This is a genomic window from Magnetospirillum sp. 15-1 (genome assembly GCF_900184795.1).
In the GTDB taxonomy this organism is placed as follows: Bacteria; Pseudomonadota; Alphaproteobacteria; order Rhodospirillales; family Magnetospirillaceae; genus Phaeospirillum.
This window is the reverse complement of sequence record NZ_FXXN01000022.1, coordinates 133,032-188,489: the sequence shown is the minus strand read 5'-3', so window position 1 is coordinate 188,489 and position 55,458 is coordinate 133,032. Positions and strand designations below refer to the sequence as shown.

51 protein-coding genes, 1 tRNA gene and 2 pseudogenes (1 of these 54 cut by a window edge) are annotated in these 55,458 nt (G+C 66.0%); 19 read left to right on the top strand and 35 right to left on the bottom strand.

The features are described 5' to 3' along the window. The first annotated feature begins 95 nt into the window (after positions 1-95). Together CP958_RS08955 and CP958_RS08950 are read left to right on the top strand one after the other, a co-directional pair. Positions 96-476 carry a TIGR02300 family protein gene (locus tag CP958_RS08955; protein WP_096701612.1) on the top strand — a complete coding sequence of 127 codons (381 nt, stop codon included), beginning with the start codon at positions 96-98 and terminating at the stop codon, positions 474-476. A 117-nt stretch (positions 477-593) separates the two neighbouring features. Beyond that, a tRNA-Ala gene (locus tag CP958_RS08950) sits at positions 594-669 on the top strand. A gap of 178 nt (positions 670-847) precedes the next feature. Here the strand turns inward: CP958_RS08950 and CP958_RS08945 are convergent. Further along, the gene (locus CP958_RS08945) at positions 848-1,285 is read right to left on the bottom strand and encodes a hemerythrin family protein (protein ID WP_096701611.1); all 438 of its coding nucleotides are present in this window, start codon (positions 1,283-1,285) and stop codon (positions 848-850) included. Between the two features lie 321 nt (positions 1,286-1,606). Here CP958_RS08945 and CP958_RS08940 point away from each other — a divergent pair. From CP958_RS08940 to CP958_RS08930, 3 genes and pseudogenes are all read left to right on the top strand, one after another. Then, a pseudogene (locus tag CP958_RS08940) lies at positions 1,607-1,798 on the top strand (hypothetical protein); the annotation flags it as partial. Positions 1,799-1,815: 17 nt separating this feature from the next. Beyond that, positions 1,816-2,115, top strand: a complete 300-nt coding sequence (locus CP958_RS08935) for a hypothetical protein (protein WP_096701610.1) — start codon at positions 1,816-1,818, stop codon at positions 2,113-2,115. Between the two features lie 14 nt (positions 2,116-2,129). Continuing rightward, on the top strand, positions 2,130-2,648 hold the full coding sequence (locus CP958_RS08930; protein ID WP_096701609.1) for a holin family protein: 519 nt from the start codon (positions 2,130-2,132) through the stop codon (positions 2,646-2,648). Between the two features lie 56 nt (positions 2,649-2,704). On the opposite strand, the gene CP958_RS08925 is transcribed toward CP958_RS08930, so the two are convergent. Then, positions 2,705-3,205, bottom strand: a complete 501-nt coding sequence (locus CP958_RS08925) for a ferritin family protein (protein ID WP_096701608.1) — start codon at positions 3,203-3,205, stop codon at positions 2,705-2,707. Positions 3,206-3,372: 167 nt separating this feature from the next. On the opposite strand from CP958_RS08925, the gene CP958_RS08920 reads away from it, so the two are divergent. Continuing rightward, positions 3,373-3,582, top strand: a complete 210-nt coding sequence (locus CP958_RS08920) for a dodecin (protein WP_068429436.1) — start codon at positions 3,373-3,375, stop codon at positions 3,580-3,582. A 6-nt stretch (positions 3,583-3,588) separates the two neighbouring features. Here CP958_RS08920 and CP958_RS08915 read toward each other — a convergent pair whose 3' ends face one another. The 3 genes and pseudogenes from CP958_RS08915 to CP958_RS08905 form a co-directional block, all read right to left on the bottom strand. Beyond that, positions 3,589-3,819 (bottom strand): hypothetical protein, encoded by a 231-nt coding sequence (locus CP958_RS08915; RefSeq protein WP_096701607.1) that lies wholly within the window; start codon positions 3,817-3,819, stop codon positions 3,589-3,591. Between the two features lie 83 nt (positions 3,820-3,902). Continuing rightward, complete coding sequence (gene trxA / locus CP958_RS08910; RefSeq protein WP_096701606.1) at positions 3,903-4,217, bottom strand: thioredoxin TrxA; 315 nt, start codon at positions 4,215-4,217, stop codon at positions 3,903-3,905. 1,248 nt (positions 4,218-5,465) lie between these two features. Beyond that, positions 5,466-6,229: pseudogene (locus tag CP958_RS08905) on the bottom strand (IS5 family transposase). A gap of 146 nt (positions 6,230-6,375) precedes the next feature. Here CP958_RS08905 and CP958_RS08900 point away from each other — a divergent pair. After that, complete coding sequence (locus tag CP958_RS08900; protein ID WP_096701605.1) at positions 6,376-7,329, top strand: patatin-like phospholipase family protein; 954 nt, start codon at positions 6,376-6,378, stop codon at positions 7,327-7,329. Between the two features lie 14 nt (positions 7,330-7,343). Here the strand turns inward: CP958_RS08900 and CP958_RS26315 are convergent, their stop codons facing one another. Continuing rightward, positions 7,344-7,646 carry an STAS domain-containing protein gene (locus CP958_RS26315; RefSeq protein ID WP_170958905.1) on the bottom strand — a complete coding sequence of 101 codons (303 nt, stop codon included), beginning with the start codon at positions 7,644-7,646 and terminating at the stop codon, positions 7,344-7,346. A gap of 81 nt (positions 7,647-7,727) precedes the next feature. On the opposite strand from CP958_RS26315, the gene CP958_RS08890 reads away from it, so the two are divergent. After that, positions 7,728-9,605, top strand: coding sequence for a SpoIIE family protein phosphatase (locus CP958_RS08890; RefSeq protein WP_096701604.1), 1,878 nt, complete (start codon positions 7,728-7,730; stop codon positions 9,603-9,605). 10 nt (positions 9,606-9,615) lie between these two features. On the opposite strand, the gene CP958_RS08885 is transcribed toward CP958_RS08890, so the two are convergent. After that, a complete protein-coding gene (locus tag CP958_RS08885) occupies positions 9,616-10,944 on the bottom strand; it encodes a methyl-accepting chemotaxis protein (protein ID WP_096701603.1) in 1,329 nt (442 codons plus the stop codon). Between the two features lie 138 nt (positions 10,945-11,082). Between CP958_RS08885 and CP958_RS08880 the strand changes: the two genes are divergently transcribed. The 3 genes from CP958_RS08880 (at position 11,083) to CP958_RS08870 (ending at position 12,409) form a co-directional block, all read left to right on the top strand. Beyond that, positions 11,083-11,568 (top strand): YajQ family cyclic di-GMP-binding protein, encoded by a 486-nt coding sequence (locus CP958_RS08880; protein WP_096701602.1) that lies wholly within the window; start codon positions 11,083-11,085, stop codon positions 11,566-11,568. A gap of 137 nt (positions 11,569-11,705) precedes the next feature. After that, positions 11,706-11,921, top strand: a complete 216-nt coding sequence (locus CP958_RS08875; protein WP_242442810.1) for a hypothetical protein — start codon at positions 11,706-11,708, stop codon at positions 11,919-11,921. A gap of 14 nt (positions 11,922-11,935) precedes the next feature. Then, complete coding sequence (locus CP958_RS08870) at positions 11,936-12,409, top strand: pyrimidine dimer DNA glycosylase/endonuclease V (RefSeq protein ID WP_096701600.1); 474 nt, start codon at positions 11,936-11,938, stop codon at positions 12,407-12,409. Here CP958_RS08870 and CP958_RS08865 read toward each other — a convergent pair. Beyond that, positions 12,399-12,992 carry a glutathione peroxidase gene (locus CP958_RS08865; RefSeq protein ID WP_096701599.1) on the bottom strand — a complete coding sequence of 198 codons (594 nt, stop codon included), beginning with the start codon at positions 12,990-12,992 and terminating at the stop codon, positions 12,399-12,401. The two genes, CP958_RS08870 and CP958_RS08865, sit on opposite strands and share 11 nt — an antisense overlap. A gap of 146 nt (positions 12,993-13,138) precedes the next feature. Between CP958_RS08865 and CP958_RS08860 the strand changes: the two genes are divergently transcribed. Next, positions 13,139-15,325 (top strand): ATP-binding protein, encoded by a 2,187-nt coding sequence (locus tag CP958_RS08860; RefSeq protein ID WP_242442809.1) that lies wholly within the window; start codon positions 13,139-13,141, stop codon positions 15,323-15,325. On the opposite strand, the gene CP958_RS08855 is transcribed toward CP958_RS08860, so the two are convergent. The 6 genes from CP958_RS08855 to CP958_RS08830 all read right to left on the bottom strand — a co-directional run bounded on the left by CP958_RS08855 (position 15,303) and on the right by CP958_RS08830 (position 24,296). After that, the gene (locus tag CP958_RS08855; RefSeq protein WP_096701598.1) at positions 15,303-16,877 is read right to left on the bottom strand and encodes a CBS domain-containing protein; all 1,575 of its coding nucleotides are present in this window, start codon (positions 16,875-16,877) and stop codon (positions 15,303-15,305) included. The two genes, CP958_RS08860 and CP958_RS08855, sit on opposite strands and share 23 nt — an antisense overlap. Before the next feature lie 73 nt (positions 16,878-16,950). After that, on the bottom strand, positions 16,951-19,959 hold the full coding sequence (locus CP958_RS08850) for an HD domain-containing phosphohydrolase (protein ID WP_096701597.1): 3,009 nt from the start codon (positions 19,957-19,959) through the stop codon (positions 16,951-16,953). A gap of 129 nt (positions 19,960-20,088) precedes the next feature. Next, positions 20,089-20,871 carry an ABC transporter permease gene (locus CP958_RS08845; protein ID WP_096701596.1) on the bottom strand — a complete coding sequence of 261 codons (783 nt, stop codon included), beginning with the start codon at positions 20,869-20,871 and terminating at the stop codon, positions 20,089-20,091. Continuing rightward, positions 20,868-21,842, bottom strand: coding sequence for an ABC transporter ATP-binding protein (locus CP958_RS08840; RefSeq protein ID WP_096701722.1), 975 nt, complete (start codon positions 21,840-21,842; stop codon positions 20,868-20,870). Before CP958_RS08840 ends, CP958_RS08845 begins: the two co-directional genes overlap by 4 nt. 58 nt (positions 21,843-21,900) lie before the next feature. Continuing rightward, complete coding sequence (locus CP958_RS08835) at positions 21,901-23,298, bottom strand: cobyrinate a,c-diamide synthase (RefSeq protein ID WP_096701595.1); 1,398 nt, start codon at positions 23,296-23,298, stop codon at positions 21,901-21,903. Next, a complete protein-coding gene (locus CP958_RS08830) occupies positions 23,295-24,296 on the bottom strand; it encodes a glycosyl transferase family protein (RefSeq protein ID WP_096701594.1) in 1,002 nt (333 codons plus the stop codon). Before CP958_RS08830 ends, CP958_RS08835 begins: the two co-directional genes overlap by 4 nt. An 89-nt stretch (positions 24,297-24,385) precedes the next feature. On the opposite strand from CP958_RS08830, the gene CP958_RS08825 reads away from it, so the two are divergent. Beyond that, entirely contained in the window at positions 24,386-25,081 is a 696-nt protein-coding gene (locus CP958_RS08825) for a class I SAM-dependent methyltransferase (protein WP_096701593.1), read from the top strand. Here the strand turns inward: CP958_RS08825 and CP958_RS08820 are convergent. The 6 genes from CP958_RS08820 to CP958_RS08795 all read right to left on the bottom strand — a co-directional run bounded on the left by CP958_RS08820 (position 25,072) and on the right by CP958_RS08795 (position 33,901). Next, positions 25,072-25,386 (bottom strand): hypothetical protein, encoded by a 315-nt coding sequence (locus CP958_RS08820; RefSeq protein WP_141400477.1) that lies wholly within the window; start codon positions 25,384-25,386, stop codon positions 25,072-25,074. The two genes, CP958_RS08825 and CP958_RS08820, sit on opposite strands and share 10 nt — an antisense overlap. A gap of 82 nt (positions 25,387-25,468) precedes the next feature. Next, positions 25,469-25,870 carry a hypothetical protein gene (locus CP958_RS08815; protein ID WP_242442808.1) on the bottom strand — a complete coding sequence of 134 codons (402 nt, stop codon included), beginning with the start codon at positions 25,868-25,870 and terminating at the stop codon, positions 25,469-25,471. A gap of 38 nt (positions 25,871-25,908) precedes the next feature. Beyond that, on the bottom strand, positions 25,909-26,142 hold the full coding sequence (locus CP958_RS08810) for a helix-turn-helix transcriptional regulator (RefSeq protein WP_141400476.1): 234 nt from the start codon (positions 26,140-26,142) through the stop codon (positions 25,909-25,911). Between the two features lie 362 nt (positions 26,143-26,504). Continuing rightward, positions 26,505-28,742 (bottom strand): cache domain-containing protein, encoded by a 2,238-nt coding sequence (locus CP958_RS08805; RefSeq protein WP_096701590.1) that lies wholly within the window; start codon positions 28,740-28,742, stop codon positions 26,505-26,507. Positions 28,743-28,837: 95 nt separating this feature from the next. Continuing rightward, positions 28,838-31,240, bottom strand: coding sequence for an EAL domain-containing protein (locus CP958_RS08800; protein WP_096701589.1), 2,403 nt, complete (start codon positions 31,238-31,240; stop codon positions 28,838-28,840). A gap of 129 nt (positions 31,241-31,369) precedes the next feature. Continuing rightward, positions 31,370-33,901: a PAS-domain containing protein gene (locus tag CP958_RS08795; protein WP_242442807.1), complete on the bottom strand. Its 2,532-nt coding sequence runs from the start codon at positions 33,899-33,901 to the stop codon at positions 31,370-31,372. 169 nt (positions 33,902-34,070) lie between these two features. On the opposite strand from CP958_RS08795, the gene CP958_RS08790 reads away from it, so the two are divergent. The 4 genes from CP958_RS08790 (at position 34,071) to CP958_RS08775 (ending at position 37,460) form a co-directional block, all read left to right on the top strand. Continuing rightward, a complete protein-coding gene (locus CP958_RS08790) occupies positions 34,071-35,027 on the top strand; it encodes an aspartate carbamoyltransferase catalytic subunit (protein ID WP_096701587.1) in 957 nt (318 codons plus the stop codon). Next, on the top strand, positions 35,027-36,337 hold the full coding sequence (locus CP958_RS08785) for a dihydroorotase (protein WP_096701586.1): 1,311 nt from the start codon (positions 35,027-35,029) through the stop codon (positions 36,335-36,337). Before CP958_RS08790 ends, CP958_RS08785 begins: the two co-directional genes overlap by 1 nt. A 147-nt stretch (positions 36,338-36,484) precedes the next feature. After that, positions 36,485-37,084, top strand: a complete 600-nt coding sequence (gene plsY / locus CP958_RS08780) for a glycerol-3-phosphate 1-O-acyltransferase PlsY (RefSeq protein WP_096701585.1) — start codon at positions 36,485-36,487, stop codon at positions 37,082-37,084. Positions 37,085-37,115: 31 nt separating this feature from the next. Beyond that, on the top strand, positions 37,116-37,460 hold the full coding sequence (locus tag CP958_RS08775; RefSeq protein ID WP_096701584.1) for a cupin domain-containing protein: 345 nt from the start codon (positions 37,116-37,118) through the stop codon (positions 37,458-37,460). Here the strand turns inward: CP958_RS08775 and CP958_RS08770 are convergent, their stop codons facing one another. The 10 genes from CP958_RS08770 to CP958_RS08725 all read right to left on the bottom strand — a co-directional run bounded on the left by CP958_RS08770 (position 37,461) and on the right by CP958_RS08725 (position 49,671). After that, the gene (locus tag CP958_RS08770) at positions 37,461-39,047 is read right to left on the bottom strand and encodes a lysine--tRNA ligase (RefSeq protein WP_096701583.1); all 1,587 of its coding nucleotides are present in this window, start codon (positions 39,045-39,047) and stop codon (positions 37,461-37,463) included. Between the two features lie 110 nt (positions 39,048-39,157). Beyond that, positions 39,158-40,654, bottom strand: coding sequence for a bacteriohemerythrin (locus CP958_RS08765; RefSeq protein WP_096701582.1), 1,497 nt, complete (start codon positions 40,652-40,654; stop codon positions 39,158-39,160). A gap of 94 nt (positions 40,655-40,748) precedes the next feature. Continuing rightward, positions 40,749-40,967, bottom strand: coding sequence for a hypothetical protein (locus CP958_RS08760; protein WP_141400475.1), 219 nt, complete (start codon positions 40,965-40,967; stop codon positions 40,749-40,751). A 160-nt stretch (positions 40,968-41,127) separates the two neighbouring features. Then, on the bottom strand, positions 41,128-43,887 hold the full coding sequence (locus CP958_RS08755; RefSeq protein WP_096701580.1) for an ATP-dependent DNA helicase: 2,760 nt from the start codon (positions 43,885-43,887) through the stop codon (positions 41,128-41,130). A gap of 55 nt (positions 43,888-43,942) precedes the next feature. After that, the gene (locus CP958_RS08750) at positions 43,943-45,430 is read right to left on the bottom strand and encodes a bifunctional UDP-sugar hydrolase/5'-nucleotidase (RefSeq protein ID WP_242442806.1); all 1,488 of its coding nucleotides are present in this window, start codon (positions 45,428-45,430) and stop codon (positions 43,943-43,945) included. A gap of 34 nt (positions 45,431-45,464) precedes the next feature. Next, the gene (locus CP958_RS08745; protein WP_096701579.1) at positions 45,465-46,040 is read right to left on the bottom strand and encodes a peroxidase-related enzyme; all 576 of its coding nucleotides are present in this window, start codon (positions 46,038-46,040) and stop codon (positions 45,465-45,467) included. Positions 46,041-46,065: 25 nt separating this feature from the next. Continuing rightward, entirely contained in the window at positions 46,066-46,518 is a 453-nt protein-coding gene (locus CP958_RS08740) for a PaaI family thioesterase (RefSeq protein ID WP_096701578.1), read from the bottom strand. Beyond that, a complete protein-coding gene (locus tag CP958_RS08735) occupies positions 46,518-47,333 on the bottom strand; it encodes a universal stress protein (RefSeq protein ID WP_096701577.1) in 816 nt (271 codons plus the stop codon). Before CP958_RS08735 ends, CP958_RS08740 begins: the two co-directional genes overlap by 1 nt. Positions 47,334-47,345: 12 nt before the next feature. Beyond that, a complete protein-coding gene (locus CP958_RS08730) occupies positions 47,346-48,482 on the bottom strand; it encodes an acyl-CoA dehydrogenase (protein ID WP_096701576.1) in 1,137 nt (378 codons plus the stop codon). Position 48,483: 1 nt separating this feature from the next. Next, the gene (locus tag CP958_RS08725; protein WP_096701575.1) at positions 48,484-49,671 is read right to left on the bottom strand and encodes an acetyl-CoA C-acyltransferase; all 1,188 of its coding nucleotides are present in this window, start codon (positions 49,669-49,671) and stop codon (positions 48,484-48,486) included. A gap of 47 nt (positions 49,672-49,718) precedes the next feature. On the opposite strand from CP958_RS08725, the gene CP958_RS08720 reads away from it, so the two are divergent. Together CP958_RS08720 and CP958_RS08715 are read left to right on the top strand one after the other, a co-directional pair. Next, positions 49,719-50,030, top strand: a complete 312-nt coding sequence (locus CP958_RS08720) for a nucleotidyltransferase family protein (RefSeq protein WP_096701574.1) — start codon at positions 49,719-49,721, stop codon at positions 50,028-50,030. Beyond that, positions 50,017-50,376: a HepT-like ribonuclease domain-containing protein gene (locus tag CP958_RS08715; protein WP_096701573.1), complete on the top strand. Its 360-nt coding sequence runs from the start codon at positions 50,017-50,019 to the stop codon at positions 50,374-50,376. The genes CP958_RS08720 and CP958_RS08715 overlap by 14 nt, the downstream gene beginning before the upstream one ends. On the opposite strand, the gene CP958_RS08710 is transcribed toward CP958_RS08715, so the two are convergent. The 5 genes from CP958_RS08710 to CP958_RS08690 form a co-directional block, all read right to left on the bottom strand. Then, complete coding sequence (locus tag CP958_RS08710) at positions 50,363-51,853, bottom strand: aldehyde dehydrogenase family protein (RefSeq protein ID WP_096701572.1); 1,491 nt, start codon at positions 51,851-51,853, stop codon at positions 50,363-50,365. The two genes, CP958_RS08715 and CP958_RS08710, sit on opposite strands and share 14 nt — an antisense overlap. A 3-nt stretch (positions 51,854-51,856) precedes the next feature. Continuing rightward, the gene (locus CP958_RS08705) at positions 51,857-53,080 is read right to left on the bottom strand and encodes an AMP-binding protein (protein WP_096701571.1); all 1,224 of its coding nucleotides are present in this window, start codon (positions 53,078-53,080) and stop codon (positions 51,857-51,859) included. A gap of 88 nt (positions 53,081-53,168) precedes the next feature. Beyond that, a complete protein-coding gene (locus CP958_RS08700) occupies positions 53,169-53,993 on the bottom strand; it encodes an ABC transporter ATP-binding protein (protein ID WP_096701719.1) in 825 nt (274 codons plus the stop codon). Positions 53,994-54,061: 68 nt separating this feature from the next. Next, positions 54,062-55,300 carry an ABC transporter substrate-binding protein gene (locus tag CP958_RS08695; protein WP_096701570.1) on the bottom strand — a complete coding sequence of 413 codons (1,239 nt, stop codon included), beginning with the start codon at positions 55,298-55,300 and terminating at the stop codon, positions 54,062-54,064. A gap of 59 nt (positions 55,301-55,359) precedes the next feature. Continuing rightward, a protein-coding gene (locus tag CP958_RS08690; protein ID WP_096701569.1) for a branched-chain amino acid ABC transporter permease crosses the window boundary here: on the bottom strand, positions 55,360-55,458 show its end. The gene runs 972 nt beyond the window's last position; 99 of the gene's 1,071 nt are visible here — the last part of the coding sequence; its start codon lies off the right edge, out of view; it ends in the stop codon at positions 55,360-55,362.

Below are 55,458 nucleotides of genomic sequence, written 5' to 3'. Positions count from 1 at the left end.
TGCACCGCCCACGCTTTTTCGTTTTGACACAGGGTGGGGAACATGGCAAATGGCCCCTTTACCGGGTTCGAGTGACACGTTGAAGGAGGACGAAGGTGGCAAAGCCGGAATGGGGACAGAAGCGCACCTGCCAAAGCTGCGGATGCCGTTTCTATGACCTGACGCGCACTCCTATCGTCTGCCCCAAGTGCGGGTCGACGGTCGAGCCGGAGATGCCCTTCAAGGTGCGTCGCAGCAGTGCGGCAGCCGCCGAGAAGGCCGCTCCCGTGGCGGCGGTGGTACCCGTCGTGGTGGATATCGACACGGATGATCTTCCGGTGGTCGACGACGAGGACGAGGTCATCGAGGGCGAGGACGAAGGCGCCGACGACGACGAAAGCGGCCTGATCGAGGATGCATCCGATCTGGGCGAGGACGACGACGACATGGCCGAGGTCATGGAACACATGGACGAGGTGAGCGAGGACGAGGTCTGATTCGGCCTGATGGTTTCCCGATTGGCGGGCGGTGAATTTTTCGCTTGCAAGGCCATCCGGGAAACCATATGTTCCGCCTCCACCGGCGGGGCCCCAAGCCCGCAGGTAACAAGTTTCGGGGCTATAGCTCAGTTGGGAGAGCGCTTGAATGGCATTCAAGAGGTCGTCGGTTCGATTCCGTCTAGCTCCACCAAAATAGCGAAGGCCCGGTCAGAGATGACCGGGCCTTCTGCTTTTGCGACTCCGTCTCAGGCCTTGCGCAGCGCGGCGGCGGAACGCTCGCCCGGCAAGGCCAGGACATCCCGGCCATCATCGATCCATCCGGCCTCGCGGGTCGGGACGGCGACAGCCTGACCGACGCAAGGGGAGGATCAGCCGTGCTGCCCCCTGAGATAGATGCCGTTATGATTCAGCCAGTAGGGGCGGATTTTCAGGTCGCTCTGAACGATATGGACGGTGATCCATTCCTTGGCCAGTTCCGCCAGTTCGCGCAGCAACGGGGTGCAATTGCCCCGGGCGTCCATCTCGTCGTACTGCTCCTTCAGCAACTCCACCTTTTCCAGCAGGGCCGCATGCTCGCGGTGGTGCATCTCGGTGAAGGGGAAGGAGCACTCGCGCTGGATCTTCTCCTCGCGGCCGAAGGCGGTGCTGGTTTCCTCGTAAAGGCCGGTAAGGAACAGGCCCAGGGCGGTATGCGGCCCATGGGTGCTCAGCGCCCGCTCGAAGTCGTTGATGCGCCCGATCACATGTTTGCGGGCATGATCGATCTCGGGGTGACCGACGGCCATCGCATCGCGCCAGATCAGCATGACGGCCTCGCACTGATATTTCGTCTGTAGGTATTTTCACGCATTCCACTCACCAGGTCCAGCCGCGACTGGAAACGATTTCTGTCGGCGCGAAAAAAGCCTTTGACAACATTCCCATCATCCCGTATATAAATTCCTATCAACACCCGAGCTGCGCCTGACGCAGGGGTGTCGACCCGATCCTTTCATTTCATCCTCGGACAACCGGGCCAGTGGCCCGGCCCGACTGTTTTCCGGCGTCGCCCCGATGGCGCCCGGCCGCTGGCGCGCGCGGCCGGGCAGAACCGGCGGGGCGGTGGCGACACCAACCCAACCTCGCATACCCCCTTCATCGCCGAAATGCGCGAGTGGCAACCGGGCGCCAAGGGCCGCGACGACGGTCTCGACGCCGTTGCCGGCTGCCTGCTGTCCCAGCCGGTGCGTCTGGCGCGTCCCGGACTGACCGCGGGCGGCCGCCCCGACTGGCGTCCCGGCGGCCGGTCGGTGGTGGCTCCCAATGATTTCGAGTTCTGACCCACAGGAGACATTTCATGGATTCCATCGCTTTCGACCCCCGCTGGTGGGTCACCGCCGTCGAGCTGCCCGTACTGGGCGCCATGGCGATGATGGTCTGGCGGGTCCGTCACGAGGCCGACCACCGCATCGACGAGTTGGAGCATCGCCTCGACGTCGGCATGGGCCAGGCCCGCGAAGCCCTGGCCGCCTATAAGCTGGAGGTAGCCAAGAGCTATGCCACCACCGGCTATCTCAAGGACGTGGAACAGCGGCTCACCGAACATCTGGTCCGCATCGAGGGCAAGCTGGACGGCGCCCAGTCAACCGCACGCTAGCGAGGAGGCTTTTCATGGACCCCATCACCATCGCCCTGGGCCTCGCCCAGTTCGTGCCCGGCCTGATCCGCTGGATCGGCGGCGACGACGCCGAGAAGGCGGCCAAGGTCGCCGATCAGGTGGTCGGCGTAGCCCGTACCGTCACCGGCAAGGCCGGCGGCGAGGATGCCCTGGCCGCCATCAAGGCCGATCCCGCCCTGGCCCTGCAACTGCAGCAGGCCTGGCTGGCCCACGAGGTCGAGCTGTCGCGGGAGGAAACCCGCCAGTTGGCCGAGATCAACGCCACCATGCGGGCCGAATCCGCCTCGGACGACCGCTATGTCCGCCGCTGGCGGCCCACTTTCGGCTATGCGGTGGCGCTGACCTGGACCGCCACCATGCTGGCGGTGTCCTGGGCGGTGATCGCCGAGCCCGCCCAGGCGCCCAACATCATCGCCGCCCTGGTCAACACCTCGCCCATCTGGGGCATCGCCCTGGGCGTGCTGGGCGTCGCCGTGGTCAAGCGCAGCCACGACAAGACCCTGCATTCCTAAAAAAAGAAAGGGGGCCGAAGCCCCCTTTCCCCTTGCGTCCGTTTGCCGGCCGAATCTCAGTCCAACGACTGGGCGGGGTCGGCATCCTCGCTCCAGGTGATGGAGGGGCGGGGAGTCTTCTCGATCCACTTGTCCAGCGCCACCACGTGCTCGGCTTCCTCCGCCGCGAAATCGGTGCCCAGGCGCCGCACCTCGGGGTCCGAGGAATTGGCGGCGGCGTCCTTGTAGTACTCCATGCCGCGAATCTCGTTGTCGCGGGCATAGCGCAGCGCATGGTAGGGCGTCATCAGGTAATGGATGTCGTTCTCGTCGCCCACCTCCGGCGGGGTCTTCCAGCGGTACTGCCAGCTCATCAGCTTGGGCAGTTCCAGGGCGCGGGAACGCTGCTTGATCTCGTCGCCGTGCAGCGAAGAAAAGCGCGCCATGTCGCGGAAGACGGAAGCGGTGTCGAGGTTGTTATGGGCCTCCATCATATCGGCCAGCTCCGCGTACCGCTCGGCGGCCTCGTTCTCCAAAGCAATGGCGTGTGCCAGGAATTCTGCCAGGGTGTAGCCCATCGTCGCCTCTCGTCAGGGAAGGTTCCCAAAGAGCGTATCGGGGGGCCTTCCCGCCGTCAATCGCATAATTCGGCATTGAAATACCGATTTATGTAAACGGACTGGCGCCCGCCGTTCCGGTTCCCCATATTCAGGAAATAACCGCAACAGGAATGTGGGTGATCGCCATGGGAGAGCATGTCTACAAAATCGTCGAACTGGCCGGTTCTTCCGACAAGAGCTACGAGGACGCCATCCGCAACGCGGTCGCCAAGGCCTCCCAGACCATCCACAATCTGCGCTGGTTCGAGGTCACCGAGACCCGCGGCCATATCGACAAGGGGCAAGTGGCCCACTGGCAGGTCGTCCTCAAGGTGGGCTTCACCCTGGACGACTGATCCCGGTCAGTGCAGGGGCTGGCGGCCCTTCTGCCACTCGGCGAAGGCCTCGGTCATGGCGGTGCGCATGGCCGAGGCGGATGCCGTGGGAAAAAGATCGGCCAGCCGGTCCCACAGCGCGCCGTTGTGCAGGAAATTCCGGGCAAAGGTCTCCAGGTCGGCGGCATTGTCGTCGTCGAAGGATTGCTGGAGATAGTCGAACAGCCGCTGGCGGCTCTGCTCATCGAAAACGGCCATGGCGACCCTGCACGGACATGAAAAGCGCATCGAGCCCCGCCGAAGCGGGGCTCGAGATCGGGATTTGAATGAAGGTCCGGCCCTTACAGGCTGGAATCCACCCATTCCAGAAGCTTGCTCTTGGGCAGCGCGCCGATCTTGGTGGCGGCGACCTGGCCGTTCTTGAAGATCATCAGGGTGGGAATGCCGCGCACACCATACTTGCCGGGGGTGCCGGGATTCTCGTCGATGTTGATCTTGGCGACGGTGATCTTGTCGGCCCTGTCCTTGGAGAGTTCCTCGAGCGCCGGGGCGATCTGGCGGCAGGGGCCGCACCATTCGGCCCAGAAATCCACCAGAACCGGGCCGGGGGCCTTGAGCACGTCGGCCTCGAACGAGGAATCGGTCACAATCTTCATAGGCAGGTTCCTTGTCGAATTCGAACGGCGGACAGGGGAAACGCGTCCGCCCGCCCGTCACCGCGCGGGATGGTCATCCCACGGGAACGATCACTGTAGAAAGCCCCCGCGTCAGCGTCAAGCCGGCCATGGGAGGAGTCGGGTTGCAATCCTCGCAACCCGACCGGAATCGAGCCCCCCGGCCCCATTGCCACCGGACCGATGATCACCCTTTCGCGCCGCCCCGTCGGGATGATATAACCCGCCCGACCGCTCGCGGCCCGCGTCCCGGTAGCTCAGCAGGATAGAGCAACGGTTTCCTAAGAACTTTCGCGGTAGGCGACCGCGCCTCCGGAGCAGCGCCCGAGCCACAGGCGGCGCATGGCATCCAGCTCCGCCATCGCTACATCCCCATCCCGACACGGGGGGGCTTCCTACGCGCTTCCTACTTTGGCCGCCGAAAAGGGCAGTTACCCCCTCCCTATCCGTGAGCTCAGCCTCCTTCCGAGGCTCGCTTAACCCTGGCTGCACTTGGTCAACGCCACGACGTATCCAAAACGCGGTGCCGCGCGCGCCCTTAGGCGCGCATTGCCCGCGACCTATGTATCGCCTAAGATGTAGATGCCGACAGCCAAGAGGGTGATGCCTGGGCTCATCGCGATCGCGGGCTGCAATGGGAGCATCTTCTAGGGTTATGGAGCCGCACTCAGCAGGGCTTGATGCTATAATGAGTGCCAGTAAAATTGGAATTCCTAGCGGCATCGCTGTCATCTTACTGCTGTAACATCAAGGTCAAATCCGATATTTGTTAGTGTAGTGCTGTCCCCATTTGGGTTTATTCTTCTATCTAGTGTTGACGCGATTGATGCGCCGAACACTTTGTATCTAAGTGACGTTGCTACGCATTTAAATGTTACCGAGTCTGTTGCGGAATATGAGTTTCCAGCGTTAAGTGCGTATGTTCTTTTTACATAAATTGGATCTCCTTTCTCTTCAATATACTTTGGTTCGTAGGTTCTTCTTAGGGTGTACTTAATATCAATAGATATCTCTCTTGAGATGGTCGCGCTGCTTTTTGGTATGATGGAAACTTTTCGCGTGATGTCTTTGCATGAGCCAGAGTAAGAGTCCAATAGGCAATATCGGCAAGGCTGGTGATCTCGTTTTCGATTTCAAAAATGCTCATAATATCCTCCATTAATTGTAAATTTTACCGACGGTCTGGGATTGGCCGAAGCTTTCCCAGACCGTGGCTAGGCCGTAGACTCATTACGCGGCGCACCAAATGCGCAGGGCGACGAGCTTTACGGCGGCGAGGAAATTCCGTGGGTCTTTGTCATAGCGGGTGGCGATCCCCCGGAAGTGTTTGATCTTGTTGAAGAAGCGTTCGACCAGATTGCGCTGGCGATAGACCCAGGCGGAAAAGGCGAAGGTGCCCTTGCGGTTGGACCTGACCGGGATGTTGGCCCAGGTCTTGTTCTTCTCGGCCAAGGCCCGAATGGCGTTGCTGTCATAGCCCTTGTCGGCCAGCAGGGTTGAGCCGTCGCCCAAGGCTCCATCGAGCAAGGCTTCGGCCTCGACGCTGTCGTGGACCTGCCCGGCGGTCAGGCGCAGGGTGACGGGACGGCCTTCCGCATCGACGAGCGCGTGGATTTTGCTGGTGAGCCCCCCACGGGAACGTCCCATGCTGCCATCGTCGAGAGCCCCTTTTTTCCCGTGGCCCCGTGTTGGTGAACGCGGACACAGGTCGAGTCGATCATGATGATGTCGCCATCGTAAGCCTTGGAGATTTCCTCCAGAAGCCGGTCCCAGACGCCCGCCTTGCGCCAGCGGACGAACCGGTTGTAGCAGGTGGTCGATGGGCCGTAGCGCTCGGGAACTTCCGCCCAAGGCGAGCCCGTGCGGAACCGCCACAGGATACCGTTCAGGACCCGACGGTCATCAACCCGAGGCACGCCGCGAGGCTTGTTCGGAAGCAAGGGCTCGATGATCGACCATTCGTGATCCGTCAACTCGTACCGCCGCCGTGCCATCAATGCCCTCCGTGCCAGAGGGAATCGTTGAATCACGACGCGCGACGAAGGGGAAGCCTGTTTATGAGTTTACGGCCTAAGGGGATTGCTGGCGGTCGGTCCGGTGTCGCACTATATTGTGCAGTGCAGCATTCGAGGCCGCCGCCATGTATGTGCGCTCATTCGATCCGCCGCCGGACCTGCCGGTGCCGCTTTGTCCCGATCTTGGGCTGGCCCTTCAGGGCGGCGGCGCCTGTGGCGCCTTCACCTGGGGTGTGCTTGACCGGCTGCTGGAGGAGCGGAGGTTTCGGCCGGCCGCCATCAGCGGTGCCAGTGCCGGAGCCCTGAACGCCGCCGTGCTGGCGGCCGGGCTGGCCGTGGGCGGCCACGAGGCGGCCAGGGCGGGGCTCGAGGCCCTGTGGCGGGGCGTCGCCGACATGGCGTTCCTCAAGATGATGGGGGCGCCGGGGGTTCATCTGCAGATGGATCTGATGACCCGTCTGGTTTCGCCCTACCAGTTCAATCCCCTCAACATCAATCCGCTGCGCGACCTGCTGGCCGGGTTGATCGATTTCGGCTCGCTGGGCGGCCGGGGACGGCCCGCTTTGTTCATCTCGGCGACCAATGTGCGGACCGGCGCGCCGCGCATCTTCCGCGAGACGGAAATCACCGTGGATGTCCTGCTGGCCTCCACCTGTCTGCCCTATCTGCATCACGCGGTGGAGATCGATGGCGAGAGCTATTGGGATGGCGGGTTCTCCGCCAATCCTCCCCTTCTGCCGCTGGCCCTCGACACCCTTTGCGGCGCACTGCTGCTCGTCAAGCTGACTCCGGATTCCGAGGAGGAGGTGCCGACCCAGGCGCAGCCGATCCTGGCCCGCATGCGGCGGATCATGTTCAACGCGCCGCTGGAGCGCGACCTGGACGCGCTGGCCGGCATGCAGGCTCAGTTGCGCCGGACCACCCGGCGTCTGCCGCGCGATCTGGTGCGGCTGCGCGCCCTGGGCCTGTCGACGATCGCCATGCCGGCGGAATTGCTGGGCGAGGATGCCGGTTCGGCCGGTCTGATCGAGCGGCTGCGCACCGCCGGCCGCGCGGCGGCCGAGGGCATGCTTCAATAGGGACGTGTTCTTCGCTATTCGACGGTGAAGTATTTGTGCAGCTTGGCGACCTTCATCAGGGTCTCGACCTGACCGGTGGCGCCTTTCAGCACCACGTCCCTTTTCTGCTGGACGGCGGCGTCGCGGACGATCAGCAACATGCCCAGCGCCGAGGAATCCATGAATTCCACCCGCGACAGGTCGAACAGCACCCGGGCGTTTCCGGCGTTGTTGATCTCGCCCAGGATATCGCGGAACGCCTTATGGTCCTTGTGGGTCATGCGTCCGCTGACCTTGATGCTCAGGCCGCCGTCGCGAGATTCGAAATCATGCTCCATAATGCCCCCGTCACTCCGTCGGCCCCCATGGGCCTTCCCATACCTTAGATTTGACTCAAATTCGCGCCGGAGCAAGGAACAATGACCATCGTCGCCGTCATTGATGGCATCTCCCCACAGGCGGAGGAATGTGTCCGCCTGTTGGGCTGGCCGGTCGCGGCCGAGCCCGGCGACGGCAGCAGGGAAACGCATCGCGCCGTGATGGTGCGCGAGCATTTCTCGGCCGAGGCCCTGCGCGATTGCCTGTCGCCGCCCTGGGTCGGGGGTATCGAGGTGGCCGGCACCGGCCATTATCCGGTCGGGTCGTGTTTCCGCCGTCATCTGGCCGAGGGCGGGCTGGGCCTGTCGTTGCGCTCCGACACGGCCTATGGCGGCGATATCGCCCTGCCGTTCGCCGAGGCGCTGACCGCCCGCCTGCTCGATCCCGAAAGCGATACCTTCGATCTGGAATTCGTCATTCAGGAAATGGTCTCCAACGCGCTGCTGCACGGCAATTTGCGGGTCGGCGGCATCGACACCGACGACGGCGGCGGACTGGACGGTTTCGGCCAGCGCATCGAGGCGGCCCTGGCCGATCCGGAACGGTCGGGACGGCGGGTGCAACTGTCGGCCTCGCTGGTCGGCGACCGCCTCGAAATCGCGGTCGAGGACGACGGGCCGGGCTTCGACCATCCCGACAGCCATGCCAATCCCCGCCGCCCCCACGGGCTGGCCCTGCTGGAAACCATGGTTTCCGACCTGCGGACCGAAGAGGGCGGGCGGCGGGCCATCGCCACCCTGATCATCCCCACCCGCCAGTTGCGGCCCGAGCCCTTGGGCCTGGACAGCGTCCGGGTGCTGGTGGTGGACGACAATCTGATGAACCGGGTGCTGATGGAGACCTTGCTGCGCCGCATGGGGGTCGGACGGGTCGAAGTGGTGGAATCCGGCGAGAAGGGGCTGGCGGCCATCGAGCGCGAGAAGCCCGACCTCATCCTCCTCGACGTCATGATGCCGGGCATGGATGGCTTCGAGATGTGCCGCCGCCTGCGCCGGATTCATCCGCTGACCGAACTGCCGGTGATCTTCGTCACCGCCCTGGACGGCCCCGCCGACCGGACCGCCTGTTTCTCGGTGGGCGGCAGCGACATGGTCACCAAGCCCGTGGACGCCAACGAGATCGCCGCCCGGGTGGGGGTGCACCTGCGCCTCGGTCAGGCCATGGACCGGCTGAAATCCTATCAGGACAGGGTCCACGAGGAATTGCGGGCGGCGCGCGGGGCGCAGGCCGCCCTGATGCCCACCCTGGCGGAACTGTCGGCGGTGCGCAGCCGGCTGGGGCTGGTGGTGGACGGCCGCATCGAAAGCTCGTCGGAACTGGGGGGCGATTTCTGGACGGTGCTGCCCGCCGGGCCGAACCAGATGTTCCTGCTGGTGGCCGATTTTACCGGCCATGGTCCGGTGGCGGCCTTCAACGTTTTTCGCCTGCACCTGCTGCTGTCACGCCTGCCGCGTCAGTTGCCGTCGCCCTCGGCCCTGCTCGATCATCTCAATCTGGAACTGAAGGCGGTGCTGCGCCCCGGCCAGTTCGCGGCCGCCTTCGCCGCCCTGATCGACGTGGAGACGGGCGTCATGACCTATGCCGGGGCCGCCACGCCGCCGCCGGTGCTGGTGGCGGGCGGCGAAGCGTATTTCCTCGATGCCGCCGGGCCGCCGCTGGGGGCCTTCGCCGATGCCGAGTACGAGGAATGCAGCATCGAGATGCCGCACGGAGCGGCGTTGCTGGCCTATTCCGATGCCCTGGTGGAGAGCCTGGGAAGCGACGGGGTATTGGTCTGCGACCAGCCGACCCTGCGCGACTGGGTCCTGGGGGTGCAGGGCGGTCACTCCCTGGCCGACGAGGTGCTGGCCCGCTTCCGCGAGCGGGTGCCGGGCGAGCCGCCGGACGATCTGACCCTGGTCTGTATCCGGCGGCCCTGAGCGGCGGGCCTCAGCTGAAGGCGGTCGCCAGTTCGTCCAGCAGGTGCTGCACCTCCTGCGAGGGGCCCTCGATGGCGGCCACGGCGTCGACGGCGCCGTCGAAGTCGTTGTCGCGGAACTTCCGCGCCGCCTCGATGCCCAAGTGGTGCACCTTCTCGTGCGGGATCTCCAGGGCGCGGAAGGCCGGATGGTTCCTGATCTTTTCGTCGGTGACCGAGTAGTACCATTTGCCCAGGCGGCAATTGTGGTGGTTGGCCAGCTCGTCGGGATTGAGCGTGGTCTTCTCGGCCAGCATTTCGGCCAGGCGCCGGCGCCAGATCATATGGTCGGACTTGGCAAGGTGGATCACCGCGTTGCGCATCTCCACCACGTTGATCTCGTTCAGCATGTCGGCCAGGTTGCCGCTGGCATGCGACGAGATGTCGATCACCGTGTTGATGGCCTTGGTGTCGTCCACCGAGCGGGCGGCGGCGGCTTCCAGGTTGTCGGCGATCTCCTGGGCGGCCTCGCGCTGCTGGGCCAGATGCTGGGAGATTTCCTGCATCAAGGTGGTGACGTCGCGGATTTCGTGGCTGACGGTGCGCATCTTGTCCACCGAGCCCAGCACCACCTGCTCGCCTTCGCGCACGGTCTCGGCGCCCTTGCCCATGCCGGTCAGGATGGCGGCGGTTTCCTCGGCCAGGGTATCGATGCGGGTGCGGATCTCCTGGGTGGCCTGGGCGGTCTGGTTGGCGAGGTTCTTCACCTCGGTCGCCACCACGGCGAAGCCCTTGCCGAACTCGCCGGCCCGCGCCGCCTCGATGGTGGCGTTGAGCGCCAGGATGTTGGTCTGCCGCGCGATCTGCTCGATCTGCTTGACGCTGGCGCCGATGGAGGATGACGCCTCGGTCAGGCGCGACACGCGCGACGCGGCGTCGTTCACCGTGCTGACGATGCTCTGCATGGTGTTGACCACCGCCTCGGTGCTGCGCGCCCCTTCGTCCGAGACGTCCTGCACCGAGCGGGCGTTGGCGGCCGCCAGTTCCGAGGTCCGGGCGATGGCCTGGACGGTGGAGACCAGTTCCTCGGTCGAGGCCGAGATGGTGGCCATGCGGCGGCTCATCTCGCGGATGGAGCGCAGCGTGTGCACCGCCTGGGTCACCGTGCCGTTCAGATGGATGGACATGCCGACCGACTGGATCAGCAGGGACCGCGAGCGATCCTCCAGCTTTTCGGCCAGGGCCTTCAGCTTGGCCGCCAGGGGGCCACCGGCATCGGGCAGGGACCGATAGCCGCCCTCGATCAGGCGATCGACCATGGCCTCGAAGTCGGCGATGGAAATATCCTGAGAATCCGCCACGCTGCACCCCCTTAGCAAATCCCCCCAAGAGTATAGGGTCTTGTGGTGCGCCGCAAGATGATGGGACGGCGACAGGGTTGAAACGCCGCCGCCCCTTACCGTATCCTCGCGCCAATCCAGAAAAATCGAGGTTTCGCCATGCCCTCCTTCGACGCCGTTTCCAAGACCGATCTTGCCGAGGTGGACAACGCCCTGGCGGGAATTACCCGCGAAGTGGCGCAGCGCTTCGACTTCAAGGGCTCGAAGTGCTCGGTGGAACGCAAGGATCAGATGATCACCGTCCTCGCCGACGACGATTCCAAGCTCAAGACCATGCACGAACTGCTGAGCGTCCACTTCACCCGGCGCAAGGTTGATCCCAAGGCGCTGGAATACAAGACGGTGGAAAAGGCCTCGGGCAACACGGTCCGCCAGGAAGTCCGCATCAAGGACGGCATCGAAACCGTGCTGGCCAAGCGGCTGGTCAAGGAAATCAAGGATGCCAAGCTGAAGGTGCAGGTCGCCATCCAGGGCGACGAACTGCGCGTCACCGGCAAGAAGCGCGACGACCTGCAGGACGCCATCGCCCTGCTGCGCAAGCTGGAGGTGGATCAGCCGCTGCAGTTCATCAACTTCCGCGACTGATCCCTTTCCAGCCATGCGCTGGGAGGAGGCGGCCATGCCCGTCCGGGGCATGGTCCGGGCGGTTGCGTAAATGACTCCGTAAGGAAAAGCGGGTTATGCTGCACTGCGTCATCAAGGATGACGAGTGTATGGAGTCCATGATGAAACCGTCCTTCGGCCTTCGTTTCGTCCATGCGCATCTGGTCTGCGAGGATGCCCTCGCGGTGGGCGAGAAAAAGCAGGCCCTGTGCGAGATCATTCGCGTCGCCGACGACATCGTCTGGTACGCGGTGCTGGGCCGCAACGGCGGCACCGTCAGCCGCGAATGGATCGAAGCCGCCCGCTTCCCCGACATCTGCGCCCAGGCGGCGTAGGGCCTTTCCCGGTCGTGAACGTCTTCTTTCTCGACCGCGATCCGGTCGTCGCCGCCCGCCTGCATTCCGACCAGCATGTGGTGAAGATGGTGCTGGAAACGGCGCAGATCCTCTGCGCCGTGCTGCATCGCCATGGCATCGCCGCTCCCTACCGCCCGACCCATGCCCGGCACCCCTGCGTGCTGTGGGCCGGTGACAGCCTGCCTCACTGGGCCTGGGTGCGGGAATTGGGGCTGGCGCTGGGCGAGGAATACACCTATCGCCGCGGCCGGGTGCATGCCTCGGCCGAGGTGATCGCCGCCCTGCCGCCGGTGCCGCCCATTCCCGACCTGGGCTGGACCGAGCCGCCCCAGGCCATGCCCGAGCCCTATCGCGGGCCTGATCCGGTGGAAGCCTACCGGCGCTATTACCGGGCGGAAAAGGCGGTGTTTCCCGGCAAGGGACCGGCGACGTGGAGTATTCGGGAAAAGCCCGATTTCATGAGCTAGGGGCGGCAAGCGCCTTGTCGATGGCGGTACGCAGCCGGCCGGCATCGGGGGCGGTGGTGCTGGCGAACCAGTCCACCAGTCTTCCGTCGCGGCCCACCAGGATCTTGTGGAAATTCCAGCGCGGCACGCCCAGCGGGCCGGTGCGTTGCGCCGCCCAGCGGTAGAAGGGATGGGCTTCGGCCCCGCTCACCACCTGCTTTTCCAGCAGGGGAAAGTCCACGCCGTAATTGACCTCGCAGAAATTGGCCACGTCGCCGTTGGTTCCCGGCTCCTGGGCGCCGAAATCGTTGGACGGCACGCCGAGGACCACCAGCCCGCGCCCGCGATATTCCCGCCACAGGGTCTCCAGCCCCTGATATTGCGGGGTGAAGCCGCATTTGGAGGCGGTGTTGACCACCAGTACCACCTTGCCCTTCAGGGCGTCGGCCTCGATGCGCCCACCGGCGATGGCCGGCAGGGGAAGCGAGGTCCAGTCGAGGCGGTCGTCGAGCGGTCCGGCGGCGACGCTGCCGGCCAGACCGATAGCCGCCACCATGGAGGCCATGAAGGAACCGATGGGATTGGCGGGAAGGAAACGATGCATAAAGGGCCTCCAGTCATCCCTTGAAGGTGGGGAGGCGGCGGCATGGGTCAAGGACCCCATGGTGATGCCACCTATGGACGAAAGTGGTCGGAGCACGTAATCTGGATGTAACCCAGCCGAAAGGCATAGGGGGAGGGCTCGACACGATGCTTCGACTTGATGTCGGCACGTTGGGATTTACCGCCGCCATGACCTCCATGGTCAGCGGACTGGTGTTCGCCGCTTACGGCATGGCGCGGCACCACGGCCACCGCTGGACCGGCTTCAGCGCGTCGGCGCTGTGCTACGGCCTGGGCCTGCTGCTGATCATTCATCTCGATACCCTGCCGCCGGTTCTGGCCATCGTCTGCGGCAACCTGATGCTGGCCCTGGCTGCGGTGGCCCTTCACGCCTGCTGCGCTCATCTGTCCGAACAGCGGCTCCGTCCGGGGTTCTATGCGGCCTTCATTGCCGCCTACATGGCCGGGGTGCTCTATTTCCTGTACGGCAACGACAGTATCGGCGGGCGTATCGCTGTGGTGTCGCTGGCCCGCGTACCGCTTTTCCTGCACGCCGCCCTGATGGTCAGGCGCCGTCGCCGTCGGGGGGAGCCCGGCATCGGCATGGTGTTGGCCGAAGTCACCCTGATGGGCTGGGCCGGCTTCCTGGCGGGGCGCGCCCTGATAGTGACCATGGCCGGGCCGATCCGGGAATTCGTCACCATGGAAGGCTATCTCGCCTTCTACTATGTCACGGCGGGGCTGGGCTACGTGCTGATGCTCATCGCCCTGATGCTGATTGATACCGATCGCCTCGCCGCCCTGCTGGGCAAGGAGGTCTCGCGCCAGAGCGAGGCGCTGGAGACCCAGATCGCCCGCCAGATCCAGGCCCAGGACAGCCTGCGCCGATCCGAGGCCGACCTGCGGGCCATTCTCGACAACATGCCCGACATCTTCTACCGCACCGACCGCGACGGACGGCTGCTGATGGTGTCGCGCTCGGTGGAAAGCCTGCTGGGCTACAAGGTCGACGAGGTGCTGGGGCGCGATGCCGCCTTCTATCACGGCTTTGTCGACAGCCGGAGCAATCTGGTGGCCGCCCTCGAGGCGGCGGGCGGCTCGGTCATCGATTACGAACTGCAGTTGCAGCACAAGGACGGCCGGACCCTGTGGGCGTCCACCTCGTCACGCTTCTACTACGATGCCGACGGTCAGCGGGTCGGTACCGAGGGAGTGGTCCGGCTGATCGAGGAGCGCAAGCGCACCGAATTGTTCATCCGCGAGAATCAGGCATTGATCCAGGCCATGCTGGATGCCTCGTCCGACGCCATCATGCTGTTCCGGCCCGACGGAACCCTGCTGGCGGTCAACGAGGTGATGGCGGCCCGTTTCGGCCGCCGGGCGGCGGAGCTGACCGGCTCGTGCCTGTGGGACATGTTCCCGCCCGAGGTGGCCAAGGCCCGCCAGGAGACGGTGAGCGGCGTGGTGGAGACCGGGCAGGCCGTTCATTTCCTCGACCGGCGCGGCGAGCTTTATCTCGACAATTCCATCTATCCCGTCCCCGGGGCCGACGGCATTCCCGACAAGGTGGCCGTCTATTCCCGCGATATCACCGCCCAGACCCTGGCCGAGGCCAGGGTGACCACCTATCTGGCCAATCTGGAACGGTCCAACGCCGAGCTGGAGCAGTTCGCCTATGTGGCCAGCCACGATCTGCGCGAGCCGTTGCGCATGATCTCCAGCTATCTGTCCCTGCTGGAGCGGCGCTATGGCCCCAGCCTGGAGGGCGACGGACTGGAATTCCTGGCCTTCGCCCGCGACGGCGCTCGGCGCATGGACAATCTGGTGCTCGATCTGCTGGAATTCTCGCGCATCGAACGCAAGGGCTCGCCCATCATCGCCATGGAGGCCGAGCCGGCGCTTCGTCAGGCGCTCCGCCACCTGTCCCCGGCCATCGCCGAGAGCGCCTCGGCGGTTGCGGTGGCATCGGGTGGCGAGTCCCCCTGGGTGATGGGCGATCCCGACCAGATCACCCGGCTGTTCCAGAACCTGATCGGCAATGCCGTCAAATACCGGGCGGCCGACCGCCCGCCGCGCATCTCCGTCTCATGGCGCCGCGATGGCGCAGAGTGGGAATTCACCGTGACCGATAACGGGATCGGCATCGAGCCCCAGTATTTCGAGCGGATTTTCCGCATCTTCCAGCGGCTGCATACCCCCGACCGCTACGAAGGCACCGGTATCGGCCTCGCCATCTGCAAGAAGATCGTCGAACGTCATGGCGGGCGGATCTGGGTGGACTCGGTGCCGGGCGAAGGTTCCGCCTTTCACTTCACCCTGCCGGCTGCTTCCTGACCGTCAGGTGGAAGCAACTGCCCTGGCCGGGGGTGGACTCCACCCAGACCCGGCCTCCCAGTAATCCGGCCAGCCGGCGGCAGATGGCCAGGCCGATTCCGCTGCCCCCATAGGCGCTGGCCGGATGCAGCCGGACGAACAGGCCGAAGATCCGTTCCTGATATTGCGGCTCGATGCCGATCCCGTTATCGGACACGGTGAAGTGCCAGAACTCGCCGTCATCCGTGGCGCCCACTTCCACCCGTGGCGGGACGTCCGGGCGGCGGAACTTGATGGCGTTGCCGATCAGACCGGCGAACATTTCCACCAGCATGGACCGCCGCGCCAGTACCTGGGGCAGGGGGGCGATGTGGATTTCGGCCCCTGCCGCCTCCATTTCCCGCTGCAGCAGGCTTACCGCGCCGCGGGCGGCCTCGCCGGTGTCGACGGCCTCCAGGCTGTCCAATTGCGACAGGGCGGCGGAGTAGCTTTGCAGGTCGCGCACCGACTGGCGCATGCGGGCCGCGCCGGTGACGATGAAGTCGAAATGCTGATGCTCGGTCTCGGTCAGACGGCCGGTCAGGGAGCGGGTCAGTAATTGGGAATGGCTGATGACCGCCCGCAACGGCTCCTGCAGGTCATGGGCGGCCAGCTTGGTGAATTCCCGCAGCTCGGCATGGGCCATGGACAGCTCGTCCAGGGTCCGCTGCAGCAGGGCGGACTGGTCTTCCAGGGTTCGCCGCGCCTCGCGCAGTTCGATCAGCGCCTGGTTCTTGTCGGCCACCAGGGATTCCAGGTGGCCGATATATTCGCTTTCCAGGCCCTTGACGATCTCGTGCTGGCTGAGGATGCCGACCGGATGGCCGCTCTGGTCCACCACCACCACGCGGCGGATGCCCTTCTCCGCCAGGATCGTCGAGGCGTCGAGCAGCGAGGCCTCGCGGCCGACGGTGACCACCGGCTGGGTTCCCACCTCGCCCAGCCGGGTGGTTTCGGGCGGGATGTCCGAGCGCAGCAGCCGGACCACGTCCCGCTCGGTCAGGATGCCCAGCCCGCCCTTGCCGTCATTGATCACCACGCAACTGACGTCGGACCGCGACAGCATATCCAGCGCCTCGCGCAGCATGGAGGCGGGGGTCAGGATGAAGGCCGGGGCCATGGCCGAGGCCACATCCTTCAGCCGGATGTAGTAATCGGCCCCCAGGGTGCGGATGTAGTCGCTTTCGGTGATGATGCCGGCCACCGTGCCGTCGGCTCCGGTGACCGGCAGATGGCGGATGCCCCGTTCGGTCATCAGGCGATAGGCTTCCAGGTGCCCCATGGTATCGGGCACCGTGAAGGGGGCGGCGGTCATGATTTCGGCGACGGTGTTGCGGGCATGGCCGGCCACGCCGGCATAGGTGCGGACCAGATCCTTTTCGGTGACGATGCCGCAGATCCCGCCGTCGCGCTCCACCAGCAGACAGCTGATGCGCCGCTCGCCCATCAGGCGCAGCGCTTCCGAAATCTCCGCGTCGGCCGGAATGGACAGGGCCGGGCCCCGGATGATGTCGGCAAGGGTGTTGGCAGCCATCGGATCACCGCATGAATCCAGCAATACGCGACTGTTGATATAGGCTCGGGCGGCGCTGGGCAACCGCCTTTCGTCAGCCGAGATAGGGGGCGATGTCCACCTCGTCCAACTGCTCCGGCTTCAGGAAGCGCTCGGCATAGCGCTTATAGACGCCCGAGGTCAGGAACAGGTCGAACAGGTCGGGGTCCACGTGCTTGTCCTTCTTGAAGAAGCTGAGGATTTTCACGCATTCCGAGAGGGTCTTGGCCTTCTTGTAGGGGCGGTCCGAGGCGGTCAGTGCCTCGAAGATGTCGGCGATGGCGGTGATGCGGGCCGGAATGGACAGATCCTCGGCCGCCAGCTTCCTGGGATAGCCGGTACCGATCAGCGTCTCGTGATGGGCGCCGGCATATTCCACCACCCGGGACAGATGCTTGGGGAAGGGCAGGCGCTTGAGCATGATGATGGTCTGGATGATGTGCTCGTTGATCTTGAAGCGCTCTTCCTCGGTCAGCGTGCCGCGCCCGATGGCCAGATTGTAGACCTCGCCGAAATTGTAGAGGTTCTCGGGGATCTTGGTCTTGAAGCCGTAGGCCGGATCGAACAGTGCCGAATCCGCCGGGCGGGGAATGACGTGCTGCGGCTTGTCCGACAGCAGGTACTCGACGGCCGGCAGGGCTTCCGGCTCGCCCATATAGCGGCGCAGTTCCTCGTGGGCGAGGCCCAGACGGTCGTCGAAATGGCGGGCCCAAGTCCGCGTGGCGATGGATTTCAGGCGCTCCACCTTCTCGGGCGCCATAAATTCGCCGCCCAGATTGCACTCGGCGACGAAGGCGAAATCATCCATCAGCCCGGCCTGGGCCGCGGCGAAGGCGGCTTGCGCCTCGGGCTCCGGGGTGCCGGCGGCCATGGCCTCCAGCATGCGGACGCGCTCGTCGCGCAGCAGCACCTCGAAGCGGGTGCGCACCTCGTGGATGCGGTTGTAGATGGTCTCCAGCTTGCTGGCCTTGTCCACCACGTATTCCGGCGTGGTGACCTTGCCGCAATCGTGCAGCCAGGCGCCGATCTTGAATTCGCGCCATTGATCGGGAGTGGTGAAGGCGAACTCGGCCAACGGGCCTTGGGTGACCTTGCAGGCTTCCTCGGCCAGCATCAGCGACAGTTCGGGCACGCGCTCGCAATGGCCGCCGGTATAGGGGCTCTTGGCGTCGATGGCGCCGGCCAGGATCTGGATCATGGCATCCATCAGCCGCTCCTGCTGGTCCAGCAGGTCGCGGTTGTAAAGCGCGGTGGCGGCCTGGGCGGCCAGTGCCTCGACGAAGCGCTGGACGTTGGGCGAGAAGGGCTCGATCTCGCTGCCGCCCGGCGGGCGGGCATTGATCAGCTGCACCGCACCGATGATGTCGCCGCCGCGCGGCTTCAGCGGCACGGTCATGAACGACACGGACTTGTAGCTGTTGCGCTCGTCGAACGCCTTGGTCCCCGAGAAGTCGAAGCGTGACTCGTCATAGGCGTCGGGGATGTTGACGGTGGCCTGCTCGTGCACGGCGTGGCTGACCACGTTGTTGTGGTTGGGCTTGCCGTCGCGGAACATGGGGACGGGGGGCAGCGAGGGCGGGTCCTCGTGGGCGCCGCCCATGCGTATGCCCAGGGTGTCGTTGCGGATGATCTGGAAGCGAAGGTTGTTGTCCTCGTCGCGGATGTAGAGCGTGCCGCCGTCGGCGTTGGTCAGCTCCTTGGCGCCCATCAGGATCATTTCCATCAGGACGCCGTGGTCGCGTTCGGCCGACATGGCGATGCCCAGGTCCACCACCCGCTCCAGCCGCTTCTGGGCGGCGGCCAGATCGTCGGTGCGGTTGGCCAGGGTGGATTTCATCAGGCCGAAGGCATCGCCCAAGTCCTGGAACTCGGTGATGAACGAGGATTTTGGGGGCGTGCCGGAAAAGTCGAAGTCGCGCACCTTGACGGCTTCGGACACCAGTTGGCGGATGGCGGCGGCGATGTTGCGGGCGAACAGCATGGACAGCGGCACCACCACCAGCAGAACCAGACCGGCCAGACTGAGGATGCGGCGCTGCATGGCCTCGATGGGGCCGGTGAAATCGGCGAAGGGCGAGACGATGCCGATGCCGATGACCTGGCCCTTGCGGTCCTTCCACTCGGTCATCTGGGTCAGGGCCTCGCCGGCCGGGGTCTCGACCACCTGCGCATCGGTCAGGGGGGAGGCCATGCCCAACGCCTTCAGCCAGGGCGACGTCAGATCGCCCAGCTTGACCAGCGGCTCGGGCTTTTTTTCCGCCGCCGGCATCAGAACGGGCGAGATGGCCAGAACGCGTTTCCTGGCGTCCAGCAGGACCAGCCCGCCGCGGGGCGAAATAGTCTGGCGGGCGACGAAATCCGACAGCCCGGTCAGGGCGATGTTGACGGCGAAGACGGCTCCCGACGTGCCGGCCCGGCGTGACGCGGTCAGGCCCGGCGCCTGCAGCGAGCTGAACACATAGGGTTCGGACAGGACGACTTCGTCCGTTTCCATGGCGTCCTTGTACCACGAGCGCGTCCGGGGGTCGTAGTCGGGGGCGTCCAGCCGCGCGCTGCCCAGGGTCGCCCCCCCGGCGCCGATGAAGGTACGCAACTCGCGCCGTGTTCCGTCGGCATCGGCGCCGATGGCCCGCAGTATGTATAGGGTTCCGGCGGGAGCCTGATTGGAGGACACGATGCGCTCGTCGCCGTTGACGGCGATGGCCTGCAGGAAACCGCCGTCGGCATAGCCCGCATAGACGGCGTAGAGGCCGGAATCCTGTTCCAGCGCCTTCAGCAGAAAGGGCAGCAGCGGGTGGGCAAGGCCATTGCCGCGGATCGGCTCGGCGGTGGCCGGCAGCGAGGCCCCCAGGCCGGCCAGGTCCAGCAGGTTGCCGATCTGCCCCTCGACCCGGTCGGCCACCCGGGAGGTGATCTCACCGAACAGCCGCCGGGCGCTCTCCTGGGCGGCGCTGGTGCTGGCGAAATAGATGCTGGTGGCGGTGGTGATGGTCAGGCAGGCGACCACGAAGGCGATGATCAGGACGATACTGAACTGCAGTCCGAGCCGACCCCTGGCACTCATTCCTACGACCTCTGTCATACACCATTGGAACGGGCGCAGTCTGCACGAGATTCGAAAGAATAAAAGGGGGTAAATGCCCGATCACCCCAAGGTCTTAATTCCAGGGGGTGATCGGATGATGCCGGATTGTCAGACGCCCTTTTCCCGCCGGTTGACGCGGGCCATGGACAGGCCCAGGCACAATCCGGCCCAGGCCAATGTTACCGCCAGGGACAGCAGGTAATCGGTGTCGGTGAACAGCCGGGCGGGGCCGCCGTAGAAGGGGGCGCGGATGATCACCAGCGCATGGCTGACCGGATTGGCAAGCATCACCGCCTTCATCCAGCCCGGCACGTTGCCGATGGGGAACAGGGCGCCCGACAGCATCCACAAGGGCATCAGGAACACCATCATCACCGCGTGGAAGGCCGAGGTGGACTTCATGCCCCAGGCCAGCAGGAAGCCCAGCGCCGAGAAGCCGATGCCGGTGAGCAGGAAGCCCATCAGCAGCAGAACCAGGGCGCCGGCCCCCAGATGCAGGCCGAGGAACGGCGCGGCGATGGTGAAGATCAGGGTCTGGATCATGGCGATGGAGGTGGCGCCCAGCACCTTGCCCAGCACGATGGCCAGACGCGATACCGGAGCGACCAGCACGCCCTGCAGGAAACCGGCGTCGCGATCCTCGATGATGGTGATGGACGAGAAGATGGATGCGAACAGCATCATCATCAGCATCACGCCGGGGTAGAAGTATTCGAGATAGGTGACGTTCTCCATGCCGGCCGGCCGGAACGAGCCGCCGAAGCCGGCGCCCAGGAACAGCCAGAACAGCAGCGGCTGCGCCACGGTGCCGATTACCCGCTGGGGCTGGCGGATGAAGCGGGTGAACTCGCGCTTGGCCAGCGAGAAGGCGACGGGGGCCATGCCGGTCATGATGCCGCCTTTCGCAATTCCAGCGCCAGGGCGTGGTCGGGGACCGCCTTGCTGGTGACATGGACGAAGACGTCGTCCAGGCCCGGCTGCTTGATGGAGATGGCGGAGATGTCGGCGCGGTAGCGGTCCAGGATACGTTCGAGCAGCGGCAGGCTCTCGCCGTTCTCGGTCTCCTCCAGGCGCACCTCGTCGCCGATGCAGCGCACGGCCAGACCCATCTCGGCGCGCAGGCGGGCGGCCAGTCCTTCGGCGTCCTTGGCCTGGACCATCACCATCTCGGTGCCGATCATGGCCTTCAGCGCGGCGGGGGTATCGTAGGCCAGCAGCTTGCCTTCGCGCATGATGGCGACGCGGTCCACGTCGTCGGCCTCGGAGAACACGTGGCTGGTCATCAGCACGGTCATGCCGCGTTCCTTCTGCAGCTTGTGGAGCGCGCCTAAGAAGTTGCGGCGGCTCATGGGGTCCAGCCCGGTGGTGGGCTCGTCCAGCAGCAGGACCTTGGGGTCGGTCATCAGCACCTTGGCCAGTTCCACCTGACGCGCCAGACCGCCCGACAGGGTGTCGACCTTCTGGTCCAGGCGGCCGTCCAGGTCGGTCCAACCCAGGGCTCCGTCGCGGCGGCGGATGAAATCCGCGCCCTTCAGGCCATAGAGATCGGCGTGAATCTTCAGGTTCTCGCCCACCGACAGGTGCTTGTCCACGGCGGGGCTCTGGAACACCACCCCCATGATCTCGCGGACCCTGGCCGGCTGGGCGAACAGGTCAAAGCCACCCACCGTGACCTTGCCGGTACCCGGCAGGGTCATGCCGCACAGGATGCGGAACAGCGTGGACTTGCCGCTGCCGTTGGGGCCGGACAGGATGGCGAACTCACCGTCCCTGACCTCCAGGGTCAGGTCCGAGATGGCCGTCCGGGGCGGCATCTTGCGCGCGCCCGGATAGGTATGGCTGAGATTTTCGATGGTGATCATGGCCGGGCACTGTTCCATAGCCCGGCGGGTGGGTAAAGGCCCGCCTCATTAAAAAACATCAATGCTGCCCCGCTTTGACCCCACGTATGAACGCCACGAACCGCGGCGCCCAGGGATTGGGGCCGACGGATCGCATGTGGGCATAGGTGGCGAGGGTATTGGCGATTATCAAGCCGTCCTGCTTCTCGGCGATGCCGGTGCCGCGAATGACCTGATAGGCGAAGCGGGGCGAGCCCTCCATGTTTTCCAGCCGGGAATGGTGGAATTCATGGGCGGGCAGCACGCCGGGGCCGTCCTCCAGCCGGGGCCAGGGGAAGGCGGCGGTCTCGCGCAGGCGGACATAGCCGCGGCCCTGCGGCGCCTTGTGCATCACCGCGTCGGCGGGGATCAGGCCGACCATGGCGCGCTTTTCGCCCTTCCAGACGATGGCGCGCGACAGGTACATCAACCCGCCGCATTCGGCGTAGATGGGCAGCCCGGCCAGACCCCTCTCGCGGATTTCGGCCCGCAGGCCGGCATTGGCCTCCAGCGCCTCGCCCTGCGTTTCGGGAAAGCCGCCGCCGATGAACAACCCGTCCAGGCCGGGCGGCAGATGCGGGTCGCGGGTGGCGTCGAACGGCACCAGTTCGGCGCCGGCCGCCGCCAGCGCCTCCAGGTCGTCGCGGTAATAGAAGCCGAAGGCGGCGTCCCGCGCGATGCCGATACGGATTTTGGGAGGGCTGGAAATGGCCGGGAGGCTTTCGGCCACCTCCACCGGCGGTGCCGCCTCGGCCAGGGCGATCAGGGCATCCAGATCCACCTGGGACGACACCGCCCCGGCCAGCCGGGCGATGGCGGCGGCCGCCGCTTCGGCCTCGTTGGCGGGGACCAGCCCCAGGTGCCGCTCCATGATCTCCATGTCGGGGCCGCGATGCACGGCGCCCAGCACGGGAATGCGGGTGTAGTGGGCGACGACCTCGCGCAGCTTCTTCTCGTGGCGCGGGCCGCTGACCTTGTTGAGGATGACGCCGGCGATCTTCAAGGTCGGGTCGAAGGCCTGATAGCCGATCAGCAGCGGCGCGATGCCCCGTGTCATGCCCTGGCAGTCCACCACCAGCACCACCGGGGCCTCCAGCCACTGGGCGAGCATGGCCGAGGAATTGGCGCCCTCCAGGTCGACGCCGTCGTAAAGGCCCTTGTTGCCTTCGATCAGGCTGATATCGGCGCCGCGGCAATCCTGCTCGAAGGTCTCGCGGATCAAGGCCGGCGGCTGGGTGTGGAAATCCAGGTTGCGGCAGGCCCGCCCGGTGGCGGCGCTCAGCCACAGGGGATCGATGTAGTCAGGCCCCTTCTTGAACGGCTGGACGGTCAGCCCCCGCGCCGCCAAGGCGGTGGCGAGGCCCACCGTCACCGTGGTCTTGCCCGAGGATTTGTGGGCCGCCGAGATCAGCAGCCGGGGAGCGGGGCGAGTGGTCAAGCGGCCCCCGGAACCGTGCTCTTGTTCCGCTCGCGCCACAGCACCTGGGCCATGCCCTCGGCCTCGTCCACCGAACCGGCGCGGCCCATGGCCCGTAGCGCGATGGCGATAGTGCCGGCGATGGCGGCGCTGGCCATTTCGTTGGTCTCGGCACCGCTCCACAGCGCCTTCAGGCGGCCGAGGTCCAGATGCTCCTCGTGGGGGCGGGCGCCGTCGACCAAGGCGGGCCAGTCCTCGGAATGCGGCACGCCGTCCACCAGGGACAGCACCTCGCAGGCCTTTTCCGGCCGGCGCTCCACCTCGCCGCCCTCGCCCTTGAACACCGCCATGCGCTGCTCGCCCAGCAGGCGCGAGGCCTCCTGATGCACCGGGGCGTAAGCCGGGTGGGAGACGCTGGACAGGGCGCAGGCCGCGCCGAACGGATTGGCCAGCCGCGCCACCGTATGGACGGGTGAGCGCAGGCCCAGCTTGTGGCGCAGTTCCATGATGGTGTGGAGCGGCGGCGACAGGTGCTCCAGCGTCATGTAGGCGAAATTGCCCCGCTCCAGCCGGGCGCCCGCCTCGGCCACGGAGGTGCTCGGCGCCAGACCCAGGGCGGCCAGGGCCTCGGACGTCCACACCCGTCCGGCGGTATGGCCCTCTGAGCCGTGCATGAATACCCGGATGCCGTGGCCGGCCAGGGCCAGGGCGGCCAGCAGGTAATAGGGCAACTGACGGGTCTTGCCGGCGTAGGACGACCAGTCCAGGTCGACCTTCGGCGCGTCTTCGGGCGGCGCGATGGTGGCGCGGATGGCGGCGGCCAGACCGGCGGCCTCCTCCGGCGTCTCGGTCTTGACCCGGAGCAGGCAGAGGAAGGCCCCCAGTTGCACCGGTTCCACCTCGCCCCGCATCACCATGGCGAAGCTGTCGCGGGCCTCCTCGAAGGTCAGCGGCCGGGACAGGCGCGGCCCCTTGCCGAGAATGCGGACGTATTGGGCAAAGGGATGTTCCTGGCTCACGGATGATCCTTCCTCGGCTGGCGTCGAGGGGGAATGATAGTCCAATATACCCCGATGTTGGAAAGCTCCTTATTTCAGGGAAGTGTAATATGCCTTTAACCATCGAAGCCGCCTTCAATGGCGCCGCCCGCTCCTATGATGGATTGCGGCGGCGGTTGATTCCCTGCTTCGACGATTTCTACGGCGCTGCCGTCGATCTGGCGGCGGAATTCGCCCCGGCCGGTGCCCGCATCCTCGACCTGGGGGCGGGCACCGGTTTGCTGTCCGCCCTGGTGGCCGAGCGGCGGCCCGATGCCCGTCTGGTGCTGACCGATCTGGCCGGGGACATGCTGGCGCGCGCCCAGGAGCGTTTCGCCGGGCGGAAGCCCGGGGTGGAATTCCGGGTGATGAATCATCTCGCTCTCGCCGAGGACGGCGTCTACGACGTGGTGATGTCGGCGCTGTCCATCCACCATCTGGAGGACGAGGGCAAGCGGGCGGTCTATGCCGCCATGGCCCGTGCCGCCAAGCCCGGCGGCGTGGTGATCAACGCCGATCAGGTGGCCGGCGACACTCCAGAGATGGAGGCCCGCTACTGGCGGCACTGGCACGAGGCCATCCGGCGGGCGGGCGTGTCGGCGGCCGACATCGCGGCGGCCATCGAGCGCCAGACCCTGGACCGCCGCACGCCGCTGGCGCCGCAACTGGACTGGCTGCGCCAGGCGGGGCTGGCCGAGGTGGAATGCCGCTACAAGAACGTCAGCTTCGCGGTGATGGTGGGGCGTGTGCCGGCGGTTCAGGCATAGAAGTCGAAGATGGTCCCGCGCGTCCCCGACGTCTGCGGCCGGTTGGCGCTGGTGAAATTGCGGGCCGCCGCCGCCTGGGCATCGTTGAAGACCTGCTGGCCGTTGATGGTGCGCGGGTATTGCTGCGACGAACCGATCTGATTCAGGGCCGAGGTGTTCTGGGCCGAGGTGTTCTGGTCGGCGCGCGGGTTGGTGAAATCGCGCGCGGCGGCGACATCGGCCGCGCTGAAGCACAGGAAACCGTTCACCAGGATCGGGTAACTGGTTTGCGTGGCCGTGACCGATGAAACAGCGGAGACGGACATGGCGTCCTCCTCCCCAACTTCTTCCAACGTCAGCGGTTATTGTAGCACGAAATGCGACTCGAAGCGATTCGGAGGAGGGGCGTCAGGCGATGGGGCCGATGGCCCGGCGGATGTTGCCGATGCAGGCCTGAATTCGGGTAATTCCGAGCTTGGCGTCCAGGCGGTCGGCGGCATCGGTGCTTCGCCATGCGCGGGTCGTGTCGTCGAGAACCAGCCGGGCGCTTTCCGGGTGCCGGCCGGCGGCGCGCAGCAGCAGGCTGTGGCAGTCGGAGACACAGATGATCAGGTCCGCCCGGATATGGGATTCGTCTGCCCCGATGGGAAAGAGGGCGAGGTAGTCGGATACGGCCAGATCGACCCGTGTTCCGCCTTCCAGCACGCGGGCCAGTATGGCCAGCGTGGCGCCCTCGAACAGAACCTGTCTGTCGGGTCCCTCGGTTCCGCTTTCCAGTGTGCTGTCCAAAATATCCCGCAAGGCCCCCATCCCAGCATGCCGAAACGGTCGTCGGTCACGGCGGCGTATCAGTTCCGCCCGATCTCCGGCAGAAGAAGCCCAAGGAAGATAGCGCGGGCCACCGCATGCGCCCGGGTCGCGGCGCCAAGTTTTTTCATTGCATTCAAGATGTGAAAATTGACACCGCCAATGGATATTCCCAGATGGCGCGCGATTTCCTTACTGCTCTTTCCAGAGGCAATAAGCTGTAAGACGTCACGTTCCCGCTCTGTCAAATTGCTTTCAACGGTGGAACCGTCCACTTCTGCACCATATAGTGTCAAAACTTCTGAGGGTGCAGAATAGTTGCGCTCTAATGGGGCAATCAAGCCAGATATCAAGACCTAGCAATTCAACTAGGGCTAGACGGTGATTGAGAGGGGCTGAAATCCCCGGCATGAAGGTGGCTGCATGTATGACTTACGTCAAGGTTGCCATAAATAATCGGTCAGCGCTCCAATCCTTAAGATGTCCAGGCGCGACGAAATTTCACGGGCCTTCCTTCATTCATGGGAAAGGGATTTCTACTTAGCTTTTATATGTGCGGAATCGTATTTGTATCGCATTGGGCGGTTCCGAATAGGTGCGCGCGCCATCCATCTATCGCCGCCTAGGTTGTGCTATTCTATTTTGTCTTCATCTCATAGACGCCGGTCCAGTCGGCCGGCGGCGGGTCGGTCAGGTAGTGACGGCAGCGTTCGATGAAGATGGCCGGCACCTTGTCGGCCGGGGCCTGGGCGGCCAGCCGCCCGTAGGCGGCGATGGCGTCGGACCAGCGGCGCTCGCGGTAGGCGGTGAAGGCCTCCTCGGTCAGGCGGCAGGTTTCCAGGTCCTGGGGCGTCGGGGCGAGGTCCGGGTTGCCCTCGCGCAGACCCAGCAGTTCATAGACCTGAGCGCCGGCCTTGCGGCCCTTGACCGCCACCAGATCGAGCGGGCGGGCCAGCACCGACGGTCCGGCGGCGTCGAGCACCGCCTGACTGATGCAGATCTGGGTGCCGTAGACCTTGTTGACGCCTTCCAGGCGTGAGGCGACGTTGACGCCGTCGCCCATGGCCGTGTAGCTCATGCGCCAGGACGAGCCGATATTGCCGACGATCACCGGCGCGGTGTGCAGGCCGATGCGCACGAACATGGTGGGCAGTCCCTGGGCGGCCCACTCGGCGTTCATCAGGGCCTGGACCCGGCGGGACTTCAGCGCGGCGATGCAGCCGTGCAGGGCGTGGTCGTCGCGCCAGGTGGGGGCTCCCCAAAAGGCCATCACCGCGTCGCCCACATACTTGTCGACGGTTCCCTCTTCCTCGGCCACGCATTCGGAAATGGCCGCCAGATGGCGCGAGACGTGGACCAGCAGGTCGCCCGCCGCCATGCGCTCGGACAGGCCGGTGAAGTCGGCGACGTCGGTGAACATCACGGTCAGCGTCCGGTCCTGACCGCCCAGCTCGATGGGGCGCCCGCTGGCCACCAGCTCGCGCACCAGATCGCGCGGCACGAACATGCCGAAGGTGCGCAGCGCCCGCTTCATCATGTTCATCGAGTGGATGAGTTCATTGACCTCCTTGACGATGGCGTGCAGCGCGATGGGGCCGGCCAGATCGAACTTCTGGATCTTCTGGATCTCATGGGTCAGCAGGGTCAGCGGCCGGGTGATCCAGTTGGCCAGGATGGCCACCAGCAGCAGGCCGATCACCATGACGGCGAAGCCGACCACCACCAGATCGCGGCTGTTCTCCTTCAGCGTGCCGACGAAATCGTCTTCCAGCACGATGATGACCATCAGCCAGCTCTTGCCCAGGTCGGCGGGGAAGGGATTGAACGAGCCCAGGCGGCGATGCCCGCCGGAATCGAAGCTGACGGTGCGGGTCTTATCCTTGCGATAGGCGGCGAAGGCGTCGGTGATGACCTGCTCGCCCAGTTGATCGGCCTTGACCAGCGAGTATTTGAGGCCGTCCTGACGCACCGTGCGGCTGGCGTCGGGATGGGCGATCAACTGCTCCTTCTCGTCGACGATGAAGGCCACCCCGGTCTTGCCCAGGTCCAGGCTGGCCAGGAAGTCGGACATCTGGTTGGTGGAGACGTTGGCGGCGGCGACGCCGATCACCCTGCCGTCGGCGGCGAAGATGGGGTAGGCGGCGGTGATGCCGGGCTGCCGGTTGCTGGTATAGACCAGCAGGTCGCTCCAGATGAGCCCCTTGGTAGCGATGGCGTCCTTGTACCAGGGCCGGGGGCGGGGGTCGTAGTTCAGCTCGTTGGAGGTCTCGGACCCCACGACCTCGCCCGTCGTCGTGACGTAGGTCCAGACGTCGGTGTACCGGCCGTCCCTGCGATCGACGACGCGCAGCGCGAACCGGGCTTTTTCCGGCGGCTTGGCGTCGTGGGCTCCGAACTTGGCGGCACCCGGCGGAATGGGGAAGGCCTGAAGAAAGCGCCCGTCCTTGTCGAAGGCCAGATAAAGGCTCTGCAGTTGCGGCTGGGTCTGCAGGATGCTGGTCATGTAGGGGAACAGCGTGCCGTCGCGGGCCTTGGCCTCGTCGATGGCCGCCAGTTGGGCGGTGGCCTGGACGCTGGTTTCCACCGGGTCGAGCAGCGCCATGCTGCTGGAAATGCCCGAGGCCGACACCCGCTCCACGAAGCGGCCCATCAGCTCCAGCACCGAGATGGAGTTCTTGTGGTAGGCGAAGGCCACCAGGGTGACGACGGTGACGCTCAGCAGGGTGGCGAAGGCGGTCAGGATGTTGAACCGCAGGGTCAGGCCCGTGCCGCGCTTCTTGCGCCGTCGCTCCGCCGCCGCCGCCGCGGCATTGCCGGAGGCGGCACCGGGGGGCGTGCCGGATGGGGAATCTGGCGCGGCAGGCATATTATTCATGGGGTCTGGATCGCCGACACATTAAACAAGTTGTGACAATGCTACCCCACTAGGTGGGGCGCGTCATCGGGTAAGACCAGTAGGGAATGTCGGATTCAGCTTTTCTGGCGCAGCATCCACGCGGCCAGTTGGTCGGCGGGCATGGGCTTGGCATAGCGGAAGCCCTGGACCTTGATGCACCCGGCGTCCTTGAGGTGCTGTTCCTCGCCCTCGGTCTCCACGCCCTCGGCGACGATGGACATGTCCAGCGCATCGGCCAAACCCAGAATTGCCGAGACGATGGCGGCGTTGTCGCTCTGGTTGTTGACGTCGTGCACGAAGGAGCGGTCCACCTTGATGGTGCTGAGCGGCAGCCGCTTCAGGTAGGACAGGCTGGAATAGCCGGTGCCGAAATCGTCCACCGACACCTGGATGCCGATCTCGCGCAGGCGGTTCAACTGTTCGATGGCTCGGTCGGGCTCGGCCATCACCGTGCTCTCGGTCAGTTCGATTTCCAGCTGATTCGGCAGAATCTGGTATTGGGCCATCAGGTCGGAGATGCATTCCACCAGGGCGTGGTTGAGGAATTGCCGGCCCGAGACGTTGACCGCCACCTTGAGGCCGGTAAGGCCGTCCTCGCGCCAGGCGGCCAGTTGCCGGCACGATTCCTCCAGCACCCACCAGCCGATCATGGAGATCAGGTTGCTTTCCTCGGCCACCGGGATGAACAGGCCGGGCGAGACCTGGCCGCGCTCGGGGCTGTTCCAGCGGATCAGCGCCTCGACCCCGGAGGTCAGGCCGGTCTGCAGGTCGACCTGCGGCTGGTAGAACAGCTGGAACTCGCCGCGCACCAGGGCGCGGCGCAGGGCTTCTTCCAGTTTGAGGCGGTCCAGCGCCTCGTCGTTCATGTGGGAATCATAGAAGCAGAAGGTGTTGCGCCCCTTCTGCTTGGCCCGGTACATGGCGGTGTCGGCGTCCTTCATCAGGGCGTTGAAGTTGTCGCCGTCGTCGGGATAGAGCGCGATGCCGATACTGGCGCCCACATGCACCTTGTGGCCGGACAGCTCCACCGGCTCGTCCAGGGCGGCGGCGATCTTTTCCGCCACCTCGGCCAGTTCGCTGCTGCTCTGGAAATGGGTCAGCACCACCACGAATTCGTCGCCACCCAGGCGCGCCACCGTATCGGAGCGCCGGAGCGTGTGGCGCAGGCGGTCGGCCACCACCTTCAGCAACTGGTCGCCCGCCACGTGGCCCAGGCTGTCGTTGACGATCTTGAAGCGGTCCAGGTCGAGGAACATCAGGCCGATGCGCCCACCCTCGCGCTTGGCGACCTCGATGGCGTGGTAGACGCGGTCTTCCAGCAGCACGCGGTTGGGCAGGCCGGTCAGGGTGTCGTGGGTGGCCTGATGGACCAACTGAAGCTCGGTCTCCTTGCGCTGGGTGATGTTCTCCTTCACCGCCATGAAATGGGTCACGGTGCCGTCGTCGTCGCGGATGGGCGAGATGGTGGCGTATTCCCAGAACAGGCTGCCGTCCTTGGCGCGGTTGCACAGCTCGCCCTGCCAGGTGGCCCCCGACGACAGGCAATGCCACATGTCGCGATAGGCCGAGGCCACCGTTTCCCCCGACTTCAGCAGGCGGGGATTGCGGCCCAGCACCTCGTCCTCGGAATAGCCCGAAACCAGGACGAAGGCGCGGTTGACGTATTCGATGGCGCCGTGGGAATCGGTGATCATCACCGAGACCGGGGCCTGCTCCAGGGCGGTTTCCAGCTTGCGCAGCTGCTGGCGGCGCTGGTGGACCTGGGTCACGTCGCGCGAGAACACCGCCACCCGGTCGTGCCGGCCGGCGGCATCGACCACCGGGTGCATGTGCACATCGAACAGCCGGGCGCCGATGGCGTGGTGGCTCTCGACGGTCTGGCCCCCGGCCAGGACGCCTTCGATACCCCGGCGCATGGGGGCGGCCACGGATTCCGGCAGATGGTCCCACACCGCCTGGCCCGGCAGGTCCTCGCCGTTCTTCTCGAAGATGGCCGAGGCGGCGGCGTTGAGCGCCAGGATGGTCCCGGTGGCGTTCAGCAGCACGATGCCGTCGGTGGAGGAATCCAACATGGCGCGGATCAGGGCGCGGCCGTCCAGGATGGCCTGCTCCGCCTGCTTGCGCTTGCTGACGTCATAGATCCAGGCCAGGTTCACCGCCTCGCCGTCCAGGGTGGCGGGGCGGATGGTCAGCACCGACCAGAACGACGAGCCGTCGACGCGGAAGAACTTCACGTCGGCATCGACGATCTCGCCCGCTTCCCTTAATTGCCGCACCACCTCGTGGCGCTGGGCGTCGTCGGCGAAGTGGCGCCGGGCCGGGTGGCCGATACAGTGCTCGCGCGCCAGACCGGTGATTTCGCAGAAGCGGCGGTTGGCGAATACCACCACGCCGTCCCGGCGCCGGGACACGGAAACTCCGACCGGGCTTTCATCGAGAATGCCCAGGAAATCTGTGATTTCGGTCGGAAAGGACATGGGATCGGAATCTCGGGAAGGACAAATGTTTGTCAAATCTAACCGCAAAATGACGAAGTGTCACGACGGTGATCGGGTCTCCACCCCATATGTCGTGAAGACCGTCGGACTCTCCTTCCATGCCGCGGATCAGGGCGACTCCCTCAACACCACGGTGACCGTGGTGCCCTTGCCGGGGGTGGACTCGATGGCGATGGTGCCGCCCAGCAGATCGACGATGCGCCGGCAGATGGCCAGCCCAAGGCCGACGCCGCGGGCGGGATCGGCACACAGCGGATCGACCCGCTGGAACGGTTCGAAGATCCGCGACAGCTTGTCGGCGGGAATGCCGCAGCCGGTATCGGCGATGGTGAAGCGTGGATCGCCGCCGGCGCGGTCAAGGGTCACGGAAATATGCCCGCCAGCCTCGGTGTACTTGACCGCGTTGCCCAGCAGATTGATGAGAATCTGGCGGATGGCGCGGGCGTCGGTGGTCTGCGGCATTTCTCCTGCCGCCTCCAGCCGCAGCTCGACGTCCTTGGCGATGCATTGCGGGCACAGCATGCCGACGCATTCCCGCGCGATGGTCGCCAGATCGGCGGGGGCGTGGATGATACGGTAGCTGCCCAGCTCGATGCGGCTGATGTCCAGCACCTCGTCGATGATGGACAGCAGGTGGCGGCCGCTGTCGGCGATGGCCGTGACGAAGTCGGCGTGATAGGGCGGCAGCGGCCCGGCCATCTCGCTGCTCATGATCTCGGTATAGCCCAGCACGGCGGTGAGCGGCGTGCGCAGCTCGTGGCTCATATGCGACAGAAAGACGGTCTTGGCGCGGTTGGCGTCCTCGGCGGCCTGCATGGCGGCGACCAGGGCGTCCTCGCCGGCCTTCCTGGCCGTGATGTCCTCCTTGACGGCCAGGAAGTGCAAGATGGTGCCGTCGGGCGAGCGGATGGGCGAGATGGAGGCGCGCTCCCAATACAGGTCGCCGTTCTTCTTGCGGTTCTGCAGGTCGCCTTCCCAGGTGCCGCCGGCGGCGATGGTCTTCCACAGGTCGCGGTAGACCGTATCCGGAGTCTGGCCCGACTTCAGGACGCGGGGATTGAGCCCGCGCACCTCGTCCAGGGTATAGCCGCAGACCTCGACGAATTTCGGGTTCACGTAATCGATGTTGCCGCGCGGATCGGTGATGATCACCGAAACCGGGCTCTGCTCCACGGCGCGCGACAGGGTCCGGAGCGCTTCCTCGGCCCGCTTGGCCTCGGTGATGTCGGTGTGGGTGGCGACGAAACCGCCCTCGGGCAGCGGGTTGCCGATGATTTCCAGCGCGGTGCCGTCGGCGCGCTGGCGCTGGAAGCGGTGGGGCTGGAAACTGCGGGCCAGGGTCATGCGCTCGGCCACCTGCGCCTCGGGGTCGCCGGGGCCGTATTCGCCGCGCATGGCGTTGAAGCGCAGGTAATCCTCCAGCCGCATGCCGGGACGGACCATGTCGGCGGGCAGGCGCAGCAATTCGGCGAAGCGGCGGTTGCTGGTCATCAGGCGCAGGCTGTCGTCATAGACGCTGATGCCCTGGCCGATATTGTCGAGAATGGTTTCCAGCGTCCGCGATTTGGCCGACAGCTCGCGGCGGCTGGCGTCCAGGGCGGCGGTACGCTCGCGCACCCGGGTCTCCAACTCGTCGTGGGCGGTGACCAGGGCGCGGCGGGCCCCCTCCCAGCGCCCGACGATATGGTGAGCGATGGCGAAGCCGATGGCCGACACCAGCAACAGCAGGGCGCCGGCCATGGTGGAGATGCTGGCGACCTCGGGGGCGATCTCGTCCACGAAGCTGGAGCGGGGGCGGGCCAGCGCCACCGTCCAGCCGCTGTGCAGCCGGACGAACGAGGCGAGTATCTCCCCGTCACCCGTCCGGCTGAAATAGCTTGTGACCACCGCCCTGCCCGGGATGGGCGAGGTGTCCTGAAAGGCCTTGAGGGCGGCGGCCAGGGCGGTGTCGGGGGCCTCGACCGTCTGGCCGCGCCCGGCGGCGGCGATCACCGTGCCCTGGCGGTCAACCAGCATGCCCATGTCGAAGGGCGGCAGAATGGCGGTGGCGAAGATCTCGGTCAGCTTGGGCAGATGGATGACGCCGCCCAGATGCAGGATCGTCTTGCCGTCCTCGCCGAGGCTCGGCACATCGATGGCCACCGCCGGAATGCCGTCGGCCCCCGTGAAGGCGTCGGACACCACCGGATAGCCGCTGCGGGTCGCCTCCTGGAAATAGGGGCGGTCGGCCAGATTGAAGCGCTTCAGCGCCTGCTGCACGTTGAAGGGATGGCTGAGATAGTGGTCGCCGTTGGGCTGCAGCACGAACAGCACCGAGAAGCGCCCGTCCTCCAGCAGCCCGTCCAGCAGGTGCCGCTTCTCGGCGTCGGCGTCGGCGGGAATGCCGTTGATGGCGCGGTCCACCCGCTCCAGGTCGGGCAGGCTCGCCATGGCCGGTATGCCGGCGACGAAGTGCAGGTCGCCGATCATCTCGTCGATGGAGCGGTCGAAGCCGGCCGCCAGGGCGGCGGCCACCTGGCCGCGCTCGCGGGTCCACTGGGCCGTCGCCTGACGCTCCAGCGCATGGCGCAGATAGCCGACCACCACGATGATCGAGACAAGGCAAAGCGCCGCAATCGCCACGGCGATACGGACCCTCAATCCCAGACGTCCCTCTCCAGCGGCCATCGACCCAGTTTCATCGGGTTTCGTTCATGTATTGTGGATGCACTTTCAATCCGGGTGCAAGACACAGTGTGTGACTGTTTGGGGGCATGGCATGTCTCGCCACCTTGCCCGGCGGGCCGGCTGGCACTATAGTTCGCGGACCATGACAGACGCCCGCTTTCCGCACCGTCATCTCCTCGGCATCCAGGGACTGGCCCCGAGCGAGATCACCAGCCTGCTCGACCTGGCCGAAGGCTACGTCGAACAGAATCGCTCCAGCGACAAGCGCAAGAATTTGCTGCGCGGCCGCACGGTCATCAACCTGTTCTACGAGAACTCGACGCGCACGCGCACCAGTTTCGAACTGGCCGGCAAGCGTCTGGGCGCCGACGTGATCAACATGCAGTCGGCGGGCTCCTCGGTGCAGAAGGGCGAGACCCTGATCGACACCGCCATGACGCTCAACGCCATGCACCTGGACGTGCTGGTGGTGCGCCATCCGGATTCGGGCGCGGTCAAGCTGCTGAGCGAAAAGGTCAACTGCGCGGTGATCAACGGCGGCGACGGCAGTCACGAGCACCCGACCCAGGCCCTGCTCGACGCCCTGACCATCCGGCGCCGGAAGGGCAAGCTGTCCGGCCTCAACGTCGCCATCTGCGGCGACGTGCGCCATTCCCGCGTGGCGCGGTCCAACATCTACCTGCTGAACGCCATGGGGGCCCATGTGCGGCTGATCGGGCCGCGCACCCTGCTGCCGTCGGGCCTGGACCGCATGGGCGTCGAGGTCTTCCACGACATGAGGAAGGGCCTGGCCGACGTGGACGTCATCATGATGCTGCGCATCCAGAACGAACGCATGAGCGGCAATTTCATCCCCAGCATCCGCGAGTACTTCCACTTCTTCGGCCTGGACCGCGAGAAGCTGGGGATCGCCAAACCCGACGCGGTGATCATGCATCCCGGCCCCATGAACCGCGGCGTCGAGATCGATTCCGACGTGGCCGACGACGTGGAACGTTCGCTGATCCGCTCGCAGGTGGAGATGGGCGTGGCGGTGCGCATGGCCTGCCTCGACATGCTGACCCGCGACCTGACCCGTTCCACCGAAGGAGCTGCCTGATGGGCGCCCGCAATTCCTCGGGCCTGGTGGCCTATGTCAACGCCCGCCTGCTCGACCCCGCTTCCGGGCTGGATACCAAGGGCGCGCTGCTGACCAACGGCGAGACCATCGCCGACGTGGGCCCCGGCCTGTTCCAGGGCGGCGTGCCGTCGGGCATGGAGGTGGTGGACTGCAAGGGCCTCTGTCTCGCTCCCGGTCTGGTGGACATGCGCGTCCAACTGCGCGAGCCGGGCGAGGAGCACAAGGAGACCCTGAAATCGGCGGGCGAGGCGGCGGTGGCCGGCGGTGTCACCTCCATGGTCTGCCTGCCCAACACCAATCCGGTGATCGACGAGGTCGCCACGGTGGAATTCGTGGCGCGCCGCGCCCGCAAGATCGGTCTGGCCAAGGTCTATCCCTATGCCGCCGCCACCAAGCGGGTGGAAGGCAAGGAACTGGCCGAGATGGGCATGCTGGCCGAGGCCGGCGCCCTGGGCTTCACCGATGGCATCCGGGCCATCCGCAACGCCCAGGTGATGCGCCGGGCGCTGACCTATGCCGCCACCTTCGGCCTGCTGATCGTCCAGCATCCCGAGGAGCCCTCGCTGGCCGAGGGCGGCATGATGAACGAGGGCGAACTGGCTACCCGCATGGGTCTGTCGGGCATTCCGGTGGCCGCCGAGGCCATCATGCTGGAGCGCGACATGCGGCTGGTGGAGATCACCGGCGGGCGCTACCACGCCGCCCACGTCGCCACCAGGGAAGGCGTCGAGATCATCAGGAAGGCCAAGGCCAAGGGCCTCGCGGTCACCTGCGATACCGCGCCGCCCTATTTCGCGCTGAACGAACTGGCGGTGAAGGACTACCGCACCTTCGCCAAGCTGTCGCCGCCCCTGCGTTCGGAAACCGACCGGCAGGCGGTGGTCGAGGGCCTGCGGGACGGCACCATCGACGCGGTGGCCTCCGACCATGCGCCCCAGGACCAGGATTCCAAGCGGGTGCCCTTCGCCGCCGCCGAGTTCGGTGGTGTGGGCCTCGAAACCCTGCTGCCGGTGACGCTCGACCTCGCCCATAACGGCCATATGAGCCTGATCGAGGCGCTGAAGCTGATCACTTGCGCGCCCGCTTCCATCCTGGGGCTGGCGGCGGGCCGGCTCAAGGTGGGCGCGGCGGCCGATCTGGTGCTGTTCGATCCCGATCGCGGCTGGAAGGTCAACGCCAAGACCTTCCATTCCAAGTCCAAGAACTCCCCCTTTGACGACCGTCCGGTGCAGGGCATGGTGATGCGCACCATCGTCGACGGGCGGACGGTGTATACGCACGATGCGTAAGGCCCCCACCCCGACCCTCCCCCATGCTTCGCACGGGGGAGGGAGTTCCGCTCTCGTCCCCCTCCCCCGGCATGGCCGGGGGAGGGCCGCCGTTCTCTTCTCCCTCCCCCGGCCATGCCGGGGGAGGGCTGGGGAGGGGGCCAGCACATGACCGCCCTCATCCTCGCCGCGCTGGGCGGCTACCTGCTGGGCTCCGTTCCCTTCGGCCTCGTGCTGACCCGCCTCGCCGGGCTGGGTGATATCCGCCAGATCGGCTCGGGCAATATCGGCGCCACCAACGTACTGCGCACCGGCCGCAAGGGGCTGGCGCTGGCCACCTTGCTGCTGGACGGCGGCAAGGGCGCCATTGCCGTGGGCCTCGTCTGGGGGCTGCTGGGCAAGGAGATGGTGCCGGTGGCCGGCTTCGCCGCCGTGCTGGGGCACAATTTCCCGATCTGGCTGGGCTTCAAGGGCGGCAAGGGTGTCGCCACCACCATCGGCACTCTGCTGGCCGCCGCGTGGCCGGTGGGGCTGGCCTGCATCGGCACCTGGCTGGTGACCGCCACCATCTTCCGCATCTCGTCGCTGTCGGCGCTGATCGCCCTGGCCGCTTCGCCCGGCTTCGCCCTGTACTTCGCCGGTCCGGAATACGCCCTGATGGCCGCCGGTCTGGCGGTGATGGGCTTTTATCGCCACAAGGCCAATATCGTCCGCCTGATCCGGGGCGAGGAGCCGCGCATCGGCGGTAAGAAAAAGGTCGAGTCTTGACGTCGGGGCGGTGTGGGCGCAAATCCTAGTCATGGATAAGCCCACCGCCCCCACCGTCGGAAGCCTGCTCGCCCATACGGAATCGGATTTCGACGAGGAAGTGTTCGACACCCTGCTGGAAGGCGGGCGCTTCCGCCTGCTGCGTATCGTCTCCAACGGTCAGGCCACCCCGGAGGGTGTCTGGCTGGATCAGGACGACGACGAGTGGGTGGTGCTGATCAAGGGGGCCGCCATGCTGCGCATCGACGGCGAGGCCAAGGCCCACGCCCTGACCCCCGGCGACTGGATGCTGTTGCCCGCCCATTGCCGCCACCGGGTGGAATGGACGGCGCCGGACCAGCCCACCGTGTGGCTGGCCCTGCACAGTGATCCCTGACTACATATCCTGGCCGGCGATGGCCTTGTCCAGCAGGGCGATGGTCTCGGCGACGCCGAACAGCTTGATGAAGCTGCCCATGCGCGGACCCTGGTCATTGCCCAGCAGCACCTCGTAGCAGGCCTTGAACCATGCCTTGAGGTCGGCGAAGCAGGGGCGTTTGCCGATCTCGTAGACCAGATTCTGGATGTCCTCGACGGTGGCGTCGGCGGCGAGGGCTTCGAGCCCGGTCTTGAGCGCGGCGAAGGCCTCGACCTCGTCGGGAGTGGCCTTGCGGTATTTCTTGTTGGGCAGAACGAAGTCGCGGTAATAGGCGATGGCATAGCCCACCAGCCCGCCCAGGATGGGGGCGGTTTCAGGCTGAGCGCCGGGCGCGTAGCGCTTGATGAAGCCCCAGATCACCGCCGGATCGTCGGAGTGGCAGACGCTGACCAGATTCAGCAAGATGTTGAACGACAGGTGGGCATCCTCGGCCGGCGGCTTGCCGCCGTGGATGTGCCACACCGGATTGTCCAGCTTCTTGCCCGGCTCCTCGGACGGGAACTTGCCCAGATAGGCCAGATACTCGTCCACGGCACGCGGGATGACGTCGAAATACAGGCGCTTGGCGGTCTTGGGCTTCTGGTACATGAACAGCGCCAGACTCTCCTGCGGCGCATACTTCAACCAGTCCTCGACGGCCAGACCGTTGCCCTTGGACTTGGAGATCTTCTGGCCCTGGTCGTCCAGGAACAGTTCGTAGGTCAGGTTCATGGGCGCCCGGCCGCCCAGGATGGAGGCGATGCGGGTCGACAGTTGGACCGAGGGGATCAGGTCCTTGCCGCTCATTTCGTAATCGACGCCCAGAGCCACCCAGCGCATGCCCCAATCGGCCTTCCACTGGAGCTTGCACAGCCCCCCGGTCACCGGGGTTTCCACCAGCTTGCCGTCGTCGCGGCGGTAGACGATGGTGCCTGCGTCGACGTCGCGTTCCACCACCGGCACCTGCAGCACGATGCCGGTTTCCGGGCAGACCGGCAGGAAGGGGGAATAGGTGGCGCGGCGCTCGTCGCCCAGCGTGGGCAGCACCACGTTGATGACCTCGTCATAGTGCTTGAGCACGCCCAGCAGGGCGGCGTCGAAGCGGCCCGACTTGTACCACTCGGTGGCCGACTGGAACTCGTACTCGAAGCCGAAGGTGTCGAGGAACGAGCGCAGGCGGGCGTTGTTGTGGTGTCCGAAGCTCTCGTGGGTGCCGAAGGGATCGGGGATGCTGGTCAGCGGCTTGCCCAGGTGCGGCGCGATCATCTCCTTGTTGGGGATGTTGTCGGGCACCTTCCTGAGGCCGTCCATGTCGTCGGAGAAGGCGAACAGGCGGGTGGGAATCTCGGGCGCCAGCAGCGAGAAGGCGCGGCGCACCATGGTGGTGCGCGCCACTTCGCCGAAGGTGCCGATATGGGGCAGACCCGACGGGCCGTAGCCGGTCTCGAACAGCACATAGCCCTTGTCCGGCGCTTTACCTTTCAGACGCTCGTCCAGCAGGGCGCGGGCCTCTTGGAAAGGCCAGGCGGTAGCGGAGCGGGCAAGGTCGCGGGTATCGGAGGACATGGGTTCTGCTTTCCGTTCAAAAAGACAAGAGCGGAAAGCTAGTCCCCGGTGGCGGCGGCGTCAATCATGGTGCTCGGCATGCCGCCCATGGGGAAAACGGGTGGCCGGCCTCAGCGTCGCCTTTCGACTTCCTCGGCCTCGCGATGGGCGAGGTAGTTGGACAGTTCCTTCATCTGGCTCTGCCACTCCTGCTCGGCGTGGCGCTCGTGCAGCCAGATGTCGGGGTCTTCCTTGACCTGACGGAGATAGCGCACCGTGTAGGGGACGTGCAGTTCACGCTGGGGCTCGGTGGTGCCGAAATTGGCGACGAAGCTTTCCAGGAAGGCGGTGGAGACGCGCGGAAACACCCGGTGACAGGCCAGAACCAGGAAGTCGCCCCATTCCGGCGGGAAGCGGGCGAAGGCGCCCAGCAGGTTGTCGCGCAGGGCGCCGTCGCGGGCCTTCTGCTGGAAGATGCGCGGGTCCTTTTCCTGCTCGTAGAGGTCATGGCATATGCGCCAGGCGTGATTGAGGCGCTTCCACCAGTCGTTCTTGGGATCGAGCAGCGAGCGCAGCGTCTCGATCTCGCGGTTGCCGATCTTGGGCAGGTCGTAGGCCTCGGGCGCCGAGGGGGCCAGCATCTCGCGCAGCGCCTTGGTGTTGTCCTTGACCTGAAAGACCTTGGTGCCGTCGGGCTTCTTGGTCTCGACCAGCTTCAATTCGTCCCAGCCGGTGTTCCAGCCCTGCAGGATGCTGTCCTCCAGCGGTTTGGTGACGTGGTCCCAGAAGCTGTCGGTATCGTCCTCGGCCCATTCGTAGCTGGTGGCCAGCATGCGGATGTTGCGGCTGTCCCAGATGGCGGGAAAGATGAACTTGGTCACCGCCGCCTTGAACTTCTCGGCGAATTCGGGCGAGGACAGGAAGAACGGCGGCAATTCGCGTTTCAGCGCCGGATTGTGGCGCTGGAAGAACACCAGCACCTTGTCGATGCGCCGGCCGATGGCCGCCTCGCACAGCTTCTCGAAATTGTCGAATTTCCGGGCGGGGGCGGGCAGTTCCGGCACCACGTATTCCAGCCGTTTCAGCAGATGGGCCAGATTGGGCGGCAACTCGTATTCGAGGTCCCTGTTGCGGGCCTCGCGCCGCGCCTTGCGCTCGGCGTCGTCGTCGCCCTTGGGCGGCAGGCCGGAATACATCTCCATCACCGGGCCGGGCGGCGGCGGTGCCTTCCTGGGGATATAGGATTTGTACTTCATATCCTCCTTGAGGATATGGGTGACCAGCCAGTCGGTCAGCACCCGGATCAACACCTGGGAGCAGGTCTTCAGGTCCTCCTCCAGGGTGGCGGCCTTGAACTTGTCGTGCAGCAGCTTGGCCTTGAAGGCCAGGGCCTCGTGCCCCTTCTTGTGCTGCTCGATCTCCGGGTACCGGGTGGCGGCCATCACCGCCTCCTCGCGGCGGAAATGCTCGTCCACGTAGCGCAGAAGCTCATCCGTGATGGTCGAGACCTGGCGCCAGTTATCCTGGCCGATCCACTGCTCGGTCAGGTTGATCAGGTCGATCAGCTTCTTGTGATCGGCATCCAATGCCGGTGCACCCACCGACATGGCATCGCGCCATACGATCATTCCCGCCCCCGCCCTGCATACATGCCAAAGGCCAATTCCCACCTTTAATCAGATGTGACTTTAGGCATGGTTGTCAACGGTGATAGGGCGAAAGTCAGCCTGGAATTAAATCGTGAGGGTGGCGGCCGTGTTCGGCCAGCAGCGATGCGCTGAGGATGGTGCAGTAATCGCCGAACTCGCAGATTCGCAGGCGGGGACAGGCCAGAATCTCGCGGGTGAAGTTGACCAGCGCATCCGAGTTCGAGGCGTCGATCAATTTCTGTCCGGTGTCCGAGACCAATCGGAAATTGCAGTCTGGGGTTCGCAGCGTCATGGACGCCTCGTCTCGCCAATATTCCGAGCAGGCATTCTTGTCGCTCGGTTCATAAGGAGGATTATACCTAGGGGTGTGCTTCGAATAAAGATCTATTCAATAGGAGTAGAAAATAATACTTATGAATTAGGAAAAAAGTCGAGCATATTTACATAAAATTTTATGCTCCTGCCGGCCTCAGCAGATCGCGGCATTGGCGCACCGCCTCGGCCAGACCGACCTTGACCGGCTCGACCCCGGAGGGGAAGGCGCCGAACAGCCGTGACGGCATCATGGGGTCCAGCAGGACGAAGACGCCCCGGTCGTCGGCGCGGCGCACCAGCCGGCCAAAGGCCTGCTTGAGGCGCAGACGGGTGATCATGTCGTCATAGGCGCGGCCGCCGAACTCGGCGCGCCGCGCCTTGTGCAGGATGTCGGGGCGCGGCCATGGCACCCGGTCGAAGACGATCAGATGCAGCGAGCGGCCGGGCACGTCGACGCCGTCCCGGACCGCGTCCGTACCCAGCAGGCACGAATGCTCCTCGGCGCGGAAGATATCCACCAGGGTCGAGGTATCCATGTTGTCCAGATGCTGGGCCAGCAGCGGCAGGCCGGCATCCTCGAGCGGGGCGCTGATGCGCTTGTGCACCGCTTTCAGGCGCGAGATGGCGGTGAACAGGCCCAGCGCCCCGCCGCCGGCCGCCAGGAACAGCTCGCGATAGGCCGCCGCCACCTGATCCATGTCGTCCTTGCGCACGTCGGTGACGATCAGCACCTTGGTGCGGGCGGGATAGTCGAAGGGCGAGGCCACCTCGGCGCGGACCGGCGCCGATTGCAGATGGATGGCGCCGGTGCGCCGCTCGGCGGCCCGCCAGTCGGTCTCCACGTCGCCCGACCCGTCCTTCAGCGTCGCCGAGGTGATGACGATGCCGTGGGCCGGCTCGACCACCGCCTTGGCGAAGGGCCGGGTCGGGTCGATCCAGTGGCGGTGCATGCCCACGTCCATGTCGCGGCCGTCGAACCTGTCGACGGAGAACCAATCGATGTAATTGTGGTCGGTGACCCCGCCTCCCTGAACAATCCCGTCCAGCATGCCCTTCCACCCGGCCAGCGGCATCAGCACCCGGCGTTCGATGGAACGGCAGATGCCCTCGATGCGCGACCGCGTGGCGGATTCCAGCTCGGCGGCCTCGTCGTCCAGCAGGGCGGCCAGGGATTTGGCCAGCACCTGCAGCGGCAGGGCGACGCGCCCCAGGGCGGCGGCCAGGGCACCCGCCGCCTCGGCCAGCCCCTCCACCGGGGCGGTGGTCTCGGTCTCCAGGCTGTAGGGGGAATCGGGATGGGCGGCGCGGGCATAGACCTGACGGCGCAGCAGGCCGAGGAAGGCCTCCGCCGGCCCCTGGGGCTCGCCCTCGGTGATGCGCACCAGCCAGCCGGGGCCGGGCAGGGCGCGGGCGGCGGCCAGGGCGGCGTCGAGGGACTGGATGGCCTCTTCCGATCCGCCCACCAGATCCTCGGCGCGGCGGTGCAGCCCACGGGCGCGCGAGCGGCTCGAGGCCTCGCCCTCCGGCCCCAGAATCCAGCGCCGCACCTCGGCGGCTTCCATGCCGGTCAGGTGGGCGGAAAAGGCGGCATCGGCGGCGTCAAAAACGTGATGGCCCTCGTCGAAGACCAGCCGGGTCGGCTGGGCGCCGTCGTCCAGCCCGCCCAGGGCCGCCTGGATCATCACCAAGGCGTGGTTGGCGACCACGATGTCGGCGCGGCGCGCCCGGCGCACGGCGCGCTCGATGAAGCATTTGCGGTAATGGGGGCAGGCCGAGAAGATGCACTCGCCCCGGCGGTCGGCGATGCCCAGCGTGCGGGCGCGGCCCAGCACCTCGACCAGCCAGCCGGGGAAATCGCCGCCCACCATGTCGCCGTCGCGGGTGGCGAGAAGCCAGCGGGCCATCAGGCCCACCGCCGCCATATCCTGGTTGCGGTTGCGCCCGACCATCTCCTCGTAGTTCAGCAGGCAGGCGTAGTTCTCGCGGCCCTTGCGGATCACCACCTTGCGCGCCTTGTCGGCGGCGTTGGGGAACAGGCGGTCCAGCTCGCCGTCCAGCTGGCGCTGCAAATTGCGGGTGTGGGTGGAGATCCATACCGGTGCGCCGTTCTTCTCGGCCCACAGCCCGGCGGGGGCGATGTAGCCCAGCGTCTTGCCGGTGCCGGTGCCGGCCTCGGCCAGCACCAGATGGGGATGGCCCTCGGCCTCGCGCGGCTGGAAGGCGCGGCTGACGGCGGAAGCGTAATCGGCCTGGGTGGGACGCTGCTCGGCGCCGTCGCCCAGCATCTGGGCAAGGCGGGCGCGGGTCTCGGCCGGATCGACGGGAATGTTGCCGGGCGGCGGCTCGGGGGCGTATTCGCTCCATTCCGGCAGGCGGTCCCAGACCCGCAGGGCACCGCCGCCCCGCCCCGAATCGCCCTGCACCCCCAATGCCGCCAGCACCGCGTTGCCCCAGCCCCAGCCGCCACGGGCCATCATCCAGGCGAGGCCACGGGTGTCGATGGCCCTGGCGGCGGTGTCGGCATTGGTGCGGGCCGCCAATTCCTCCAGCAGACGGCGCACCGAGGTCATCAGCGCCTCGGCCTCGTCCTCCAGATCGGCGGGATGAGCCAAGCCCATGGCATCGGCCAATCCGCGCGGCGTCGGCAGGCAGAAACGGGCGGGACGCACGAAGGCGAACAGTTCCAGGATGTCGAGGCGCAGGAAATCCTCGATTCCGAGGCGCGCCGCCACGGCCGGACCGTGACAGACCAGCGGGCTCTCGTTGCGGGCATAGCGCGCCGCCTCGTTACGGCTCAGGCGGCGGAACTCGCCGTCGGGCTCCAGCGCCACCGCGCCCCGGACCCCGGCGACCAGCACCGGAACATGGGGCAGCAATATGCGGGACGGCGCAGACATGGCCGGAGACTACAGGGGGAACGATTGGTGCACAAGGCGTGCTGTGGCGGGCACCTCAGCGCACCGCCACCACGCGGCCCTCGACCTTGGGGGAGACGGTGCCCCTGGCGGCGACGTAGTCGCTGACCACGTTGACCAGCAGCGGCGCGGCCTCGGCGTTGACCAGTACCTTGCCCTCCCTGAGAGCCTGATAGCCGTCGCCGCCGCCCGCCAGATAATCGGTGGTGGCGAGGCGGTAGGGGCGCTTGGGTTCGACCGGCTTGCCGCCGATCTGGGCCAGGACGATGCGCCGACCGGCCGGCCTGGTGGAATCATAGGTGACGGACAGGCCGGACACCTGGGGGAAACGGCCCGCCTTGGCCTCCACCGCCGACAGGGTGTATTCCAGCACGCTCAGCAATTGGGCGCCGCTGATCTCCACCATCATCACCGTGTTGCCGAACGGCATCTCGGACAGCAGGTCGCGCCGCGTCAGGCTCGATCCCGGCTGGTACTGGCGGTTGCCGCGCAGGCCGCCGCCGTTGATCAGGGCCATGTCGGCGCCGAAATGGGCGCGAAGGGCGTCGGCCACCAGATTGCCGATGGCCGCCTCGTCGCCCCGCACCGTGGTGGTGCGGCTGTCCATGGCGGTGGCCAGCGTGGCAAGGGGGGCGTCCAGCGCCTCGCCCATCAGGGCGTCGGTCTTGCCCACCACGCCGGCCAGGGCGGGAGCGGGCGCCACGCCGGTCACCGGCAGGAAGCGCCAGCCCTCGGTGGTGACGGAGGTCGGGCCGGTCTTGCCGGCATCGGGGCGGTCGACCATCAGGTCCACCATGCCGAGCCAATGGGCGTCATGGCCGGCTTTCAGCACCAGCGGGCCGTTCTCCAGGAAGCTGATGGGATCGTGATCGTGGCCGCCCAGCACCAGGTCGATCCCCTTCACTCCATTGGCCAGCTTGCGGTCATCCTCCAGATCCTGGTGGGTGAGCGCCACCACCAGTTCGGCGCCCTGGGCGCGCAACTGGCGGGCGGTGGCCTCGGCGGCGGTGCGTTCGTCGGTGAAGGTGGCGCCCTGGGTGGTGGACATGCGGGAGGTGGCCTTGGTCAGCACGCCCAGAAAGCCGACCTTGACCCCGCCGATCTCGACCAGCAGCGAAGGCTTGACCCCCGCCACGCCCTCGATGTTGGAGCCGACCCAGGGGAAGGTGGAGGCCTTGATCTGGGTGACGAAGTTCCCGGTGCCGAAATCGAACTCATGGTTGCCGGGCACGGCGGCCACCGGAGCCAGCGCGTTGAAGAACTCCACCATATGGGCGCCCTTGGTGATGTTGGACGCCAGCGAAGGGCTGAGCAGGTCGCCGCCGAAGGTGAACACCGGGTTGGGATTGCGGCCGCGCTCGCGCTCCAGCACGGAGAGCAGTTCGGCCAGCCCGCCCTTGCCCTCGACGGGCCGGTATTCGTAGATATCGTTGACGTGCAGGAAGGTCAGGCGGACCTGCTCCGCCATGGCCTGACCGGTCCCGACCAAGCAGGCCAGGACGGCAACGATTATCCGTATCTTCATGGCATCCGCATCTTCATGGCGCCCTCGGGAAAACTCAGCGGTTCATCCCGTGGTATTCGGGATTGGGCATCATGTCCAGCCCGTGGGCCATGCGGTTGGTGTAATTGAAGAAGGCGGCGGTGTCGGTGATGTCGAAAATGTCGGCATCGGAAAAGCCCGCCTCGCGCAACGCCGCACGGTCGGCCTCGGCGATGTCGTGGGGAGTCTTGGTCAGCTTCCAGGCGTAATCCAGCATGGTCCGCTGGCGGATGGAAAGCTCCGCCACCCGATAGTTCATCACCAGCATTTCGCCCAGTTGCGGGTCGTCGGACAACTGGCGCAGCGCCTGCCCATGGGCCACCAGGCAGTAGTAACAGCGGTTGGCCGACGAGACGACCACGGCGATCATCTCGCGCTCCAGCTTGGAAAGGCCGGAATCCTCGGCCAGCATCAGCTGGTTGTAGAAGCGCGAGAAGGTGCGGAACTTCTCGGGCCGCGCCGTATAGGCCTGCAGCACGTTGGGCCGCATGCCCAGCTTCTCGTCGCACTTGGCGAAATAGGCGGCGATGTCCTCGGGATAGTCCCTCGCCTCGGGCAGGGCGATGCGGACGATATGATCGGGCTGGGGCATGGCGTCTCTCCGGCGATGGGGGAAATCAGACCGGGTCGGAGGCACCCGCCAGGCAGATCATGGTGGCCAGCATGGTAGCCGCCAGGGTCTCCTTGCCGTCCTCGACGCCGTAGACGTCGGAGCGCACCACGACCAGGGTGCGGCCGGGCTTCAGAACCTGGGCGCGGGCCACCAGCTTTTCACCCTTGGCCGGGCTGAGCAGGTTGACCTTGAACTCGGTGGTCAGCACCGCCGAGCCGGCCGGCATCAGGGAAAAGGCGGCGTAGCCGGCGGCGGTGTCGGCCAGGGTGGTGGTGGCGCCGGCATGGACGAAGCCGTGCTGCTGGCACAGATCGGGACGGGTGGGCATCTCCAGGGTGCAGTGTCCCGGCTCCAACTCCGTCATGCGGGCCCCGATGGTGGCCAGGAACGCCTGCCGGGCGAAGCTGGCCTCCACCTTTTGGCGGTAATCGGGGTCCTTGGGCTTGAAATGGGTCATCAATTGCTCATCAGCACCGGCACGGTCATGTGGGCCAGCACGTAGCGGGTGCCGGTGCCGCGCTTCAGCGACAGGCCGTAATGGCCGTGCGCCCCCATGACCACCAGATCGGCACCCAGGTCGCACAGGCGCGACAGCAGCATGTCCATCTTGCCGATATGCTCGCCGGCCAGCCGCTCGGCGCTGGCGCTGATGCCGCAGGCGGCCAGATGGTCGAGGATATCCACCTGGGGCACCTCGCCCATGGCGTTGGAGCCTTCGTCCGAGGGGCCGCGCAGGCTGAGCACGGTCACCGACTTGGCATTTCGCATCAGCGGCTTGGCGTCGTTGAGGGCGCGGACCGCTTCCTTGCCGGCGTTCCAGGCCAGGGCGATACGCTCGCCCACGGTGGGGAAGCTGCCGGTATGGGGGATGACCAGCACCGGACGGCCGCAATGCAGGATGACGTGCTCGATCATTTCCTCGGGCACCAGCTTGCTCTTGGCCTCGGTCTGGCCCATCACCACCAGATCGGCATAGCGGGCGCAGAACATGGTCTCGCTGACCACGTGGCCGGGCTCGCCGTGGGCCAGTTGCCACCAGCGGGACCTGACGCCTACGGCGGCACAGGCGGCGTTGAACTTTTCCTTGGCGGCGTCGCGGGCCTGGACCAGTTGGTCGCTGGCCTTGTGGGCGACGGCGCTGGGGCGATGGCTTTCGGTCCGGGCGAACAGTCCGGTCAGGCGGGCGTCGAAGCTCTTGGCCAGACCGATGGCGATGTCCAGGCGGGCGGCGCAGCGCTCGCTGTCGTCGATGTGGACGAGGATGTCTTTCATGGTCCTGTTCCCCTATTCCGTCGCCAAGGCGCGAGAGATCACCAGGCGCTGGATATCGCTGGTTCCTTCATAAATCTGACAGACCCGGACGTCGCGGTAAATGCGTTCCACCGGGAAATCGGCGAGATAGCCATAGCCGCCATGAATCTGGATGGCGTCGGAGCAGACGCGCTCCGCCATCTCGGACGCGAACAGCTTGGCCATGGAGGCCTCCTTGAGGCACGGCCGCCCCGCATCGCGCAGGGTGGCGGCGTGCAGCACCATCTGCTCGGCCACCTCGATTTTGGTCGCCATGTCGGCCAGCCGGAAAGCCACGGCCTGATGCTCGAAGATGGGCTTGCCGAACTGCTTGCGTTCGCGGGCGTAGGCAAGGGCGTGGTCGAAGGCCGAGCGCGCCATGCCGACGCTTTGCGCGGCGATGCCCAGGCGGCCGCCTTCCAGGTTGGCGAGCGCGATCTTCAGGCCCTCGCCCTCCTCGCCCAGGCGACGGGCGGCGGGAACGGCCATGTCCTCGAAGGCCAGTTGGCAGGTGTCGGACAGGTGCTGGCCCAGCTTGTCCTCGACGCGGACCACGTTGAAGCCGGGCGTGTCGGTGGGCACCACGAAGGCCGAGATGCCGCGCTTGCCCGCCTGCGGATCGGTGACGGCGAAGACGATGGCCACCTGGCCGTTCCGGGCGGTGCTGATGAACTGCTTGGCGCCGTTGATGATGTAGCGGTCGCCGTCCTTGCGCGCCCTGGTGCGGATCGAGGCGGCGTCGGAACCGGCCTCGGGCTCGGTCAGGCAGAAGCAGCCCAGCGTCTCGCCCCGTGCCATGGGGCGCAGGAACTCCTCCTTCTGGGCGTCGGTGCCGTAGGAGAGGATGGGCATGCAGCCCACCGAGTTGTGCACGCTCATGATGGTCGACAGCGGGCCGCAGCCGGCGGCGATCTCCATTACCGCCATGGCGTAGGAGACGTAGTCGGTACCGGCGCCGCCCCATTCGGGCGGCACCACCATGCCGAGGAAGCCCAACTCGCCCATTTCGGCGATGGCGTCTCTGGGGAACAGGTGCTCGCGGTCCCAGCGGGCGGCGTTGGGGGCCAGCTTCTCTCTCGCGAAGTTCCGCGCCATGTCGCGGATCAACTGCTGCTCCTCGGTGGGGATCATGCTAGGCCAGCTCCACCATCATGGCGGTGGCCTCGCCGCCGCCGATGCACAGGCTGGCCACGCCGCGCTTCAGGCCATAGGTCTTCAGCGCCGCCATCAGGGTGACGATGATGCGGGCGCCCGAGGCGCCGATGGGGTGTCCCAGGGCGCAGGCGCCGCCATGGACGTTGACCCGCTCGTGGTCGAGCTTCAAGTCGTGCATGGCCGCCATGGTGACCACGGCGAAGGCCTCGTTGATCTCCCACAGATCGATATCGCCGGCCTTGCAGCCCACCTTGTCCAGCAGCGCCTTGATGGCGCCCACCGGGGCGGTGGTGAACAGGGCCGGGGCCTGGGCGAAGTTGGTGTGTCCCAAGATGGTGGCCATGGGGGCGAGGCCGCGCCGGACGGCTTCCGAGCGGCGCATCATCACCAGAGCGGCGGCACCGTCCGAGATGGAGGACGAATTGGCCGCCGTCACCGTGCCGCCCTCGCGGAAGGCGGGCTTCAAGGTCGGAATCTTGTCGGGCATGGCCTTGCCCGGCTGCTCGTCGATGCCGACCAGCACGTCGCCCTTGCGGCCCTTGAGGGTGACCGGGGCGATCTCGGCGGCGAAGGAGCCTTCGGCGATGGCCTTCTGGGCGCGGGACAGGGAGGCCAGCGCGAAGCCGTCCTGGGCCTCGCGGGTGAACTTGTAGCTGTCGGCGCATTCCTCGGCGAAGGTGCCCATCAGGCGGCCCCTGTCATAGGCATCCTCCAGCCCGTCCAGGAACATGTGGTCGTAGACCTTGCCGTGGCCCAGGCGATAGCCGCCACGCGCCTTGTCCAGCAGATAGGGGGCGTTGGACATGCTTTCCATGCCGCCCGCCACCATCACCCGGGCGGTACCGGCCACCAGCAGGTCGTGGGCCAGCATGGCCGCCTTCATGCCCGAGCCGCAGACCTTGGAGATGGTGGTGCAGCCGGCCGAGCGCGGCAGGCCGGCGCCCAGGGACGCCTGCCGCGCCGGGGCCTGGCCGACACCGGCCGGCAGAACGCAGCCCATGAACACCTCGTCCACCTGATCGGGGGCGATGCCGGCCCTTTCCACCGCCGCCTTGATGGCGGTGGCGCCCAGCGCCGGGGCGGCGAGAGAGGCGAAGTCGCCCTGAAAGCCGCCCATGGGGGTGCGGGCGGCGCCGACGATGACGATGGGATCAGCGGAGGTCATGGGGCTGTCCTTTGCGGAATACGTTGGTTTTTGGTAGGATACGCCTTATGGGACGCGTACAGACCCTTTCCGAGGTGATCGCCATCCTGAAGGAGCACGAGAGCTTCTTCCGGGGAAAGGGCATTACGCGTCTGGCGGTATTCGGCTCCATGGCGCGCGGCGAAGCGCGTCCCGACAGCGACATCGATCTGGTGATCGACCTCGATCCCGAGATGAAGTTCAGCTACATCGACCTGGGCATCGTCGAGGATTCCTCCAGCGACTGGCTGGGGCGCAAGGCCGACATGCTGACCCGCCGCGCGTTGCGGCCCTACATGGCGGACGAAGTCGCCAAGGACGGCGTCGATGTCTTTCGCTGAGAGGCGGCGCGCGACGGAAGCCTTGGACGCCATTCTGTCCGCTATCGACGAGATCGGTGAGTTCGTCGGTGGCAGGGACCGGGAATCCTTCCTAATGGACCGCAAGACTTCACTCGCCGTGACGCATCTGGTCATGATGATCGGCGAGGCATCCAGGGATCTTCTCGATGGAATCGCCGAGCGGCGGCCGGAGATCCCGTGGAAGCAGGTGCGGGACATGCGCCACCGCATCGCCCATGAATATCTCGCCGTCGATTTCAGACTGGTATGGGATGTTGCCACCAACGATCTCGCTTCTCTGCGCGCCGCTTTGTTGAAGGAACGCGACTTCCTCACTTCATGTTGAAGATGATGGTCTTCTTGTGGGTGAAGTGCTCCAGCATGGATTCCAGCGAGGCCTCCTTGCCGATGCCCGAGGTCTTGACGCCGCCATAGGAGAGCGTCGGCTGGACCACCAGGTTCTGGTTGACCTGGACGAAGCCGGCTTCCAGGCGCTTGGTCGCATCCATGGCGACCTTGAAATCCCGCGTCCAGATGGAGGCGGCCAGACCGTATTCACTGTCGTTGGCCTGGGCGATCACCTCTTCGTAATCGGTCCACTTGATGACGGCGCAGACGGGGCCGAAGATTTCCTCCTGGCACAGGCGGTCCGAGTTCTTCATGCCGGTGAAGATCACCGGCTGGACGAAGCGGCCCTTGGCCAGCCTGGGGTCGGTGGGCATGGCCGAGCACACATGCTTGGTGGCGCCCTTGGTCTCCTCGCCCACCTTGATGTAGCTCCTGACCCGGTCCAACTGGCCGTCCGAGACGATGGTGCCGATGTCGGTCTTCTCGTCCAAGGGATCGCCCATCACCATGGCGTCGACCTTGGCCTTCACCTTGGCGACGAACTCGTCGTGGATGGAGGCGTGCACGAACAGGCGCGACGAGGCGGTACAGCTCTGGCCCTGGCGGGTGAAGCGCATGCCGGCCAGGGCGCCGGCCACCGCCTGATCCATGTCGGCGTCGGCGCAGACGATCATCGGGCTCTTGCCGCCCAGTTCGAGCGTCACGGGGATCAGCTTCTCGGCCGCCGCCTTGTAGACGATGCGCCCCGTCTCGACGGAACCGGTAAAGGTCACCTTCTTGACGTCGGGGTGTTCGACCAGCGGCGCGCCGCATTCGGGGCCGAAGCCCGACAGCATGTTGAACAGGCCGGGCGGCAGCACGGTGTTCATGATCTCGGCGACGCGCAGCACGGTCAGCGGCGCCTCTTCCGCCGACTTGACCACCACGGCGTTGCCGGCCACCAGGGCGGCGGCGGCCTTCATGGCCATCAGCAGCAGCGGCACGTTCCACGGAATGATGCAGCCTACTACGCCCACGGGCTCACGCACCGTCACGGTCAGCATGTCGGGGCTGAAGGGAATGGTCTCGCCCTTGAGCTCGCTGCCCAGGCCACCGAAGAAGGTGAACATATCGGCCAGCACCCCGGCCTCGACCCGACTTTCGGTGCGCAGCGCCTTGCCGGTCTCGAGCGCCACCAGACGGCCCAGTTCCTCCACGTGGGCCGACAGCACCCGGCCGCACTCGGCCACCAGCTTGCCGCGCGCCCTGGCCGATTGCTTGGCCCATTCCTTCTGGGCGGCCTTGGCGCTGGCCACCGCGGCGTCGACGTCCGCCTTGGTGCCGAAGGCGGCGGTGGCGATCTCTTCGCAGGTGGCGGGGTTGTCCACCGGGAAGGTCTGGCCCAGGGCGGCGGGCACGAACTTGCCGCCGATCAGGTGCTTGGCCGAAAGGGCCTTGGCCAGCTTGAAGGGATCGAGTTCAGGCGTGAGGGTCATGATTCAGGCTCGCTTGTCTTGGATGACGATACCGTCGTTGGGCAGGCCGCCGGGGGCAACGAACGCCACCTCGGTCTTCAGCTTGCACAGCGACAGGAAAGAGTCCTTCAGGGCCGCTTCCAGGCCGGTGGCATTGGTCTCGACATTGAGGGTCAGGCGGTCGGTCTCACCGCCCGATTCCACCACCAGCCGGGCGCGGATGACTTCCGGGTGGCGCTTGGCCACCTCGGCGATCTGGCGGGGATGGACGAACATGCCCTTGATCTTGGTGGTCTGGTCGGCGCGGCCCATCCAGCCCTTGAGCCGCATGTTGGTGCGGCCGCAGGGGCTGGTTCCGGCCAATACCGCCGACAGATCGCCGGTGGCGAAGCGGATCAGCGGGTAATCCTGGTTGAAGGTGGTGACCACCACCTCGCCGACCTCGCCCTCGGGGACCGGATCGCCGGTGCCGGGTCGCACGATCTCGACGATGACGCCTTCGTCGACGATCAGTCCCTCGCGGGCCCTGGTCTCGTAGGCGATCAGGCCAAGATCGGCGGTGGCGTAGCACTGGGTGACGTCGACGCCTAAATCCTTCAAGGACTGGCGCAGTGGCGGCAACAAAGCCTCGCCCGACACGCAGGCCTTGGTCAGCGAGGAATGGTCGAGACCCATCTCCTCGGCCCGCTCCAGGATGATCTTGAGGAAGGAGGGCGTGCCGCCATAGCCGGCCGGTTTCAGGTCGGCGATGGCCTGGGCCTGCTGGTCGGTGTTGCCGACGCCGGCCGGAAACACCGGGCAGCCCAGGGCATGGGCGGCGGTCTCGAACATCACGCCACCCGGCGTGAAGTGGTACGAGAAGCAATTGTGCATCAGATCGCCGTGGCGGAAGCCGGCGGCATGCAGCGCGCGGGCGACGCGCCACCAGTCGTTGTCCCAGCCCTCGGGGTCGTAGATGGGGCCGGGCGAGGCGAAGACGCGGCGCAGTTCGGACCGGGGCGTGCTGATCAGCGAGGCGAAGGGCGGGTCGGCCTGCTGGGCGTCGATCAGTTCCGACTTGCGGGTCACCGGCAGCTTGGCCAGGGCGGCGCGGCCGGTGACCGAGGCCGGGTCCACGTCGGCCAGCAGCCGGGCGAAGGCCGGCGAGTCGGCCTTGGCCAGGGCGACCTGGGCGGGCAGGGACTCGAAATGGGCGGCCTCGCGCTCGTCATGGGAGCGGGTTTCCAGGGAATCATAGAATTCGGTCATTAAGTCTTCTTTCCTTCGTCCCCCCGGGCTCGAGCCCTAAGGGTCCACGGATGGCCGGGGCAAGCCCGGCCATGACGGTGGGAGGGCGTTACAGCCAGCGCTTTCTGCGCTTGTAGGACTTCAAGTTCTTGAACGATTTCCGTTCCTTGTCGCCGCCCAGGTAGAATTCCTTGACGTCCTCGTTGTTGACCAGATCGTCCTTGGGCCCGTCCAGCACGATCTTGCCCGATTCCATGATGTAGCCGAACTGGGCGATCTTGAGCGCCATGCGGGCGTTCTGCTCCACCAGCAAGATGGTGATGCCGGTCTCGGCGCACAGGGTCTCGATGATGGCGAACACTTCCTTGACCAGCAGCGGCGACAGGCCCATGGACGGCTCGTCCAGCAGGATCATCTTGGGCCGGGCCATCATGGCGCGGCCGATGGCCAGCATCTGCTGCTCGCCGCCCGAGAGATAGCCGGCCAGGCCGGTGCGTTCCTTCAGGCGGGGGAAGTAGTGGAAAACCTTCTCGATATCGTCGCGGATGGCGGCGCCGCCGTCCTTGCGGGTGAAGGCGCCGAGCCGCAGGTTCTCGGTCACCGTCATGTCCTCGATGATGCGGCGGCCTTCCATCACTTGGAAGATGCCGCGCCGCACGATCTCTTCCGGGGCGCGGTTGGCGATCTCTTCGCCCATGAAGGTGATGTTGCCGCGCGTCACCTCGCCGTCCTCGGTGCCCAGCAGGCCCGAGATGGCTTTCAGCGTGGTGGACTTGCCGGCGCCGTTGGGACCCAGCAGGGTGACGATCTTGCCCTTGGGCACGTCCAGGCTGACGCCCCTCAAGACCAGGATGACGTCGTCGTAGACCACCTCGATGTTGTTCACCGAGAGGAGGATTTCCTCGGGGGCAAGCTTGAGAGCGGGTTCAGCCATGGCCGTATCCGTTTCCATTAGAAAAATGACGGGAGGCGGCGTGGCCGCCTCCCGCTACGGCTTGGGCCTTACCAGCCCAGCCATTCCTTGCGGCGCGGAATGTCGGCGGTATAGACCTGCTTCATGCCGATGGTGCCGCCCTTGGTCGAGGCCTGATAGACCTTGACCGTGGTGGTGCCGCGATGGTCGTCGGCGGTCCAGGTGGACGGCAGGCAGACGCCTTCCAGACCGGCGGGGACCCAATCCTTGGGGTGGGTTTCCATGGCCTTCTTGATGGCGGGGCCGGTGATGGGGCCGGACTTGGCGGCCATCTCCATGGCTTCCTTCATGTAGTAGACCGAGCAGATGGCGCGGATGTAGTGCACCGGGCGGGCCTCGTTGCCGGTGGGGTCGGAGACCTTGGAGATGTCGCGCACCAGCTTCATGCCGGGCGTGTCGTCGCTCCAGGTCGAGGCACCCACCACCCAGACCAGCTTGTCGGCGGCCTCGCCGGTGGCCTTGAGCGAGCCCTCATCGGTGCCCCAGATATTGGCCAGGAACTGGGTGGTGACGCCCACCGTCTCGCACGACTTCAACAGCGAGATGGTCGAGCCCGAGGTGTTGCCCAGATAGGCGTAGTTGGCGCCGGATTCCTTCAAGGACAGGCACTGGGCCTTGAAGTCGCCGGGCTTCAGCGAGTACTGGATCTCGTTGCCGACATCGAAGCCCAGTTCCTTGGCATAGGCGCCGCAGGCCATCTTGGGGGCGTTGGGATAGGGGTGGTTGTCGCCCATGTGGACGAATTTGGGCTTACCCGAACCGCCCTTCTTCTTCCAGTCCTCGTGCGCCCACTGGACCAGGCCGCGGCAGGCGTCGGAATAGCTGGGGCCGTAGAAGAAGTTGTAGGGGGCGCCCTTGACCGAGGTCTTGCCCTGCGGGTCGGTCAGGTGGCCGGAATAGGAGGCCGAGAAGTACGGGATCTCGTCCTTGGCGACGCTGCTCACCAGCGCCTCGGTGTCGCCGGTGCCCCAGCCCTGGATGGCGGTGGCCTTCTCCGAGCCGGTCAGCTTCTTATAGGCGGCCATGGCGCGCGGCACTTCGTAGGCGTAGTCCACGGTCTCGAAGATGATCTTCTTTCCCGCCACGCCGCCATGGGCGTTGATGTAGTTCATGGCGTCGGCGATGCCCTGGCCGTAGGGCTTGCCCACCGCCGAGGTGGCGCCGGTGATGTCGGCGATGTGGCCGACCAGGATGCCGTCGGCGGCCATGGCCGCCCCGGCGGACAGCAGGGCGATCGCGGCGGTTCCGGCGAACAGGGTATGCTTCATTGTGGTGCTCCTCCCATGATTTCGTTGAATCAAGTTCAGCGTCTTCTTGTTGGTCTTGGTCAGTACGAGAACGGATACAGCTTCCAATAGGATTTGATCAGACGCCAGCGGTGAACCAGACCGTCGGGCTCGAAGATCAGGAACAGCACGATGGCCAG

What these genes read in the sequence shown, in the direction of transcription:
- CP958_RS08945 (WP_096701611.1), bottom strand. Translation starts at nt 1,285, where the DNA reads ATGCTGATCTGGCGCGATGCGATGGCCGTCGGTCACCCCGAGATCGAT.
- CP958_RS08935 (WP_096701610.1), top strand. Translation starts at nt 1,816, where the DNA reads ATGGATTCCATCGCTTTCGACCCCCGCTGGTGGGTCACCGCCGTCGAG.
- CP958_RS08930 (WP_096701609.1), top strand. Translation starts at nt 2,130, where the DNA reads ATGGACCCCATCACCATCGCCCTGGGCCTCGCCCAGTTCGTGCCCGGC.
- CP958_RS08925 (WP_096701608.1), bottom strand. Translation starts at nt 3,205, where the DNA reads ATGGGCTACACCCTGGCAGAATTCCTGGCACACGCCATTGCTTTGGAG.
- CP958_RS08920 (WP_068429436.1), top strand. Translation starts at nt 3,373, where the DNA reads ATGGGAGAGCATGTCTACAAAATCGTCGAACTGGCCGGTTCTTCCGAC.
- CP958_RS08915 (WP_096701607.1), bottom strand. Translation starts at nt 3,819, where the DNA reads ATGGCCGTTTTCGATGAGCAGAGCCGCCAGCGGCTGTTCGACTATCTC.
- trxA (WP_096701606.1), bottom strand. Translation starts at nt 4,217, where the DNA reads ATGAAGATTGTGACCGATTCCTCGTTCGAGGCCGACGTGCTCAAGGCC.
- CP958_RS08900 (WP_096701605.1), top strand. Translation starts at nt 6,376, where the DNA reads ATGTATGTGCGCTCATTCGATCCGCCGCCGGACCTGCCGGTGCCGCTT.
- CP958_RS26315 (WP_170958905.1), bottom strand. Translation starts at nt 7,646, where the DNA reads ATGGAGCATGATTTCGAATCTCGCGACGGCGGCCTGAGCATCAAGGTC.
- CP958_RS08890 (WP_096701604.1), top strand. Translation starts at nt 7,728, where the DNA reads ATGACCATCGTCGCCGTCATTGATGGCATCTCCCCACAGGCGGAGGAA.
- CP958_RS08880 (WP_096701602.1), top strand. Translation starts at nt 11,083, where the DNA reads ATGCCCTCCTTCGACGCCGTTTCCAAGACCGATCTTGCCGAGGTGGAC.
- CP958_RS08875 (WP_242442810.1), top strand. Translation starts at nt 11,706, where the DNA reads ATGATGAAACCGTCCTTCGGCCTTCGTTTCGTCCATGCGCATCTGGTC.
- CP958_RS08865 (WP_096701599.1), bottom strand. Translation starts at nt 12,992, where the DNA reads ATGCATCGTTTCCTTCCCGCCAATCCCATCGGTTCCTTCATGGCCTCC.
- CP958_RS08860 (WP_242442809.1), top strand. Translation starts at nt 13,139, where the DNA reads ATGCTTCGACTTGATGTCGGCACGTTGGGATTTACCGCCGCCATGACC.
- CP958_RS08855 (WP_096701598.1), bottom strand. Translation starts at nt 16,877, where the DNA reads ATGGCTGCCAACACCCTTGCCGACATCATCCGGGGCCCGGCCCTGTCC.
- CP958_RS08850 (WP_096701597.1), bottom strand. Translation starts at nt 19,959, where the DNA reads ATGAGTGCCAGGGGTCGGCTCGGACTGCAGTTCAGTATCGTCCTGATC.
- CP958_RS08845 (WP_096701596.1), bottom strand. Translation starts at nt 20,871, where the DNA reads ATGACCGGCATGGCCCCCGTCGCCTTCTCGCTGGCCAAGCGCGAGTTC.
- CP958_RS08840 (WP_096701722.1), bottom strand. Translation starts at nt 21,842, where the DNA reads ATGATCACCATCGAAAATCTCAGCCATACCTATCCGGGCGCGCGCAAG.
- CP958_RS08825 (WP_096701593.1), top strand. Translation starts at nt 24,386, where the DNA reads ATGCCTTTAACCATCGAAGCCGCCTTCAATGGCGCCGCCCGCTCCTAT.
- CP958_RS08820 (WP_141400477.1), bottom strand. Translation starts at nt 25,386, where the DNA reads ATGTCCGTCTCCGCTGTTTCATCGGTCACGGCCACGCAAACCAGTTAC.
- CP958_RS08815 (WP_242442808.1), bottom strand. Translation starts at nt 25,870, where the DNA reads ATGGGGGCCTTGCGGGATATTTTGGACAGCACACTGGAAAGCGGAACC.
- CP958_RS08805 (WP_096701590.1), bottom strand. Translation starts at nt 28,742, where the DNA reads ATGAATAATATGCCTGCCGCGCCAGATTCCCCATCCGGCACGCCCCCC.
- CP958_RS08800 (WP_096701589.1), bottom strand. Translation starts at nt 31,240, where the DNA reads ATGTCCTTTCCGACCGAAATCACAGATTTCCTGGGCATTCTCGATGAA.
- CP958_RS08790 (WP_096701587.1), top strand. Translation starts at nt 34,071, where the DNA reads ATGACAGACGCCCGCTTTCCGCACCGTCATCTCCTCGGCATCCAGGGA.
- CP958_RS08785 (WP_096701586.1), top strand. Translation starts at nt 35,027, where the DNA reads ATGGGCGCCCGCAATTCCTCGGGCCTGGTGGCCTATGTCAACGCCCGC.
- plsY (WP_096701585.1), top strand. Translation starts at nt 36,485, where the DNA reads ATGACCGCCCTCATCCTCGCCGCGCTGGGCGGCTACCTGCTGGGCTCC.
- CP958_RS08775 (WP_096701584.1), top strand. Translation starts at nt 37,116, where the DNA reads ATGGATAAGCCCACCGCCCCCACCGTCGGAAGCCTGCTCGCCCATACG.
- CP958_RS08770 (WP_096701583.1), bottom strand. Translation starts at nt 39,047, where the DNA reads ATGTCCTCCGATACCCGCGACCTTGCCCGCTCCGCTACCGCCTGGCCT.
- CP958_RS08765 (WP_096701582.1), bottom strand. Translation starts at nt 40,654, where the DNA reads ATGATCGTATGGCGCGATGCCATGTCGGTGGGTGCACCGGCATTGGAT.
- CP958_RS08760 (WP_141400475.1), bottom strand. Translation starts at nt 40,967, where the DNA reads ATGACGCTGCGAACCCCAGACTGCAATTTCCGATTGGTCTCGGACACC.
- CP958_RS08755 (WP_096701580.1), bottom strand. Translation starts at nt 43,887, where the DNA reads ATGTCTGCGCCGTCCCGCATATTGCTGCCCCATGTTCCGGTGCTGGTC.
- CP958_RS08750 (WP_242442806.1), bottom strand. Translation starts at nt 45,430, where the DNA reads ATGAAGATACGGATAATCGTTGCCGTCCTGGCCTGCTTGGTCGGGACC.
- CP958_RS08745 (WP_096701579.1), bottom strand. Translation starts at nt 46,040, where the DNA reads ATGCCCCAGCCCGATCATATCGTCCGCATCGCCCTGCCCGAGGCGAGG.
- CP958_RS08740 (WP_096701578.1), bottom strand. Translation starts at nt 46,518, where the DNA reads ATGACCCATTTCAAGCCCAAGGACCCCGATTACCGCCAAAAGGTGGAG.
- CP958_RS08735 (WP_096701577.1), bottom strand. Translation starts at nt 47,333, where the DNA reads ATGAAAGACATCCTCGTCCACATCGACGACAGCGAGCGCTGCGCCGCC.
- CP958_RS08730 (WP_096701576.1), bottom strand. Translation starts at nt 48,482, where the DNA reads ATGATCCCCACCGAGGAGCAGCAGTTGATCCGCGACATGGCGCGGAAC.
- CP958_RS08725 (WP_096701575.1), bottom strand. Translation starts at nt 49,671, where the DNA reads ATGACCTCCGCTGATCCCATCGTCATCGTCGGCGCCGCCCGCACCCCC.
- CP958_RS08720 (WP_096701574.1), top strand. Translation starts at nt 49,719, where the DNA reads ATGGGACGCGTACAGACCCTTTCCGAGGTGATCGCCATCCTGAAGGAG.
- CP958_RS08715 (WP_096701573.1), top strand. Translation starts at nt 50,017, where the DNA reads ATGTCTTTCGCTGAGAGGCGGCGCGCGACGGAAGCCTTGGACGCCATT.
- CP958_RS08710 (WP_096701572.1), bottom strand. Translation starts at nt 51,853, where the DNA reads ATGACCCTCACGCCTGAACTCGATCCCTTCAAGCTGGCCAAGGCCCTT.
- CP958_RS08705 (WP_096701571.1), bottom strand. Translation starts at nt 53,080, where the DNA reads ATGACCGAATTCTATGATTCCCTGGAAACCCGCTCCCATGACGAGCGC.
- CP958_RS08700 (WP_096701719.1), bottom strand. Translation starts at nt 53,993, where the DNA reads ATGGCTGAACCCGCTCTCAAGCTTGCCCCCGAGGAAATCCTCCTCTCG.
- CP958_RS08695 (WP_096701570.1), bottom strand. Translation starts at nt 55,300, where the DNA reads ATGAAGCATACCCTGTTCGCCGGAACCGCCGCGATCGCCCTGCTGTCC.